General features: G+C 74.3%; 45 protein-coding genes and 2 pseudogenes (1 of these 47 only partly in view). 31 read left to right on the forward strand and 16 right to left on the reverse strand.

Translation table 11 applies throughout. The features are described 5' to 3' along the window. The 5 genes from ACFPP6_RS23985 to ACFPP6_RS24005 form a co-directional block, all read left to right on the forward strand. Positions 1-284, forward strand: the 3' end of a protein-coding gene (locus tag ACFPP6_RS23985) for an acyl-CoA dehydrogenase family protein (protein ID WP_382045894.1). The gene continues 943 nt to the left of window position 1, outside the view; 284 of the gene's 1227 nt are visible here — the last part of the coding sequence; its start codon lies beyond the left edge, outside the window; it ends in the stop codon at positions 282-284. A 47-nt stretch (positions 285-331) separates the two neighbouring features. Then, a complete protein-coding gene (locus ACFPP6_RS23990; protein ID WP_382045897.1) occupies positions 332-730 on the forward strand; it encodes a VOC family protein in 399 nt (132 codons plus the stop codon). A 218-nt stretch (positions 731-948) separates the two neighbouring features. Continuing rightward, positions 949-2664, forward strand: a complete 1716-nt coding sequence (locus ACFPP6_RS23995; RefSeq protein ID WP_382045900.1) for a sigma-70 family RNA polymerase sigma factor — start codon at positions 949-951, stop codon at positions 2662-2664. Positions 2665-2795: 131 nt separating this feature from the next. Continuing rightward, complete coding sequence (locus ACFPP6_RS24000) at positions 2796-4784, forward strand: RICIN domain-containing protein (protein ID WP_382045903.1); 1989 nt, start codon at positions 2796-2798, stop codon at positions 4782-4784. A gap of 110 nt (positions 4785-4894) precedes the next feature. Beyond that, a complete protein-coding gene (locus tag ACFPP6_RS24005) occupies positions 4895-5524 on the forward strand; it encodes a hypothetical protein (protein WP_382045906.1) in 630 nt (209 codons plus the stop codon). Between the two features lie 9 nt (positions 5525-5533). On the opposite strand, the gene ACFPP6_RS24010 is transcribed toward ACFPP6_RS24005, so the two are convergent. The 4 genes from ACFPP6_RS24010 to ACFPP6_RS24025 form a co-directional block, all read right to left on the reverse strand. Beyond that, positions 5534-6586 carry a zinc-binding dehydrogenase gene (locus ACFPP6_RS24010; protein ID WP_382045908.1) on the reverse strand — a complete coding sequence of 351 codons (1053 nt, stop codon included), beginning with the start codon at positions 6584-6586 and terminating at the stop codon, positions 5534-5536. A gap of 14 nt (positions 6587-6600) precedes the next feature. Then, positions 6601-7593 (reverse strand): alpha/beta fold hydrolase, encoded by a 993-nt coding sequence (locus tag ACFPP6_RS24015; protein WP_382045911.1) that lies wholly within the window; start codon positions 7591-7593, stop codon positions 6601-6603. 93 nt (positions 7594-7686) lie between these two features. Then, the gene (locus ACFPP6_RS24020; protein ID WP_058041490.1) at positions 7687-7989 is read right to left on the reverse strand and encodes a hypothetical protein; all 303 of its coding nucleotides are present in this window, start codon (positions 7987-7989) and stop codon (positions 7687-7689) included. A 152-nt stretch (positions 7990-8141) separates the two neighbouring features. After that, on the reverse strand, positions 8142-9068 hold the full coding sequence (locus ACFPP6_RS24025) for a phytoene/squalene synthase family protein (RefSeq protein ID WP_382045915.1): 927 nt from the start codon (positions 9066-9068) through the stop codon (positions 8142-8144). A gap of 128 nt (positions 9069-9196) precedes the next feature. On the opposite strand from ACFPP6_RS24025, the gene ACFPP6_RS24030 reads away from it, so the two are divergent. Beyond that, positions 9197-9598, forward strand: a complete 402-nt coding sequence (locus tag ACFPP6_RS24030) for a YunG family protein (protein ID WP_382045917.1) — start codon at positions 9197-9199, stop codon at positions 9596-9598. A gap of 17 nt (positions 9599-9615) precedes the next feature. Here ACFPP6_RS24030 and ACFPP6_RS24035 read toward each other — a convergent pair whose 3' ends face one another. Next, positions 9616-10197, reverse strand: a complete 582-nt coding sequence (locus ACFPP6_RS24035; RefSeq protein WP_382045920.1) for a TetR/AcrR family transcriptional regulator — start codon at positions 10195-10197, stop codon at positions 9616-9618. 68 nt (positions 10198-10265) lie between these two features. Between ACFPP6_RS24035 and ACFPP6_RS24040 the strand changes: the two genes are divergently transcribed. The 3 genes from ACFPP6_RS24040 (at position 10266) to ACFPP6_RS24050 (ending at position 12599) form a co-directional block, all read left to right on the forward strand. Continuing rightward, positions 10266-10748: an SRPBCC family protein gene (locus tag ACFPP6_RS24040; protein WP_382045923.1), complete on the forward strand. Its 483-nt coding sequence runs from the start codon at positions 10266-10268 to the stop codon at positions 10746-10748. A 93-nt stretch (positions 10749-10841) separates the two neighbouring features. After that, complete coding sequence (locus ACFPP6_RS24045; RefSeq protein ID WP_382045925.1) at positions 10842-11723, forward strand: SAM-dependent methyltransferase; 882 nt, start codon at positions 10842-10844, stop codon at positions 11721-11723. Positions 11724-11822: 99 nt separating this feature from the next. Beyond that, positions 11823-12599, forward strand: coding sequence for a lysophospholipid acyltransferase family protein (locus tag ACFPP6_RS24050; RefSeq protein WP_382045928.1), 777 nt, complete (start codon positions 11823-11825; stop codon positions 12597-12599). 123 nt (positions 12600-12722) lie between these two features. Here the strand turns inward: ACFPP6_RS24050 and ACFPP6_RS24055 are convergent, their stop codons facing one another. Further along, positions 12723-13229, reverse strand: a complete 507-nt coding sequence (locus ACFPP6_RS24055) for a pyridoxamine 5'-phosphate oxidase family protein (RefSeq protein ID WP_382045931.1) — start codon at positions 13227-13229, stop codon at positions 12723-12725. 93 nt (positions 13230-13322) lie between these two features. Between ACFPP6_RS24055 and ACFPP6_RS24060 the strand changes: the two genes are divergently transcribed. Beyond that, entirely contained in the window at positions 13323-14051 is a 729-nt protein-coding gene (locus ACFPP6_RS24060) for a hypothetical protein (RefSeq protein WP_382045934.1), read from the forward strand. A 199-nt stretch (positions 14052-14250) separates the two neighbouring features. Beyond that, positions 14251-15651 carry a cytochrome P450 gene (locus ACFPP6_RS24065; protein WP_382045936.1) on the forward strand — a complete coding sequence of 467 codons (1401 nt, stop codon included), beginning with the start codon at positions 14251-14253 and terminating at the stop codon, positions 15649-15651. A 4-nt stretch (positions 15652-15655) separates the two neighbouring features. On the opposite strand, the gene ACFPP6_RS24070 is transcribed toward ACFPP6_RS24065, so the two are convergent. Beyond that, on the reverse strand, positions 15656-16837 hold the full coding sequence (locus ACFPP6_RS24070) for an isoaspartyl peptidase/L-asparaginase family protein (protein WP_382045939.1): 1182 nt from the start codon (positions 16835-16837) through the stop codon (positions 15656-15658). A 198-nt stretch (positions 16838-17035) separates the two neighbouring features. On the opposite strand from ACFPP6_RS24070, the gene ACFPP6_RS24075 reads away from it, so the two are divergent. Beyond that, complete coding sequence (locus ACFPP6_RS24075; RefSeq protein WP_382045942.1) at positions 17036-18637, forward strand: ABC-F family ATP-binding cassette domain-containing protein; 1602 nt, start codon at positions 17036-17038, stop codon at positions 18635-18637. A gap of 65 nt (positions 18638-18702) precedes the next feature. Here ACFPP6_RS24075 and ACFPP6_RS24080 read toward each other — a convergent pair whose 3' ends face one another. Continuing rightward, a complete protein-coding gene (locus tag ACFPP6_RS24080; protein ID WP_382045945.1) occupies positions 18703-19464 on the reverse strand; it encodes a class I SAM-dependent methyltransferase in 762 nt (253 codons plus the stop codon). 178 nt (positions 19465-19642) lie between these two features. On the opposite strand from ACFPP6_RS24080, the gene ACFPP6_RS24085 reads away from it, so the two are divergent. Beyond that, on the forward strand, positions 19643-20584 hold the full coding sequence (locus ACFPP6_RS24085) for a peptidoglycan recognition protein family protein (protein WP_382045948.1): 942 nt from the start codon (positions 19643-19645) through the stop codon (positions 20582-20584). 101 nt (positions 20585-20685) lie between these two features. On the opposite strand, the gene ACFPP6_RS24090 is transcribed toward ACFPP6_RS24085, so the two are convergent. Beyond that, the gene (locus ACFPP6_RS24090) at positions 20686-21570 is read right to left on the reverse strand and encodes a GNAT family N-acetyltransferase (protein ID WP_382045950.1); all 885 of its coding nucleotides are present in this window, start codon (positions 21568-21570) and stop codon (positions 20686-20688) included. A 106-nt stretch (positions 21571-21676) separates the two neighbouring features. Between ACFPP6_RS24090 and ACFPP6_RS24095 the strand changes: the two genes are divergently transcribed. Further along, positions 21677-23344: a GMC oxidoreductase gene (locus ACFPP6_RS24095; protein ID WP_382045952.1), complete on the forward strand. Its 1668-nt coding sequence runs from the start codon at positions 21677-21679 to the stop codon at positions 23342-23344. Between the two features lie 3 nt (positions 23345-23347). Here the strand turns inward: ACFPP6_RS24095 and ACFPP6_RS24100 are convergent, their stop codons facing one another. The 3 genes from ACFPP6_RS24100 to ACFPP6_RS24110 all read right to left on the reverse strand — a co-directional run bounded on the left by ACFPP6_RS24100 (position 23348) and on the right by ACFPP6_RS24110 (position 27764). Further along, positions 23348-25519, reverse strand: a complete 2172-nt coding sequence (locus tag ACFPP6_RS24100) for a PIG-L family deacetylase (RefSeq protein ID WP_382045955.1) — start codon at positions 25517-25519, stop codon at positions 23348-23350. Positions 25520-25839: 320 nt separating this feature from the next. Continuing rightward, on the reverse strand, positions 25840-26583 hold the full coding sequence (locus ACFPP6_RS24105; RefSeq protein ID WP_382045958.1) for a response regulator: 744 nt from the start codon (positions 26581-26583) through the stop codon (positions 25840-25842). Next, positions 26580-27764, reverse strand: a complete 1185-nt coding sequence (locus ACFPP6_RS24110; protein ID WP_382045961.1) for a sensor histidine kinase — start codon at positions 27762-27764, stop codon at positions 26580-26582. Before ACFPP6_RS24110 ends, ACFPP6_RS24105 begins: the two co-directional genes overlap by 4 nt. Before the next feature lie 179 nt (positions 27765-27943). Between ACFPP6_RS24110 and ACFPP6_RS24115 the strand changes: the two genes are divergently transcribed. The 7 genes from ACFPP6_RS24115 to ACFPP6_RS24145 all read left to right on the forward strand — a co-directional run bounded on the left by ACFPP6_RS24115 (position 27944) and on the right by ACFPP6_RS24145 (position 34959). Further along, complete coding sequence (locus tag ACFPP6_RS24115) at positions 27944-28162, forward strand: hypothetical protein (protein ID WP_382045970.1); 219 nt, start codon at positions 27944-27946, stop codon at positions 28160-28162. A 4-nt stretch (positions 28163-28166) separates the two neighbouring features. Continuing rightward, positions 28167-28670, forward strand: coding sequence for a cupin domain-containing protein (locus ACFPP6_RS24120; protein ID WP_382045972.1), 504 nt, complete (start codon positions 28167-28169; stop codon positions 28668-28670). Positions 28671-28796: 126 nt separating this feature from the next. Then, a complete protein-coding gene (locus ACFPP6_RS24125; RefSeq protein WP_382045975.1) occupies positions 28797-29960 on the forward strand; it encodes an alpha/beta hydrolase in 1164 nt (387 codons plus the stop codon). Between the two features lie 55 nt (positions 29961-30015). Next, on the forward strand, positions 30016-30645 hold the full coding sequence (locus ACFPP6_RS24130) for an ArsR/SmtB family transcription factor (protein WP_382045978.1): 630 nt from the start codon (positions 30016-30018) through the stop codon (positions 30643-30645). Further along, positions 30642-32021, forward strand: coding sequence for an MFS transporter (locus tag ACFPP6_RS24135; RefSeq protein ID WP_382045981.1), 1380 nt, complete (start codon positions 30642-30644; stop codon positions 32019-32021). Before ACFPP6_RS24130 ends, ACFPP6_RS24135 begins: the two co-directional genes overlap by 4 nt. A gap of 57 nt (positions 32022-32078) precedes the next feature. Next, entirely contained in the window at positions 32079-33236 is a 1158-nt protein-coding gene (locus ACFPP6_RS24140; RefSeq protein ID WP_382045984.1) for an alpha/beta hydrolase family protein, read from the forward strand. 121 nt (positions 33237-33357) lie between these two features. Further along, the gene (locus tag ACFPP6_RS24145; RefSeq protein WP_382045987.1) at positions 33358-34959 is read left to right on the forward strand and encodes an alpha/beta hydrolase; all 1602 of its coding nucleotides are present in this window, start codon (positions 33358-33360) and stop codon (positions 34957-34959) included. 51 nt (positions 34960-35010) lie between these two features. Here ACFPP6_RS24145 and ACFPP6_RS24150 read toward each other — a convergent pair whose 3' ends face one another. Next, positions 35011-36084 (reverse strand): polyprenyl synthetase family protein, encoded by a 1074-nt coding sequence (locus ACFPP6_RS24150; RefSeq protein ID WP_382045990.1) that lies wholly within the window; start codon positions 36082-36084, stop codon positions 35011-35013. Positions 36085-36129: 45 nt separating this feature from the next. Then, complete coding sequence (locus ACFPP6_RS24155; protein WP_382045993.1) at positions 36130-37179, reverse strand: tetratricopeptide repeat protein; 1050 nt, start codon at positions 37177-37179, stop codon at positions 36130-36132. Between the two features lie 645 nt (positions 37180-37824). On the opposite strand from ACFPP6_RS24155, the pseudogene ACFPP6_RS24160 reads away from it, so the two are divergent. From ACFPP6_RS24160 to ACFPP6_RS24170, 3 genes and pseudogenes are all read left to right on the forward strand, one after another. Then, a pseudogene (locus ACFPP6_RS24160) lies at positions 37825-39298 on the forward strand (MbnB/TglH/ChrH family RiPP precursor modification enzyme). Next, a complete protein-coding gene (locus ACFPP6_RS24165; RefSeq protein ID WP_382045996.1) occupies positions 39295-40335 on the forward strand; it encodes a TIGR04222 domain-containing membrane protein in 1041 nt (346 codons plus the stop codon). The pseudogene ACFPP6_RS24160 and the gene ACFPP6_RS24165 overlap by 4 nt, the downstream one beginning before the upstream one ends. A gap of 137 nt (positions 40336-40472) precedes the next feature. Next, positions 40473-42095, forward strand: coding sequence for a phospholipase D-like domain-containing protein (locus tag ACFPP6_RS24170; RefSeq protein ID WP_382045999.1), 1623 nt, complete (start codon positions 40473-40475; stop codon positions 42093-42095). Positions 42096-42172: 77 nt separating this feature from the next. On the opposite strand, the gene ACFPP6_RS24175 is transcribed toward ACFPP6_RS24170, so the two are convergent. Beyond that, positions 42173-43435, reverse strand: coding sequence for a serine hydrolase domain-containing protein (locus ACFPP6_RS24175; protein ID WP_382046002.1), 1263 nt, complete (start codon positions 43433-43435; stop codon positions 42173-42175). Between the two features lie 495 nt (positions 43436-43930). Between ACFPP6_RS24175 and ACFPP6_RS24180 the strand changes: the two genes are divergently transcribed. From ACFPP6_RS24180 to ACFPP6_RS24205, 6 genes and pseudogenes are all read left to right on the forward strand, one after another. Next, positions 43931-44734 carry a phosphatase PAP2 family protein gene (locus ACFPP6_RS24180; protein WP_382046005.1) on the forward strand — a complete coding sequence of 268 codons (804 nt, stop codon included), beginning with the start codon at positions 43931-43933 and terminating at the stop codon, positions 44732-44734. Between the two features lie 194 nt (positions 44735-44928). Then, positions 44929-46116 carry an acyl-CoA dehydrogenase family protein gene (locus ACFPP6_RS24185; protein WP_382046008.1) on the forward strand — a complete coding sequence of 396 codons (1188 nt, stop codon included), beginning with the start codon at positions 44929-44931 and terminating at the stop codon, positions 46114-46116. Positions 46117-46140: 24 nt separating this feature from the next. After that, positions 46141-47067, forward strand: coding sequence for an oxygenase MpaB family protein (locus tag ACFPP6_RS24190; RefSeq protein WP_382046011.1), 927 nt, complete (start codon positions 46141-46143; stop codon positions 47065-47067). Next, positions 47049-49397 (forward strand): serine/threonine-protein kinase, encoded by a 2349-nt coding sequence (locus ACFPP6_RS24195; RefSeq protein ID WP_382046014.1) that lies wholly within the window; start codon positions 47049-47051, stop codon positions 49395-49397. The genes ACFPP6_RS24190 and ACFPP6_RS24195 overlap by 19 nt, the downstream gene beginning before the upstream one ends. An 81-nt stretch (positions 49398-49478) precedes the next feature. Beyond that, positions 49479-50573 (forward strand): annotated as a pseudogene (locus ACFPP6_RS24200) (NAD(P)H-dependent flavin oxidoreductase); the annotation flags it as partial. A gap of 252 nt (positions 50574-50825) precedes the next feature. Next, the gene (locus tag ACFPP6_RS24205) at positions 50826-52379 is read left to right on the forward strand and encodes an acyl-CoA synthetase (protein ID WP_382046017.1); all 1554 of its coding nucleotides are present in this window, start codon (positions 50826-50828) and stop codon (positions 52377-52379) included. Between the two features lie 33 nt (positions 52380-52412). On the opposite strand, the gene ACFPP6_RS24210 is transcribed toward ACFPP6_RS24205, so the two are convergent. After that, positions 52413-54827, reverse strand: coding sequence for a penicillin acylase family protein (locus tag ACFPP6_RS24210; RefSeq protein WP_382046020.1), 2415 nt, complete (start codon positions 54825-54827; stop codon positions 52413-52415). Positions 54828-55020: 193 nt separating this feature from the next. Between ACFPP6_RS24210 and ACFPP6_RS24215 the strand changes: the two genes are divergently transcribed. Further along, a complete protein-coding gene (locus ACFPP6_RS24215; RefSeq protein ID WP_382046023.1) occupies positions 55021-56544 on the forward strand; it encodes an acyl-CoA synthetase in 1524 nt (507 codons plus the stop codon). The last annotated feature ends 81 nt before the right edge of the window (positions 56545-56625 follow it).

The raw sequence follows: 56625 nt of genomic DNA on the forward strand, positions 1-56625 counted from the left end.
GCATCGACGCGGCCCGGCTGCTGGTGTGGCGCGCCTCCTGGATGGCCACCGCGGGCAAGCCCTTCACCGCGGCGGAGGGCTCGATGTCCAAGCTCTTCGCGGGCGAGACGGCGAAGGCCGTCACGGCCCAGGCCATGCAGATCCTCGGCGGGAACGGCTACACGCGCGAGTATCCGGTGGAACGCATGCACCGGGATGCCGCCATTTACACCATTTTTGAGGGCACGAGCGAGATCCAGCGGCTGGTGATCGCCCGTACGATCTCCGACGTGCCGATCCGGTGAGCCCCGGGCCGGCCGGACCGACCGACTGACCGCCGGGGGCGTGGCGCGTGCTTCACCATCTCGAACTGTGGGTGCCCGACCTGCAGCGCGCCGAGAAGAGCTTCGGCTGGCTCCTCGGCGCCCTGGGCTACGCGCCCCACCAGCACTGGGAGAACGGCCGCAGCTGGCGGCTCGGCGCCTTCTACCTCGTCGTCGAGCAGTCGCCCGCGCTCGCGGCCGGCACCCACGAGCGGTGCCGGCCGGGCATGAACCACGTCGCCTTCCCCGTGGAGGGCCGGGCGGCCGTCGACGCGCTCGTGGAGGAGGCCCCGGAGCACGGCTGGCGGCTGATGTTCCCGGACCGGCACCCTTTCGCCGGCGGGCCCGCCCACTACGCCGCGTACCTGGAGAACGAGGACGGCTTCGAGGCCGAACTCGTCGCCGTGGAGGCCGTGGAGCCGTCCTGACGGCCGTCCCCATCGTCTATTACCGGCTCCGTACGGCCCCGAACGGGGCTGCGGACCGGGTCCCCGCCGGGGTGTGAGCGCCCGTCATACCCGCCTCGGCAAAAAAGATTCCGCCGAACCGCAGATTTTTCTGTTATCCGCCGCACGCCCCCAGGTCTCCCATGCGTAAGGCCGCTGATGCGGTGGAGCGGGAACCGCGGAAAGAGGGTGGGCGGAACGTGAACTTGGACAGCACGGCCGGACTGGTCGAGGCGGCGCGCGGCGGGGACGACGCCGCGCAGGACCAGCTGGTCGCGGCCTGCCTGCCGTTGGTCTACAACATCGTCGGCCGCGCCCTGAACGGGCACGCGGACGTCGACGACGTCGTGCAGGAGACGATGATCCGGATGGTTGGCGGCCTGCACGCCCTGCGGGACCCCGAAGGGTTCCGCTCGTGGCTCGTCGCGATCACGATGAACCAGATACGCAGCCACTGGCGCAAGGAGCTCAAGGACCGCAAGGACGCGCCGTCCGGCGGCCTGCAGGAGGTCGGCGAAGCCGCCGCCTCCGAGCCCGACTTCGTCGAGTGGTCGATCATCCGCCTCGGTCTGCAGGGACAGCGCAGACAGGCCGCGCAGGCCACGCGCTGGCTCGACGGCGACGACCAGGTCGTCATGGCGCTGTGGTGGCAGGAGGCCGCGGGCGAGCTGAGCCGCGCCGAGGTCGCCGCGGCCCTGGGGCGCTCGCCGCAGTACACCGCCGTCCGGGTCCAGCGCACCAAGGCCCAGCTGGAGACCGCCCGCGTCGTCGTCCGGGCGCTCGCCACGGACCCGCGCTGCCCCGAGCTCACGGACGTCCTCGGCGACTGGGACGGCGCGCCGAGCCCGCTGTGGCGCAAGCGCATCGCCCGGCACGCGCGCGGCTGCGCGGAGTGCGGCGGGCACTGGTCCGCGCTCGTGCCCGCGGAAGGGCTGCTGGCCGGCCTCGGGCTCGTCCCCGTCGGCGCCGCCCTCCTCGCCCGGGTGAACGCAGCGGTCCCGGGCGGCCCCATGACGGCCTGCGCCGCCAACACTCCCGCCACTACTCCCGCCACCGCTCCCGGCGGCGTCGCCGCCGGGAGTCCGGAGCCGTCGGCGGAAGCGGCACCGACCGGGCAGCCGGCGCCGGGCACCCCCGCCGACCTCGGGCGCCTGGCGCGCCGGGCCGTCGTCGCCGCCGGTGTCGTGGCCGTCGTCGTGGGCGGCACGCTGGGCGGCCCGCACCTCTTCAACGCCGCGCCCGAGAGCGCCCGTCCGCAGGCCCCCGGCAGCCCGGTCCAGGTCGTCCCCGTCACCGCCGGCGACCCCGCGCCGACCGGGCCGGAGCGCACCGACGCCACGGCTGTCGCCCGTTCCGACACCGACGGCCGCGCTCCCGTGCGCGCCTCCGCCCCCGCCGCGCCGTCGGCCCCGGCACCCGCGGCCGCGACTCCCGCCGCGGCCGAGAGCCCCTCCGGGCCCGCCGCCGAGAAGCCGGCCGGCCCGAGCGCGACGCCCGCCGGCGCCGGAGCCACGCCCCGGCGGACACCGCCGCCGGCCGCCCCGGGCGCGGGCCCCGCCCAGGAGGTCGTCCGCATCGTCAACACCGAGCGCGCCAAGGCCGGATGCGGGCCCGTGCGCTTCAGCGCCGAGCTCGTCGCCGTCGCCCGGCGCCACACCGACGACACCGCCTCGCGCACCCCCGCCGGCCAGTGGTCCGCCTCCGCCCGCCGGGCGGTCGTGCCCGGCCACCACTGGAGCTCGTACGGGGTGAACGCCGCCACCGGGCAGAGCAGCGCCTCCGCCGTCGTGTCCGTGTGGATGAACGACCCCGGACACCGCCGGACCATCCTCAACTGCGCCTACACGGAGCTGGGCGTCGGCGTCTCCTTCGCCTACGACGGCCCGCGCTGGATGCAGGTCTTCGCGGCGCGCTGAGCGCAGCCGCCCCTGAACCACCCCCTCCGCCGGGCGGGCCGACGCCGCGCCCGGCCGTTCCCCAACCCCCACCGATAGGAACTCCTTTGCCGCGCAAACACTCTCGCCGCCGCAGCAGAACCGGTCGCCGCGTGATACTCACGGCGGCCGCGGCCGCCGCGGCCGCCGGTATCGCCTTCGGCGTCCTGAACACCGGATCCGCCACCCCCACCCCGGGCCCGCGGCCCGAGGCGGCGAACGCCCCCGCCGCGCAGCCGGTGCACAAGAAGCCGCCCGCCCCCCTCACCTCCACGCCCCCGGCCGACAAGCAACGCGGCCTCGTCTACGACGGCCTCAAGCCCGCCCCCAAGGGCGACCGCTGCGTCGGCGTCTACAGCGTCTCGCGGGCCGGCCTGTGCACCCACGGCCCCGACGCCCCGCCCAAGGGCGTCGACATCACCAAGGACACCCCGCCCGTGGCGGGGAAGACGGCCGCCCCCTCCTCCCTGACCGGTGACGGCGGCCAGGCCCCCTCGGCCTCCGAGGCCCTGGGCGGAGCGCCGTCCGTGATCGACGCCCGCCGCGGCGGCGTGGCCGCGGCCGCAGCCGCCCCGGGCCCCGGCGCACCCGCGAACCCGCAGGCCGGCTCCGGCTCCAAGGTCGTCTGCGAGGGCGACGGTTCGACCGGCAACCGCGTCCAGGTGCTGTACGTCCACGCGCCCGGCCGCGACCGGTTCGGCCAGTACGCGGCCTCCTTCAAGCAGTGGGCCGCCGAGACCGACGTCATCTACAACGCCAGCGCCAAGGAGACCGGCGGCGAGCGGCACGTCCGCTACGTCACCGAGGCCGACTGCACCGCCTCCGTCCTGAACGTCGAGGTCTCCGCGGGCGACCTGCAGGAGTTCGGGGCCATGAACAACGCCCTGGCCGCCAAGGGCTTCAACCGCCGCGACCGCAAGTACATGGTCTTCGCCGACGCCCAGGTCTACTGCGGCATCGGTACCTTCAACGGCGACGAACGGCCCGGCCCGGACAACCTCAGCAACTTCGGCCCGTCCTACGGCCGTACGGACTCCGGCTGCTGGGGCGGCAGCACCCCCGCCCACGAACTCGGCCACAACCTCGGCGCCGTCAACAACAGCGCCCCGCACACCAGCAGGGCGGCGCACTGCGTCGACGAGTGGGACATCATGTGCTACTCGGACGCCCCGCACTACCCCAGGATGCAGGTCCTGTGCCCCGAGCGCACCGGGGACCAGCGCCTGGACTGCGGCCACGACGACTACTTCCACACCTCGCCCAAGCCCGGCAGCTACCTGGCCACCCACTGGAACATCGCCAACAACCGCTTCCTGATGGCGGGCGGCGGCACCACGAACCCCGACCCCGGCCCCACGCCGACCCGCACCCCCGACCCGACGCGGCCGCCGACGGCCGGGCCCGACGCCCGGGTCAGCCAGATCACCCCGAACTCGGCCGTCGTCAGCTGGCCGAAGGTTCCCTCGGCCACCGGCTACGACCTGCTGGTCAACGGGAAGAAGACGGCCGACGTCAAGGACGCCGTCGTCCGCCTCACGGGCCTGGCCCCCGGCACCTCCTACAAGGTCGCCGTCGCCGCGCGCGGCGCCGACGGCAAGGCCTCCGCACCGGGCCGCGCCGCGTCCTTCCGCACCCTCTCCACCGACGGCGGCTCCCCGACCCGGCCGGGCACCCCGTACGTGATGGTCAACGGCCTCACCGGTGAGGCCCTCGACCTGTGGGGCGGCTCCGCGGCGGACGGCACCGTGGCCATCGCCTACCAGCGCCACGGCTACGCCAACCAGCAGTGGTCCTTCGAGAACGCCGGTGGCGGCGCGCTGCGCGTGAAGTCGGTCCAGAGCGGCAAGTGCCTCCAGCCGGGCGGCGGAGACCGGCCCGTGGCAGGCCAGTACGTGGCCCAGCAGCCCTGCCGGGACACCGCCGCGCAGAAGTGGCGGCTGAACGCCGCCGGCGGCGGGTCGTACGTCCTGCAGCCCGAGGGCTCGTCCCTGGTGCTCGGCATCAGCAAGCGCTCGTACTACGGCGGCCGCCTGCTCGAACTCCAGCAGAAGAACGACCAGGGATACCAGAACTGGACCCTGTCGAAGGCCGCCTCCTCCTGACGGCCCCGCTCCGAACCGGGCCGGCGACCACTGCTTTCCCTTCCCCCACCGGCGGTCGCCGGCCCCTTCTGCCCCGCCCCTCCCCACACCCCCCCCGAGGAACCGCCACGATGAAGCTGCGCCCCACCACCCTGGCCCCGGCGCTCGGATGCGCCGCCCTGCTCGTCCTGGGCACGCCCGGAACGGCCGCCGCGCACGGCGACACCATCCACTTCGCCGTCGGCGGCGAGCAGCAGGGCGGCCACGTACGGACCGTGGCGACCTGGGAGAACGACGGCGACCCCGTCGACGAGCACGTCGCAGGCACCCTGACGGCCACCGGCCCGGACGGGCGCACCGCAGGCCCGTGGCAGCTCGTGGCCGCCGAGGGCGGGAAGGGGGCCTACACCACCCGCGAGGCCCTGCCGGAGGGCACGTGGAAGGTCGTCGTCCACTGCGGCTTCCCGGACCTCGGCCACGGGGAGGGGACGGTCACGGTAGCGGCCGGGACCGCGGAGGCCGGGCACGGCCCCGCTCCGGCCGGGAGCGCCGCCGCGCCGGAGCGGTCCGCGCCGGCCGGCCCGGCGGCCGCCCGGCGGGAAGCGGCGCCCCGGGAGGCCGAGGAGGCCGCGCAGGCTCCCGCGTCCTCCTCCCGTACCGGCCTCGTCGCGGGCGCCTGTGCGGCCGTCGCCGTGGCGGCGGCCGCCGCGGTGTTCCTGCTGCGGGCCAGGCGCTCGCGGAAGGCCGCCGTCACCAGGTGAGGGGCGGCATCACGGGGTGAGGACCAGCCGGACCGGGTCGCCCTCCTTCTTGCGGAGCCGCTCGACTCCGGCTGCGGCCTCCGCCAGCGGCAGGGTGCCGCTGATGGAGCGGCCGAGGTCGAGGCGGCCCAGGCGGGCGAGGGTGACCAGCTCGTCGACGTGCCCGGGCTCCGAGCCGTAGTGCCCCAGGATCTGCTGGTGCCGGACGCTGAAGGCGATGCTGTTGCCGATCGTCAGCGGCCCGGGGCCGAGGCCGACCAGGACCAGGCGGCCGTCCGCCGCCAGACAGCCGACGGCCTGCTCGCGCACGGCCGGAACGCCGGCCGTGTCGAGCGCGAGGTCCAGCCCGTGGCCGTCGGTCGCCGCCAGGATCCGCGCGCGCAAGCCGGGGTCGGCGGGGTCGAGGGCGAGGTCGGCGCCGAAGTCGAGCGCCCGCCGCCGGGCGGCCTCCAGGGGGTCGACGGCGATGACCGGCGCGGCCCCGACGAGGCGCAGCAGCTGCACGGCGTGCGCGCCGAGGCCGCCCGCGCCCCACACGCCCGCCGGCCGGGCGGGGCGGGCCCGCCCCGTCAGGGTGATCGCGGACCATGGCGTGGAGACGGCGTCCGGGATGATCGCGGCCTGCTCGAACGGCAGGTCGTCGGGGAGGGCGACCAGCGTGTGGTGACCGGCCAGGGCGTACTCGGCCCAGCCGCCGTCGTAGTCCACGCCGCGGGTCAGCAGGCGCAGGCACGGTGCGGTGAAGCGCTCGCAGGAGCGGCAGGTGCCGCAGCGCTCGCCCGCCTGCAGCAGGACGCGGCGGCCCACGGTCCACTCCGGCGGAACGCCGGGGCCCAGGGCGTCGACGACGCCGGCGGTCTCGTGGCCGAGCGTGATCTTGTCGGCCTGTGTATGGACGGGCTTGAGGCTGCCGTCGATGAGGTGCACGTCGGACAGGCAGATGCCGGAGGCCTCGACCTTGACGCGGACCTGCCCCGGCCCCGGCCGGGGGACGGGTATCTCCTCGACGGCGAAGGCGCCGGAGCGCAGGTCGAGTCGTCCGGCGAGCATCGTGTCACTCATGGCAGGGCCTCCGGCTACGCGTTCGGGGACGGCAGGGACGACAGGAACCCGAGGAGCTCGGCGTTGACTTCGTCCGGGCGCTCCTGCTGCGTCCAGTGACCGCAGCCCGGCAGGGTCACGCTGCGGCGCAGCCCCGGCACCGTCTCCTCCAGGGAGGCCAGCAGCCGCTCCATGCCGGGGAAGGCCCGGACGGGATCGCGGTCGCCCCCCACGTACAGCGCGGGAACCTCGATGCGGAGGCCGTCGAAGGGCGCGAGGAGCTCCCAGTTCCGGTCGAGGTTGCGGTACCAGTTCAGGCCGCCGGTGAAGGCGCGGTCGCCGTGCGCGGAGAACTCGCGCACGAAGACGTCCACGTCCTCCTCGGTGAACCAGCCCGGCAGCTCCTCCGGCTCCGCCATCGTCTCCAGCAGCGTGCGGCCGGCCGGGACGACCCACGGGCGCGGCGGGTCGGTCTGCGCGCTGTCGCCCGAGCCGCTGAACAGGATCCGGCGGAACGACGTCGCCGGATCCCGCGCCAACTCCGCGTCCGCGACGCCGGGTTCCTGGAAGTAGAGCTGGTAGAAGCCGTCGCCGAATACGGAGCGCAGCGCCGGCAGCGGCGCCGCCGGGCCGTGCGGCTGCGGCGGCACGCTCAGGCCGGCCACGCCGCGGACGACGTCGGGCCGCAGCAGCGCCGTGGTCCAGGCGACCGGCGCGCCCCAGTCGTGCCCGACGACCACCGCGCTCTCCTCGCCGAGTGCGTGGATCAGGGCGATGACGTCACCGGCGAGGTGCAGCACGCTGTACGCGCCGGTGTCGTCCGGCTGTTCGCTGCGTGCGTACCCGCGCTGATCGACCGCGACGACCCGGTACCCGGCTCCGGCCAGCGGCCCGAACTGGTGCCGCCAGGAGTACCAGCACTCCGGGAAGCCGTGCAGCAGGACGACCAGGGGGCCGCGCCCCTGCTCGGCGATGTGCAGCGTTACTCCGTTGACCTCGACGAAGCGGTGCTCGACCGAGCTGGTCATGGTGTCCTCCCGGGGGCGTCACGCCGACGTACTCCACAGTAGGGGGCGGCTTCCCCGCGGCGGAGGAGATGTTGACCACTCGGCCGGTCCGCCTCAGCCGTCGGGGTTGGCCTCCAGACAGGTCAGTTCGATGTCGTCGATGATGGCCTCGTTCGTCTGGCCCTTCAGGTGCGCGACGTTCTCGATACCGACCGCCATCCACCCCGACAGGCTCATGACGAGCACCCGCAGCCCGTCCGTACCGTGCTTGGCGAGTACCCGGTCCGCCACCTTGAGCGCCTCTTCGGGCACCCGTTCCGCCGGTTCGAGGCCGACGATGGTGCGCATCAGCCCGATGGTGGTGTGCGAGATCTCCGGTGCGATCGCCCGCAGCCTCCGGTCCTCTTCCTCGTCCACGTGTCCTCGATTCGTCCGTCAGCCGGTCACGTTCAAGCACCCTAGGTGGCCGTGCGCGGCGACCGCAGCCCGAACACCAACGGGTGATCGCCGCTACGGGTGAATCGTGGTCAAGAAGCTCTCAAGTCGCCCCGGTGGTGCTCGGAACGCACTCAGAGGGCGAGCCGCCGGGCGGTCCGCGCGCGGCCGCGCTCCCGGAGGAGCACCCGCAGGGCGGCGCCGGCCGAAGGGCGCGCCGGCCCCCGCAGCAGACTGCAGCCCTTCGCCTCCGCGGCGTCCGCGGTGAGCACTTCCAGCTCCACCATCGCCCGCACGAACGGACGGTCGACCGGCGAGGTGAGCCCGGCCAGGCGGCGGGCGTCCAGCAGGTCGTGGCGCGCGCGGCCCAACTGACCGGCCAGGAGCGCCCGTACGGCCGGGGTGTCGCGCGCCGACTCCAGGTCGTCGCGGGAGACGCCGTGCTCCTCCAGGGTCTCCCGGGGGAGGGCCAGGCGCCCGCCCTCCAGGTCCACGGCAAGATCGTTGACGAAGTCCAGGCGCTGGCTGCCGTCGATGTACGAACGGCAGGCGGCACGGTACGCGCCGGGGTCGGTGCCCGGGTCGAGCAGGCCGGCGACGAGCATGAACGCCGGCAGCGAGTAGGCGTCGACGTAGTCCTGGTAGGAGCCTTCCGTCGCGAACCCGTCGAAGTCGAGATCGGCCGGCGCGGTCTTGAGGAAGTCCTCGACGGCTCCGGCGAGCCCGGGGTGCGTGGCGACCGTGTGGACCAGTGACCGGATCACCGGATCGTCCGCCCGCCCGCCGGTCAGGGCCTCGCGCACGTCCTTTTCCCACTCGGCGTAGGCGGAGGTGCGCTCGGTCCGGGTGCCGCCGTTGTCGAGCGTGTTGTCCGTGTGGTGCATGAACGCGGTCATGGCGACGACGTGCGGGACGGTCGCCGCGGGCAGCAGCAGCCGGACGGCCACGTACGCGTGGCGCCGGTAGCGCGAGACGAGGGCGCGCTGCCGGGTGTAGTCGTCGCGCAGTTGCCGGTCGTGGACGCCGGCGGCGTCGAGTGCCTTGTCCCACGTGCTGTTCATGGATCCCTGTTTCCTTCGGCTGGTTCGGGCCGCTGCGGGCCACGGAGGACTGTACGTCCTGGGCGCCGCCGGACGCCGATGCGCCTTTCCACCCGGCACTGTCAGTGGTCACTGACAGGATGCGCGGCATGGAACCGTGGCTTCTCACCGACATCGAACGCGCCGTCCGCAGCAGCTGGGACGCCGACACGTGCACCCCCGAGTACCGCTCGCGCTGGACCCCGGACAATCCGGCGCGCGACCAGTGCGGTGTCACTGCGATGGTCCTCAACGACCTGCTGGGCGGGGAGCTCATCCGGGGCGAGGTGCGCGTCGACGGCGTGCAGACCGACTTCCACTGGTGGAACCGGCTCGGCGAGGGCGTGGAGATCGACCTCACCCGCGAGCAGTTCGCCCCCGAAGAGATCGTCACCGGCGGCCTGGTCGTACCGCGCCCGCCCGAGATCAAGCGCCTCCGCGAGGAGTACGAGCTCCTGCGCGAGCGCGTCCTGGAGAAGCTGCGGACGGGCGCGGCCGCGGCCGCGCACTAGGCGCACGGCAGGAGTGCTCAGACGAGGAGTGCCGCTGTGCACTCCTCGGCCAGCTCCTCCGCGTGGCCGGGGAGGGCCTCGCCCGCCCGCAGGTGACGGCGGACCAGCGAGAGCGGCAGGTCGATCACGGCGACGGAGACGCGTTCCAGGGCGGCGGGGTCCTCGGCGCCGAGGGCCGCGGCCAGGCGGGCGACGGCGGCCCGCACCCGCCGGTGGCCGCGCTCGGCGCGCCCGGCCTGCTCGCCGGGCCACTCGGCGCGCCCGAAGTCCCGGGCCCCGTAGAGCAGGAGGGCGGCCTCTTCCGGATGGGCGCGGCTCCAGGCGACGACGTGGCGCGCCGCCGCGCTCCCGGCCCGCCGGGGGTCGGCCTCCCCTTCGAGGGCGGCGAACCAGCCCTCCTGGAAGCGTTCGACCGTGCGCAGCCACACCTCGGCCAGCAGCACGGTCCGCCCGGCGAAGCGGTGGTACACCGAACCGCTCGGAGCCCCCACCTCCTTGGCGACCGCGGACATCGTCACGCCGGCCGGTCCCGACGCCGCGGCCAGCCGTACGGCGGCGTCGAGGAGCTGGTCGAGGTCGAAACGGGGTGGTCGGGCCATGAGTTGGAGAGTACTCTCCATAATATTAGAGGGGCACCTCTATATTGCTTCCGGGAGACGGAGGATCCATGGACGTCCACAACGTGCACGAGCGCCTGCTGCCCGTGGCCGAGCACGAGGCGGGGGCGCTGATCGACTCCCTCGCGAGCGACGGCGACCGGCTGTGGCCGCGCGGACCCTGGCCGCCCATGACCTTCGACCGGCCCCTCGGGCCGGGGGCGGCCGGCGGCCACGGCCCCGTCCGCTACACCGTCGCCGCCTACGTCCCCGCCACGTGGGTCCGCTTCGCCTTCACCGGGCCGCGCGGCTTCCACGGCTTCCACGAGTACGCCGCCCTGCCCGCCGGAGACGGGCACACCGTCCTGCGCCACACCCTCTCCATGAGCGCCCGCGGCCCGGCCCGCTTCACCTGGCCGCTCCTGTGGCGCCCGCTCCACGACGCGTGCCTGGAGGACAGCCTCGACCTGGCCGAACGCGCCTGCACGGGGGCGGTGGCCAAGCCCGCACGCTGGAGCCCGTACGTCAGGTTGCTGCGGGCCCTGGTCCGCTGACGCGACCCGATCATGGCTGGTTCGTCCCTGTGTCCGCCACCGTGCGGGGGGTGAGGCTGATCCCGACCGGTCCTGCGGGCGAAAGGAGCACCTGTGCACCAGGAAGCGAACCAGGAAGCGGATCAGGAAGCGAATCAGGAAGCGAATCAGGAAGCGAACGAGGAGGCGACGCGCAGCTACTACGACTCCGGCGACGTGGACGCCTTCTACGACGCGGTCTGGGGCGGCGAGGACATTCACACCGGCATCTACACCCGCCCCGGCGAGCCGATAGCCGAGGCCTCCCGCCGCACCGTCGAGCGGGTCGCCGACCGGCTCGCGGGCAGCCTCGGCCCCGGCGGCACCGTCATCGACCTCGGCTCCGGATACGGGGGGACCGCCCGCCGGCTCGCCGAGCGCTTCGGCTGCCGCGTCGTCGCCCTCAACCTCAGCGCCGCCCAGAACGAACGGCACCGCGCCGTCAACGCCGAGCGCGGCCTCGACGGTCTCGTCGAGGTCGTCACCGGGTCCTTCCACGACATACCGTTCCCCGACGGCCGCTTCGACGCCGTGTGCTCCCTGGAGGCCTTCTGCCACAGCGGTGACCGGCCGAAGGTGCTGAGCGAGGCGGCCCGCGTGCTCAAGCCCGGGGGCGTGCTGGCCTTCACCGACCTCATGGCCGCCGAGGACGCCCCCGCGGAGGCGCTGCGCCCGGCCGTCTCCCGCCTCGGCGTGGACGCCCTGGCCACCGTGTCCTTCTACCGCGACCGGCTCGCCGGCCTCGGCCTGTCCGGCGTCGGATTCGACGACCACAGTGGCCAACTGGTCAACCATTATGTGCGGCTGACCGAGGAGACGGCGGCGCGCGCGGCGGAGCTCGGCGGGCGCATCGGCGCCGCCTACCTCGGCCACCTGCAGGAGAACCTGCCCGTATGGGTGGACGCCGCGCGCCGCGGCCTGCTGCGGTGGGGCGTCCTGCACGCACGCCGTCCGTAATCAACCGGCCACGGTCTGGCTCAATCGGCCTTCTCCCCCTGATCCATACCCGCGAGTAGCGTGCCCGGGCGCGGGGGTCTCTGGGAGAAGGGCGTTTGCATGTTCTATTGCGCGTTCAAGGCCGTGGTGCTGGTACCGCTGCTGCGGTGGCTCTTCCGGCCGAGGGTGGAGGGGCTGGGGAGGGTCCCGCAGCACGGCGCGGCCATCGTCGCGGGCAACCACCAGTCGTTCACCGACCAGTTCCTGATGGGCGTGACCCTCCGGCGCCGGATCAGCTTCCTCGCCAAGCAGGAGTACTTCACCGGGCGCGGCCTCAAGGGCAGGCTCGCCGCCGCCTTCTTCCGCGGCCTCGGCGCGATACCCGTCGACCGCTCCGGCCGCGGCGCGGGACAGGCCGCCGTCGAGGAGGGCGTGAAGGTGCTCGGCCGCGGCGAACTCCTCGGCATCTTCCCCGAGGGCACGCGCTCGCACGACGGACGGCTGTACAAGGGCAAGGTCGGCGTCGCCGAGATGGCGATCCGCTCCGGCGCGCCCGTCGTGCCGTGCGCGATGATCGGCACGTTCGAGGCCCAGCCCGCGGGGCGGCGCATGCCCCGCCTGGTGCCCGTCACGGTCCGCTTCGGCGAACCCCTGGACTTCTCCCGCTACGCGGGCATGGCGGACCAGCGGCACGTGCTGCGCGCGGTCACCGACGAGATCATGTACGCGATCCTGAAGCTGTCGGAGCAGGAGTACGTCGACGTGTACGCCGTCGAGGCCAGGGCCCGGCTGAGCGCCCTCGGCTCCGGCCCGGCCGGCGCCGAGGTCCTGGGGGGCACGCGGTTCGCTCCCGGCCCGGACCGCGCGGCTCCCGGGGAGGACCGCACCGCGGCGTAGCGGCCGCACGCCCGTGGGGACGGGCGCGCCGGGCGGCCGGCAGGAGCTCCGCCGGACCACCCGGCCGCGCCCTCCGTCACCGCTGCCACCCGTCCCCCCGGCGAGCCCGTCACCGTCCGCCGCTCAGACGAGCCACTCGCCGTCGCGCATCAAGTGGCGGCCGCGGAGCTCGGGTTCCTCGTGCCACGCCTGCACGGCGCGCGGCACCACCTTGAAGTAGGCGTACGCGTCACCCTGCTTGCGGGGGTCCCAGCCGGAGTGCAGGGCGAAGGCGTCGGCTGCCGTGGCCGGCACCTCCTGAGCGCCGTACGTCTCCACGTCGCCGTCGATGAGGACGACGTCGCGCGTGTGCCCGAGGGCGAGCCGGGCCCGGCCGCCGTCCCGGAGGTTGCGGCCCGTCGGGTTGGCCGGCCGGGTCGCCATCCAGATCGCCTCCCCGTCCCACAGGAACCACAACGGCACCAGGTACGGCACCCCGTCGGCGCCGGCCGAGGCGACCCAGATGTCCAGCTCCCGCCCCAGCCGCTCCAGGACGTCCCGCTTGCGCTGTGCTCCGCTGCGGATTCCGGGGCTTCCCGGGTCCCGTGCCGCGTCCGGGCCATGCCCGGCCGTCTGCTGTTCGATCTTCATGTCCGGACGCTACCCGCGCGGGCTCGCGTGCGCCTCGGGCCGCGGCCGTAGGGCCGTCGACCGACCCGCCCCGGGCCCGTAGGCTGCCCGCTCATGAACGACGACGTGCGCAACATCGTGCTGGGACTGGTCGCCAGCGGGATCAGCGCCGCCGCGGGCTGGTTCGTCCGGACCCTGCTGTGGCGGCGCCAACTCCGGTGCAAGCAGATCTTCTTCGGCCTGCCGGCGGGCTCGGAGTGCCTGCTGGTGGTCAACCAGGACCCGAGCACGAACGGCTGGGGCGTCGCGCGGCACGACGCCTTCGCGCTGCTGGAGATATCCGCGCTGATCAAGGAGTGCGGGGCGCACGCGGACATCGTGGTGCACGACGCCGCCCGCCAGGGGATCGGCGTGCGCACCGAGTTCTGCGTCGGCGGGCCCGTGTCGAACCGGCGCACCGAGGCCCACCTGCGCTCGCTGCTGCCCGGCGTCGCGGTGGCCACCGGCCACGGCGGGCCGGAGGAGGGCGCGCTCACCGTCGGCGGCGAGACGTACCGGGTGGACAAGGGGACGGCCGAGTACGTCCTGCTCGCCCGGCTGACCGGGCCCGGCGGCAGCCGGCCGGTCTTCCTCGCCTCCGGCCAGCGCAGCGTCACCAACCAGGCGGCCATAAGGTACCTGGCCCGGCACCACAAACAGCTCGCCCACCGTTACGGGCTCGACGGCACGTTCTGCCTCCTGCTGAAGGTCGTGAACTCGGACGCCTACGGGCCGGACATGGTGGAGCTGGTCTCCGACGTCACCGCGGCGGCCACCACCCCCGCGCCGTCTCCCGCCCGCTGACCGCAGGCCTGTTCCCCAGCCCCCTTTCCCAGCCTCCTTCCCGGCCCCCGTTCTGCGCCGGGGGCTCACCCGATCCGGCGGCGCGGGCGGTGCGGCGGTTCCTTCCGCGGGGGCGGCTTCGCTACGGTGGCCGTGCCCTGCTGCCGCGACGACGCCGTGCCCGGAAGCGGATCCGGGCGCAGATCCTGGAGGCACGTCCATGGCGACCCGCCACCCCGACCGGTCGCCCGCGGAGCCCGGCCTGCGGGCGGGGGGCGCGCCGGGGGCCCGGCCCCTGGCAGGGCACCTGCCCGCCTTCTTGAGGTCGCCGCTCGGCTTCCTCGACGCGCTGCCCCGGTACGGGGACCTCGTCGAGGTCCGCATCGGCCGCCGGCCGGTGTTCATGCTCTGCCACCCCGACCTCGTGCGCCGGGTCCTGACCGACGACCGGACCTACGACCGCGAGGGGCCCTCGTACCGGAGCTCCCGCCGCGCGATGGGCAACGGCCTGGCGACCTGCCCCCATGCCGAGCACCGCACGCAGCGCCGGCTGATGCAGCCCGCCTTCCGCCCGGACCACCTGGCCCGGTACGCGACGGTCATGCGGCAGACGATCGGCGAGGCCGTGGACGGCTGGCGCCACGGGCAGCGGGTCGACCTCGGCGGCGAGCTGTTCGCGCTGGCCACCAAGACCGCCGTGCGGGCGCTCTTCGACGCCGACCTGCGGCCCGCCGAGGGCCGGGATCTGCACGAGGCCCCGGACACCTTCCTCAAGGGCATCTACCGGCAGACGCTCCTGCCGTGGGCCGCCGGGCTGCCCACCCCCGGCAACCGCCGCTACGGGCGGGCGCTGGCCCACTGGCAGGCGTACACCGCGCGCCTCGTCGAGACCCGCCGCGCGCGCCCGGAGGCCGGCGGCAGCGGGGACGTGCCCAAGGACGTCCTCTCCCACCTGCTCTCCACCCGTCTGCCCGACGGGACTCCGGTCGCCGGAGACGCCGTCCACGACCAGTGCACCGCGCTCGTCCTCGCAGGCTCCGAGACCACCGCCTCCGCGCTCGCCTGGTCCTGCCACCTCCTGTCGCACCACCGCGACGTCGCGGAAGAGCTCCACGCCGAGGCGCACGGGGTCCTGCGGGGACGGACCGCCACCCAGGAGGACCTGCCCCGGCTTCCGCTGACCGGGCGGGTCGTCACCGAGTCCCTGCGCCTGTACCCGCCGGCGTGGCTGATCCCGCGGGTGACCACCACGGAGACGGAGCCGGCGGGCCGGCGCCTGCCGGCGGGCACCATGGTGGTGTTCAGCCCGTACGTCGTCCACCGCCGTGGCGACCTCTACCCCGAACCCGGGCGGTTCCGGCCCGGCCGCTGGGCGGAGGAGGACGTTCCGGCCGGTGGCCCCGCAGCCGACCGGAACGCATCACTCCGTGCCTACGTGCCGTTCGGGCTCGGCGCCCACCGCTGCATCGGGGAGTCCTTCGCCCTGACCGAGGCGACGATGGCGCTGGCGACGATCGCCGCCCGCTGGAGGCTGCAGGCCGTTCCCGGCGCCGCCGTCCGCCCGGCGGCCAGGGCCGTGCTCGCTCCCGAGCGCCTGCCCATGTACCTGTACGCGCGGTGAGCCGTCACCGGCCGGTGCGCGACTCGTCGGGGAAGATCTTCGTGACGATCTCGCCGCCGGCCGTCAGATAGCCGTAGAGCATGCCCTCGCTGCTGTGCGGGGCGGCGAGCACCCCGTCGGGTCCCAGTGCGATCACGCCGCCCGTGCCGCCCAGCCGGGTGAGCCGCTCGTGCACGACTTCATGGGCGGCCGCGGCCACGTCCCTGCCGCCGAACTCGATCAGGTGCGAGACGGTGGACGTCGCGGCACCGCGGATGAACACCTCGCCGTGCCCGGTCGCACTCGCCGCGACCGTTCCGTTCTTCGCGTACGTCCCCGCCCCCACGAGCGGGGAGTCGCCCACCCGGCCGGCCATCTTGTTGGTCATCCCGCCCGTGGACGTCGCGGCGGCGAGGTCGTGCTTGCGGTCGACGGCCACGGCGCCGACCGTACCCATCGCGGACTCGCCGACGGCTTCGGCGCCGACGGCCCTCCCGCCGGTGGTTCTCCCGTCGGCGGCCTTCTCGTCGGCGGCCTTCCCGCTCGCCGACGGCGAAGTCCCGCCCCTGCTCTTCTCCTTGGCCTTCATGAGGCTGTCCCAGCGGGCCTGGGTCCAGTAGTAGTCCTGGGTGACCGCCGGCAGGCCGTTGCGCACGGCGAAGCCGTCGGCGCCCTCGCCCGTCAGCAGCACGTGCGGCGTCCGCTCCATCACGAGGCGGGCGGCGGAGACGGGGTTGCGCACGTGGCGGACGCCGGCCACGGCACCGGCCGCCAGGTCCGAGCCGCGCATGACCGACGCGTCCAGCTCATGCCCCGCGTCCTCGGTGAACACCGCCCCCTTGCCCGCGTTGAACAGGGCGTTGTCCTCCAGCGACCGCACGGCCGCCTCGACCGCGGCCACGCTGCCGCCGCCGTCCCGCAGGACCTTCCGGCCGGCGCGCAGGGCGTCGGCCAGCCCGTCGCGGTAGGCCTTCTCCGTGCGGGCGTCGGTGTCCTCCCGCCGCAACGCCGTACCGGCGCCGCCGTGCACGGCCAGCACCACGCCGGTCGCCTCCGGCCGGGGAGCGGTCCCACGGGCGGGGCCGGCGGCCGCCGCGGCGGCGCCTTCCGGCCGGGCAGAGGGCTGCGACAGCGCGGGCAGTGCCACCGCGACCGCCACCAGGGCGGTGATTACGGGAAGGATCCAGAGTCTCGAACGCATGCGCATGGGCCTCTCTCCTTCGCTTTCGCGATCCGGGCTCGCTGCACGGGGCGCTCGCGGGTCCGGGCGCGCACGTAAATCCGGATGCGCACGCCGCGCTCGCGCGGCTACCCTCGGCCCCATGTCCACGCCCCGCATTTCTTAGCTCAAGGACCCGACTCCACGCCACCCGTGTGTCCTTGAGCTGTTCCGGAGCGTAATCCCATGATCACCGTTCGCGGTGCCGGCATCCGTGCCGGCGCCCGCCTCCTGCTGTCCGACGTCTCCTTCCACATCGCCCCCGGCGACCGCATCGGCCTGGTCGGCCGCAACGGCGCCGGCAAGACGACCCTGATGAGGACCCTGGCCGGCGAGCTCCGGCCCGCCGCCGGAGACGTCACCGTCACCGGCTCCCTCGGCTACCTCCCGCAGGACGCCCGAGCCGCCGACCCCGCCACCCTCCTCACCGACCGGATCCTCTCCGCCCGCGGCCTGGACCGGGCCGTCCGCGCGCTCCGGGCCGCCGAGGACGCCATGGCAACGGCCGGCGGCGAGGCCGCCCAGAAGCGGGCCATGGCCGCGTACGCCCGGGCCGAGGCCGACTTCCAGGCCCGGGGCGGATACGCCGCCGAGGCCGAGGCCGCCCGCGTCGCCGCCGGCGTGGGGCTGCCCGCCCGCAGCATGGGCGAACCGCTGGGCGTCCTGTCCGGCGGGCAGCGGCGGCGGGCCGAACTGGCCCGCATCCTCTTCGCCGGCCACGGCACCCTGCTGCTCGACGAGCCGACCAACCACCTGGACGCCGACGCGACCGCCTGGCTGCGCACCTTCCTGACCGCCCATCAAGGCGGGCTGGTGCTCATCAGCCACGACACCGGCCTGCTGGCCGACACCGTCAACCGCGTCTTCCACCTCGATGCGCACCGCGCCACCGTCGACGTCCACAACACCGGCTGGAGCGCGTACCTGGCCCGGCGCGCGGCCGACGAGCGGCGCCGCACCCGGGAACGGGCGAACGCCGAACGCAAGGCGGCCGCGCTGCGCACCCAGGCGGACCGGATGCGCGCGAACGTCGCGACCGCCGTCGCGGCGAAGAACATGGTGCGCCGCGCCGACCGGATGCTCGCCGCCCTCGAACCGGCCCGCCGGACGGAGCGGACGGCCCGGATCCGGCTGCCCGAGCCCGCCCCCTGCGGGCGCACCCCCCTCGGAGCCGTCAGCCTCGTCAAGTCCTACGGCGGCCGGAGTGTCCTCGGCGGCGTCGACCTCGCCGTCGACCGGGGCAGCCGCCTCGCCGTCCTCGGCCTCAACGGCGCCGGCAAGACCACGCTGCTGAAGATCCTCGCCGGGCGCGAGGCCCCCGACAGCGGCCGCGTCGTCCACGGCCACGGCCTGCGCCTCGGCTACTTCGCCCAGGAGCACGAGACGCTCGACCCCGCGCTGACGGTGCGGCAGAACCTGGCCGCGGCCGCGCCCCACCTCGGTGACGGGGAGGCCCGGCACGTGCTCGGAGCCTTCCTCTTCGGCGGCGACGACGCCGGCAAGCCGGCCGGGGTGCTCTCCGGAGGCGAGAGGACCAGGCTCGCCCTGGCCGGCCTGGTGCACTCCGGCGCCAACGTGCTGCTGCTGGACGAGCCGACCAACAACCTCGACCCGGCCTCGCGCGACGAGGTCCTCGGCGCGCTCGGCGCCTACCCCGGCGCCCTCGTGATGGTGACGCACGACGAGGGCGCCGTCGAGGCGCTGCGCCCGGACCGGGTCCTCCTGCTGCCGGACGGCACGGAGGACCTGTGGGACGACGGCTACCTGGATCTGGTGTCCTCGGCCTGAAACCGGCCGGCGGGCCGCGCGGCGGGAGGCCGCGCGGCCCGCCGGCCGGGTCACGGGCTTGCGGGTCACACGGGCTTTCGGGCCTCGATGAGGAAGCGCGCCGAGTGGGCGACGAAAGGGCCTTCGGCCGTGATGCGGTCGTGCAGCTCGCGCAGCCGGCCGCGGTACCGGTCGACGGTGAAGTCCGGGACCATCCAGATCACCTTCCGCAGGAAGTAGATCACCGCGCCGACGTCGCGGAACTCCATCCGCAGGGTCTCGGCGCGCAGGTCGACGACGCCGAGCCCCGCGGCCTCCGCCTCCCGCCGCTCGTCGTCGGGGTGGCGCCTGCGCCGCACCTCCTCCGGCTGCGGGCCCAGGAAGTACTCGACCAGTTCGAAGGCGCTGGCCGGGCCCACGTGCTGCGCGAGGTAGGTGCCGCCCGGCCGGAGCACCCGGGCGATCTCCTCCCACCACACGGTCGCCGGGTGACGGCTGGTCACGAGGTCGAACGCCTCGTCGGCGAAGGGCAGGGGAGGCTCGTCGGCATCGGCGACCACGACCGCCCCGAGGGGATGCAGCAGCCTCGTCGCCTTGGCGACGTTGGGCGGCCAGGACTCCGTGGCCACCATCGTGCGGGGCAGCTTCCGCGCGCCGGCGAGGACCTCCCCGCCGCCCGTCTGGATGTCGAGGGCCGCGTCCGCGAGGGCCAGGCGCTCGCTCATGGTGCGCTGATAGCCCCAGGAGGGACGCTCCTCGGTGGCCCGGCCGTCCAGCCAGGAGAAGTCCCAGCCGGCCACGGGGGCGGCCTCGGCCTCGGCCACCAGGTCGTCAAAGCTTCGTGACATATCAGAAGTAATACCGCAAAGAGCATCAATAGTCTCCGGGGTTTCCGGAGCGGCATTCACCACCGGAGGCACTCGTTCCCGGTGGCGCACGGCATGGGAACGGGCATACCGCGAACAGACGTGCGTGTCGCCGTGCGGTGCGGCGCGCACCCCCACCCCCCAGCCCCGAGGAGTCGTGATGGCCTGGTACCCGGGCGCCACGAAGATGGAGCTCCAGCCGGAGTCGGACGACCAGCCGGCGATCCGGCCCACCCAGTTCATCCTGCACAGCGTCGGCGCGCCGTGGACCGCGCGCCGCCTCTACGAGTTCTGGCGCGACAGCACCAACCTCGAGTCGCACTTCGGCCTCGGCTACGGAGGCGACCTCGCGCAGTACATCGGCACCCAGACCCGCGCCGACGCCAACTACCGGGCCAACCTGCGCCCGGACGGCAGCGGGGCGGTGAGCATCGAGACCGCCTCCAACCTGGAGCACACCGACCCGTGGACCGACCGGCAGGTCGACAGACTCGTCGAGGTCGGGGTGTGGCTGCACCAGTACCACGGCCTGCCGTTACGGGTCTGCCGCTCCTGGGACGAACCCGGCTACGGCTACCACCGGTTGTTCCCGCAGTGGTCCTCGGGCGGCACGGCCTGCCCGGGCGACGCCCGCGTGGGGCAGTTCCACGACGTGGTCTTCCCCGCCATCGCGGCCCGGGCCTCCGGCAGGCCCGCCGACCCGCAGCCGGGCGGGGCGGCGCCGCGGACGCTCGGCGAGTACACCGACGCGCAGACCGCGCTCGTCCCCGGCGTGTGGACGACGCTCTCGGTCAACGGCCGGACCCTGATCAGCGGCGCGAAGGCGTACACGGCCACGGTCTTCCTGACCGTGACCGTTCCGGCGGGCAGCACGCTCCAGGGCCGCTTCTACCACCAGCGGGCGGACGGCTCCCGCTGGAACGGCCCGATCGTCGAGCGCATCGCGACGGTGGGCGCCTCCTTCGTCGACTTCACCCACCACGGGTCCGTCTCCGAAGGGGAGACCGTCCGCTTCGAGGCGTGCTACGACCCGCCGGCGCCGGGCGTGCGAGACCCGGGCACGGTCTCCACTTCGCGGGCGCGCGGCCTGTACTGGGCCTGATCCGGCGGCGGGAGCCGGTTGCGGAGAGCCGAGCCGGGTCGGGCCCGCGGCGTCCCGGGGTCACTCGTGCGCGCCCTGGGGCGGGGCCCGCACGTCCTGGGTCAGGCCCGCGGCGCCTCCGGCTCGGCGGGCTCGGCGATCAGTGCCGTGCCCGCGCGGCGGAAGCCTGCCCGGGCGTAGATCCGGGCCACGTCGTCGTCGCCGGCGGAGAGGAAGACGGTCTCCGCGCCCCGCGACCGCGCGTCGGCGACGAGGGCCGCGGTGACCGCGAGGCCCAGGCCCTGCCGGCGCACGGCGGGCAGCGTCCCGATGCCGACCAGTTCGGTGACCGCGCCGACGGGCTGGTGCATGCCCGAACACAGGGCCGTGTCCCCGCGGACGGCCGCGGCGGCCACCGTCAGGCCCGCGCGGATGCGCGCCGCCAGGCGGTCCGCCGTGCCGTCCCGGGCGGCGAGCCGCTCCGCCGCCGCCAGCTCCTCGGTGCCCGTGGTGCCCACCGCGGTGCCGAGCTGGGAGAAGGCGAGCGGGCCGAGGGCCACCGCACTCGGCAGCGCGGGGTCGTCCGGGCCGAGCAGCCGCACGGCCAGGCCCTCGGGCAGCGCCGCCGCGGCCGTGGTGCCGCCCGGTTCGAGCACCATCAGGGGGTGCTCGTGCACGGTCAGCCCCGCCTCCTCGGCGGCCGCCCGCAGCGCGGGCGTCGTCTCGGCCACCCACTCGAAGCTTTCCGGAAGGCCGAGTTCGCGCTGGCGGGCCCGCACCCGCAGCACGTCGGCGGCGCTCACCGGCCGCCCGGCGCCGGCCGGGCCCAGGGAGGGCCGGGCGTAGTACGGCCAGCCCCCGCCCTCGCGGACGAACAAGGTGAGCGGGCCGAAGTCCTCGGCCCGGGCGGCGCTGCGCGGCACGCTGTCGTAATAGCCCTCCAGCCGGTCGAGCAGCCCGGGGCCGGGGGAGTCGGAGGTGTGCGCGGAAGAGTCGGCAGGGATCACGACAGGCATCCAACACGCGCCGCGCGCCCCGCCGCCACCCCATTTCACCGCCTCCGGTCACGCACACCCTGTGACTGCCTGCTGACCCACTGCTACCTTTGGTGCGGTGTCGAAGAGACCGGATCACGCCACCGGGGCCGGAAGCGTCTCCCTGTCGCGGCGCCGTCTGCTGGGCTGGACCGCCTTCGGCGCCGCCTCTCTCACGGGGGCGACCACGATCACGGCTGCGGCCGGACCACGGCCGTCCGCGGCGGGCCCGGTCGGCAGCGGCGCCTTCGTGCCGGCCGTGGTCGTCGGCACCGGCTACGGGGCGGCCGTCACCGCGCTGCGGCTGGGGGAGGCCGGCATCGGGACGCTGATGCTGGAGATGGGGCAGCTGTGGAACCGGCCCGGGCCGGACGGCAAGGTCTTCTGCGGGATGCTCGACCCCGACCGGCGCTCCACCTGGTTCAAGAACCGCACCGAGGCGCCGATCGCCTCCTTCCTCTGGCTCGATGTCGTCAACCGCCCGGTCCAGCCGTACGCCGGCGTCCTCGACCGCGTGAACTTCGGTGGGATGGGGGTGTACGTGGGGCGCGGGGTGGGCGGCGGCTCGCTCGTCAACGGCGGCATCGCCGCGACGCCCCGGCGCTCCTACTTCGGGGAAGTGCTCCCGCAGGTGGACGCCGGCGAGATGTACGGCCGTCACTTCCCGCGCGCCCTCGCGATGCTCAGGGCGAACGAGATCGCCGCGGACTGGTTCGAGCGGACGGAGTGGTACCGCTTCGCCCGGGTCGCGCGCGAGGCGGCCACGAAGGCGGGGATGAGAACGAGGTTCGTCCCCAACGCCTACGACTTCGCCTACATGCGGCGCGAGGCCTCGGGCGAGGTGCCGAGGTCCGCGCTGGCCGCCGAGGTCATGTACGGCAACAACCACGGCAAGCAGAGCCTGGACAAGACCTACCTCGCCGCCGCCCTCGGCACCGGCAAGGTCACCATCGAGACCCTGCACCGCGTCACGAAGGTCCGCCGCGAGAAGGACGGCACGTACGTGCTGACCGCCGAGCCGATCGACGCGGAGGGGCGGCGGCTCGCACCCAAGGAGATCGGCTGCCGCTACCTCTTCCTCGGCGCCGGCAGCCTCGGCTCCACGGAGCTGCTCGTCCGGGCCCGCGACACCGGCACCCTGCCGGACCTCGGCGTGGAAGTGGGCGCGGGCTGGGGGCCGAACGGCAACGTCATGGCCGGCCGTGCCAACACGCTGCTGCACCCCACGGGCGCCCGCCAGTCGGCCATCGCCGCGACGTGCATCGACGACTGGGACGATCCGGCGGCGCCCGTCTTCGCCGACGTCGCCCCGCTGCCCGCGGGCTTCGAGACCGGGATCAGCATGTACCTGGCCGTCACCAGGAACCCCGAGCGCGGCACGTTCGTGCACGACAGCGCCACGGACCGCGTACGGCTGCGCTGGGAGCGGGAGCAGAACGCCCCCGCCGTCGCCGCGGCGAAGTCCTTCCTCGACCGGATGAACAGGGCGAACGGCACCGACTACCGCTACGACCTCTTCGGCCCGCGCCCCAAGGCCTTCGGGGACGACTTCTGCTACCACCCGCTCGGCGGCTGCGTCCTGGGCCGGGCCACCGACGCCTACGGGCGGGTCGCCGGGTACCGGCACCTGTACGTGAACGACGGGGCGCTGATCCCGGGCTCCATCGGGGTGAACCCGTTCGTGACCATCACGGCGCTGGCCGAGCGGAACGTCGAACGGGTCCTCGCCGAGGACATCGCGCGGTAGGCCCTACGACTGGACGTTCGTCCGCGCCTTCCCGTCGTGAGCGATCCAGTCCGTGAACGCGCCCTTGCCCGAGCCGCGCAGCCGTGCGCTGCTCAGCTTGTTGTCCAGGCCCATGACGACGACCGCGACCGCATTGCCCTTGGCGTCGAGCGCGACGCCGGGGACGCCCCGGAAGGGAATGCCTTCCTTGCCCCACGGGCCCGGGCGGCCGGACCCGGCGGACAGCCGCACGCGGCCCTTGCCGTCGTCGTCGGTGAGCACGGTGGTGTTCCCGGCCTGCCCGACGGCGACGCGGCCATGGCCGCTGAGCGGGTCGCACTGGGCCGAGACGCGCCAGCCCTTGTCGTCGCCGAGCCGGTCGACGACGAGCACCCGGGAGGTGTTCGGCTGGCGCACGGCCATGCGCATGCCGCCGCTCCCGAGGGGGGCGAGGCTCAGCGGGCCGGTGACGGCCGGGAGCTTCGTGGGCCCGGCCGGCTGCAGCGGGCCGCCGGGGTCCTGCGACATCCAGTGGTGCACGGTCTTGGTGTCGGCGGCGACGAGGTGGATCCGGCCCTGGCTGTCGAGGGCCGCGTCGAGCCCGTCCTCGATCTTCACCCGGGGGCCGGCGGAGGGGAGCGTCTCCCACTCGGAGAAGTCCTTGCCGCCGGCGCCGCTGCGGCGGCTCACCTCGCCCTCGAAGGTGCGGACGAAGACGTGGACCGTGCCGTCGGTGCCGGCCACGGCGACCGGGTAGCCCATCTCCATCGTGCGCGCGGGGTCCTGCTCGGGCGAGCCCAGCGACTCCCAGGGGCCGAACGACGGGGTGCCGCCGGAGTCGCCGCCGCTCTGCAGCGCGGTGACGACCTCGCGCCGGTGCGGCGTGTCCTTCGCGGGCAGCACCGTGCGTATGGAGAACAGCTGCAGCGTGCCGTCGGAGTGGCGCAGCGCCTGCACCTGGCCCTCCAGCATCGAGCCGCCGAGGGAAGTGGGGGTGGACCAGATGCCGCTGCCGGCCTTGGCCTCGGTCCAGCACTGCGCCGCACCGCCGAGGACCGCGAACGCCGCGAGGCGGCCGTCGGGCAGCGGCTGCACCCAGCGCATCGTGCCGGGCGCGCGGTGGCGGCAGTTGCTCGACCAGCCGTGGTACTTCGTCCCGGAGGTGCGGCCCACCTTGCGGTCGCCGCAGCCCGCGGCGTCGCCGCAGTCCTTGCCGTCGGCCCAGCCGTAGGTGTCGAGGAACTTGAGCTTGTGGTCGGTGGTGACCTTGTCGAGGTTGCTGGGGAGGTGGGAGACCTCGTAGCCGACGTAGCTGTCCACCGCCGTGGGCCGGGCGTGCTTGCGGCCCCAGTACTCGGCGAGCGCGGCCTGGGCGAAGAACGCGGACGTCGTGTGGTCCTGGTGGTCGTACTTGGCTATGCCGCGCAGGACGGGCGGGGTGTTCGGGAACTCCGGCGGCTTCGGCAGGTGCGTGGGGTTCGGGTCCAGGGTGCGGACGACGGTCGGCTGGTAGCGCTCGAATATCGCGACGAGGGTGTCGATGAGCTGCTTGCGGCCGTACTGGAAGGTGCTCCTGACCGGGCTGCCGGCCGGCAGGAGCGTCGTCAGCTGCGGGGTCGCCCCGAGCCACAGGCCGCGCAGGCTCTCCTTGCGCGGGTTGCGCAGGGTGCGGGCCTCGACCAGCTCCAGGAAGATCAGCTGGACCTGGGGGGCCGCGCGCAGGGTGTGCAGCTCGACCTGGATGCCGGGCAGGAGGGACAGGGCCTCCACGGTCCAGGGGCTGAGCCAGTCGCCGGTGGCCATCTGGGCCGTCGCCTCGCGGAAGCCGTTGAGCCGGGCGCGGACGAACTCGCCCCGCTTCTCGGGCAGCCGCTTGTAGCCGCGGGCGTTCGACAGCTCGTTGCGGCCGTCGGACTCGCCGCCGGTGAGACAGACCGTCACGGAGGGGCCGCCGCCGAGGATCGACTGCTCCAGCTCCGGGTTCATGAAGTAGAGGGAGTCGTCGGGGTGGGCGATGACGTGGACGAACGCCTCGGACGTCGTGGCCTTCGCGGGGCGCACCGGGGCGCCGTCCTGCGTGGCCTTCTTCTTCGCCTCCGGGGACAGCCACTGCCAGGCACCCACCGCACCGGCTCCGACGACGATGCCGCCGCCCGCGACCTGAAGTACGCGTCGGCGCGGTATGTGCCCAGGCACAGGTTTCCCCCCACTCTCCCGCGCGTGATGCGCGGGTGGAAAAGCAAAGGGGCGATTAGAACTAATCGCCCATGGATCATGAGTTCGATCCTATGACCGGCAACCTGCTGTTTCCCCGCTGTTTTGTAACAGCCGTACGTCGGCCGCATGTAGGTTCGTAGGCGGTTGCGCAACACCGCCCTACGGGCGCGCCAGGGTGACCGACGGTCGCGTGCCGGTAGCGGAGCGGCTTACGGAAAGCGCCGGTCCGGTCTGCGCGGGGAGCTGTTCACGGGACCGCGCCGGGCCCGGCCCCGGACGGGCCGCGGGCCGGGCGTGCCTCAGGCCTCCGCGCCGGGCCCGCCCACGTCGTGGACGAGCAGGGCGATCTGCACCCGGTTGTTGAGGCCCAGCTTGGTGAGGATGCGCGAGACGTGCGTCTTGACCGTCGCCACGCTCATGTAGAGCGCGCCGGCGATCTCCGCGTTCGACTGCCCGCGCCCGACGCAGGCCGCGACCTCCCGCTCCCGGTCGTTGAGCGCGGCCAGCAGCGTCCGGGCCCGGTCGCCGCGGGTGTCACGCTCCCGCTCCGTGACCCGGGAGATGAGCTGCTGCGTGACGGCGGGGGAGAGCACCGGCTCGCCTGCGGCGACCCTGCGCACGGCCGCGACGATCTCCGCCGGCGGGGTGTCCTTGAGGACGAAGCCCGCGGCTCCGGCGCGCAGGGCCCGCAGCACCTGCTCGTCGGCGTGGAAGGTCGTCAGGACGACGACCTCCGGGGCGCCTTCGCGGCGGCGCAGCTCCTCCGTGGCGGCCAGGCCGTCGACCGACGGCATGCGGATGTCCATCAGCACCACGTCGGGCGCGTGCCGGTCGACGAGGGCGGCGACCTCCGAGCCGTCGGCGGCCTCCCCGACGATGCGGATGTCGGGCAGGCCGCCCAGCATGAACGACAACCCGGCCCGCACCAGGGGGTCGTCGTCCACGAGCAGGACCCGGATCGGCCGGGCCTGCGGGGACTGCCGGGCCTCGGCCCGGGGGGAGTGCGAGGGCTCGGGGCCGTGCGGCGGCTGCGGGGCGTTCATGGCCGCCACGGTAGCCAGCCCTCGACGCGGAAGCCGCCGTCGGGTGTGGGTCCGTGCGAGAGCCGGCCGCCGGCGAGGGCGGCGCGCTCGGCCAGCCCGATGAGACCCTGCCCGGAGCCTGGCACGGACGCCCCGCTGCCGTCCCCCGGCGGATTGGTGACCCCGACCGTCAGCCCCGCCTCCGGGGAGCCCTCGACCGTGACCCTCACCGCCGCCCCTCCCGCGTGCTTACGGGCATTGGTCAGCGCCTCCTGCACGATCCGGTACACCGTGCGGCCCGTGACCTCCGGAACCGACGGGGCGTCGGCCACCCGCTGGTCGAGCACCACCTCCGTGCCCGCCTGCCGGGACTCCTCCACCAGACCCTCCAGCGCCGCCAGGGTGGGCTGCGGGCGGTCCCCTCCGCCCTCCGCGCCGGGGGCGCGCAGCACCCCGATCACCTCGCGCAGATCCTCCAGGGCCTGATGCGCACTGTCACGGATCACCCCGGCGGCCCGGGCCACCTCCGCGGGCGGGGCGTCCGGACGGAACTCCAGCGCCCCCGCGTGCACGCACAGCAGCGACAGCCGGTGCGCGAGGACGTCGTGCATCTCCCGGGCGATGCGCTCCCGGGCCAGGCGCTGCGCCTGCTCCGCCCGCAACTGCGCCTCCGCCTCGGCCCGCCGGGCGCGCTCGCGCAGCGACAGGACCAGCTGGCGCCGGGAGCGGACGAACATGCCCCAGCCGATGACGGTGAGGACCAGCAGCAGGCCCGTGGCCGTCGCGGCGGGGAAGGGCAGGTCCGGGTCGGGGCGGATCGCCGCCTGCAGCGGCTCGCTGATCAGGGCGAGCCCTCCCACGGCGGCCACCGTCCGGAACGGCCGGTGCACGGCGACCGTGAACACCGCCACCAGCATGGCCCCCGCGGCGGGCGGCACCGGCGTGCTCACCACCACCAGGACCACGGCGAGCGGCACCGGCCACCGGCGGCGCATCCACAGCGCGACGCAGGCCAGGGCGCCCACGATCTGGTCGAAGAAGAGGAGCGCGGGCGAGGCGCTCGGATCCTTGCGCAGTGCCTCGGCCGCCAGTATCCCGATCACCGCCGCGAAGGCGATGCAGAGGATGTCGACCGCCCAGTCGCGCACACTGCGCGCCGTGCGGGGCGGCACCTCCGCCGTCTCCTCGGTCTTCACGTCCATGAACAGCCAATTTACCGACGCGGCGGGCGGACCGGAGGCGCCGGACGGAGGGCCGATACCAAAGTTGTACGAGGCGGGACCTTGGATGGTCCGGGCGTCTGCGAGCGACTACTTCAGTCGGCGCCGCGCAGCCTTCCGGGCGATGACCGGAGCGGGGCGGCGGCAGGAACATGGCGGGTATGAAGAAGCTGCTCGAAGGCATCGGCGTCATCCTCGTCCTGCAGGGGCTGGGCGGCGTCGTCCACGGACTCACCGGCTGGTTCCACTACTGGGTGGTCGTGCGCTACCTCGGTTTCCTCGACGGCTACGAGATGTACGCGAGCATCGTCCTCGCCGTCATCGGCACGGCCCTGGTCATAGCCTCGGACAGCGTCAAGGCCGAGCCCGCGCGAGAATGACGCCATGGCTGACAGTCCTTCCGGCACATCCGAACTGGTAGCGCTCCTCGGCCTCCGACCGCACGTCGAGGGAGGGTGGTTCCGCGAGACATGGAAGACCACGCGCGAGGCGGTCCCCGACGGCTACGGCGGGCCACGGGCGTTCGCCACCGGCATCTACTACCTCCTCCACCCCGGTGAGGTCTCCCGCTGGCACCGCGTGCGCTCCGACGAGCTGTGGCTGTGGCACCGCGGCGGCCCGCTGCGGATGAGGCTCGGCGGCTCCGGCGGTACGCCCGACGGAAAGGGAGCCGCCGAAGTGGTCCTCGGACCCGGCGTCGAGCGGGGCGAGCAGCCGCAGTTCCTGGTGCCCGGCGGCGTGTGGCAGTCGGCCGGGCCCGCGGGGGACGAGCCGGTGCTGGTGACGTGCGTGGTCGCACCGGGCTTCGCCTTCGAGGACTACGAGGACTCCGAGACCCCTGAGGGCTCCGAGATCTCCGAGGATTCCGCGGACTCCGCGAGGGGGTGACGGCGCCCCTCGCCGACCCCCTACTGAGGTATCACCCCAGGGTTGGCTCCCTGGGGTGACGCAGGTTCGGACACCCTCTTTCTAGCTTTCCCTCTGTCACGCAACGGGGACGAGGGAGAGACAGTCATGGGCCGCTTCAAGCGCACGCTGGTCGCCGCAGCTCTGGCCGCCACGGTCGTGGCCGGCACGGCCGGCTGGGCCGTCAGCGACGAGCAGACCGCGGTCACCGGCCCGCCCGCCGGCGCCGAGGCGTGGCGTGCGGACCGCTCCCTCCACCGCGAGCTGCCGGACCCGGCGACGGCGGCGCCGCGTACCGTCGCCGCGTTCTTCGCCGGTCTCACCGAGGCCGAGCGCAAGGACCTGGCGGCCCGTCACGCGCTGGTCGTCGGCAACCTCGACGGTGCGCCCGTGCCCCTGCGGTACGAGGCCAACGCCCGGGCGATAGCCGCCGAGCGGGCGAAGGCGCGGGCCCGGGCCGCGGACCCGGCCCTGACCCGCGGCGCGCGGGAAGAGGCCCGCGAGCGGGCCGACCGCTGCGAGCGGCTGCTCGCGCCGGGCCGCCGGATCCTGGCCTTCGACCCGCGCGGCCGCGGCCAGGTCGCCGAGGTGTACGGCGATCTGGCGGCCGCCCGGCACACCGCCGTCATCGTGCCGGGTTCGGACATCGACCTCCGCACCTTCGACCGGACGAAGGACCGCTACGGCACCCCCGCCGGGATGGCCGCCTCCCTGCGGGCCGAGATGGAGCGCAGGGCGCCCGGCACCCCGACCGCCGTCATCGCCTGGGCGGGCTACACCACGCCCGTGGGCCTCGGCGTGGACGCCGCCACCGGCCGGCTCGCGCAGGCCGGGGCCGTGCGCCTGGAGCGCCTGCTCGCCGGCCTGTCGGCGGCCGCCGCCTCTCCCGCCGCGCCGCCGCCCTCCGTCTTCTGCCACAGCTACGGCTCGGTGGTCTGCGGCCTGGCCGCCCCGTCCGTCGGCCGCACCGAGGCCGCCGACCTCGTGGCGCTCGGCAGCCCCGGCATGCGCGCCGACTCGGTGGCCGGGCTGCACACCGGAGCCCGCGTCTGGGCCGCCGCGCGCAACTCCTCGGACTGGATAGGCAACGTCCCCAACGTCGACCTCTTCGGCCTGGGACACGGCACCGACCCCACGTCCCCGGAGTTCGGCGCCCGCGTCGTCCCCACGCGCGGCGCCCACGGCCACACCGGCTACTTCGCCCCCGGCACGGACTCCCTGCGCAACTTCGCGGACATCGCCCTCGGCACCTACGCCCACGCCCGGACCTGAAACAGACTGCCAAGGTTTCTTTGCAAAGAAACCTTGGCAGTCTAGAGTGCGGGGAATGACCCATGTCGTGCTCGACGCCAAGGGCCTGCGTGCCCTGGCCCACCCCGTACGCGTGCAACTCGTCGGACTGCTGCGGCTGTACGGCCCCTCGACGGCCACCCGGCTCGCCGAGCGCCTCGGCCTGGCCTCCGGGGCGACCAGTTACCACCTGCGGCAGCTCGCCGCCGCGGGCTTCGTCGCGGAGGACGCTTCGCTGGGCAACGCCCGCGAGCGCTGGTGGCGCGCCGTCCACGAGGCCACCGTCATCGACGACGACGAGCTCGCCGAGCAGGAGCCCGAGGCCATGCTCGGCTACGTCCAGGGCGTCGTGGCCGCCCACACCCTCCGCACCCAGCTGGCCGTCGCCGCGTACCCGGCCCTGCCGAAGCCCTGGCGGGACGCCTTCAACATGAGCGACTGGAACCTGCGGCTCACCCCGCAGGAAGCCGCGGACCTGTCCGGGGAGCTCCGGGCTGTCATCGAGCGCTACCGGCAGCACGCGCCCGGCGCGGACGCCCCCGCGGACAGCGAGCACGTCGCGCTCACCCTGCACCTCCTGCCCGACCCCGCCGTCGCGGAAGGGCGTACGGAAGGCCGTACGGAAGGCGGCGCGGGAGCCTGCGCGGACGGACGGGGAGAAGCATGACCCCGCCGGCCCCGCGGCGCGGCCGGATATCCGGCCGTCTGCCGTACCCCCGACGCCCGGACGGAGCCCCGGGAGCCCGTCCCGCAGGCCGCAGCGTCCGCCCGCTCGCCGGAGTCCTCGCGGCAACGGCCGTCTCCCTGACGGGCACGCGCGTCTCGGCGGTCGCCCTGCCGTGGTTCGTGCTCGTCACCACCGGCAGCGCCGCGCAGACCGGACTCGTCGCCTTCTGCGAGATGACCCCGTACGTCCTGGTCAAGATGTTCACCGGCCCCCTGACCGACCGCGTCGGACCGCGCGTCGTGTCCTGGACGACCGACACCCTCAGCGCCGCCACTGCAGCGCTGATCCCCCTGCTCCACGCCCTGGACCTGCTGCCGTTCTGGCTGCTGCTCGGCCTCGTCGCGGTGATCGGCGCCGCGCGCGGGCCCGGCGACCTGGCCAAGGAGATCATGGTGCCGGAGGCGGCGGAGCGCAGCCGGGTCCCCCTGGAACGGGCGACCGGCCTCTCCGGCGTCACCGAGCGCCTCGCCTCCACGGTCGGCCCGGCGGCCGGCGGCGCGCTGGTGGCGCTGCTCGGCCCGATGGCCGGCCTGGTCGTCAACGCCGTCAGCTTCGCCCTGGGTTCCCTCGTGATCGCGTTCGCGCTCCCGCGCGGCATGGGCCTCGCGGTGCCGTCCGGCGACGCGCCCACGGACGGCGGGGCGGGCGAACCGGCGGGCTACTGGCGCCGTTTCGGCGAAGGGTTCGCCTTCCTGCGCGGCGAACCCCTGCTGCTCACGATCATCGTCACGGTCGGTGTCACCAACCTCCTCGAGGCGGGCTTCATGGCCGTCCTCGTCCCCGTGTGGGCCGAGAGCTCCGGCGGCGGCCCCGCGGCCATCGGCCTCACCAGCAGCGCGGCGGGCATCGCGGCCGTCTGCGGCAGCCTCGTGGCCGCCGCGCTCGCCCACCGGCTGCGCCGCCGCCCCGTGTTCTTCGCGGGCTTCCTGCTCGCAGGGGCACCGAAGTTCGTGGTGCTCGCCTGCGGAGCGCCATTGTGGGTGGTGCTCGTGGTGTTCGCCGTCAGCGGGTTCGGCGGCGGCTTCCTCAACCCCATCCTCGGCGCCGTGTCCTTCGAGCGGGTGCCGCGCGCCCTGCTGGGCCGGGTGCGGGCGCTGGGCGACTCCCTGGCCTGGGCGGGCATCCCCCTCGGCGGCCTGCTCGCCGGCCTCGCCGTCACATCCGCCGGCCTGGTGCCGGTCCTCCTGGTGGGAGGGGCGGTGTACTTCCTCACCACCAACCTGGCCGGACTGCGCCCGGAGTGGCGCGAGATGGACCGCGGGCGCGGTGCCGGCACCCCTCGCGCAGCGCCGGAGGACACCGCCGTGCGAAGTTGATCACCTCCGACCTGAGGCTGATGGCGGGAGGTGTCACGGCCGCATAACGTGATGATCATGTTGTGGAAATCGCGGAAGACATCGCGGCGGTCCTTCGTGGCCGCCGCGCTCCTCGTGGCCTTCGCCGCACCCCAGATGCCCGCCGTGGCCGCGGCGGCGGAACGTGCCCCCGAACCGGCGGCACCCGGAACCCCGGCCGAGCTGCCGGCGCCGACAGGCAGGACGCCCGTCGGGACGAAGACCCTGCACCTCGTCGACACCTCGCGCCCCGACCCCTGGAAGCCCGCCGCCGGCAAGCGGCAGCTCATGGTCTCGCTCTGGTACCCGGCGCGGCACCAGGGCGACAAGAACGCCCCCTACGTGTCGAAGGAGCTCTCCAAGGCGGTCCTCGGCAAGGAGGATCTCGCAAGCATCCGCACGAACTCGACCCTGGACGCCGAGCCGGCCCGCAAGCCCCGGCCGCTGGTCGTCCTTTCGCCGGGCTTCGGGATGAGCCGGCTGACCCTCACCGCGCTCGGCGAGGACCTCGCGTCCCGCGGGTACGCGGTGGCCGCGGTCGACCACACCTACGAAGCCCCGGTCGAGTTCCCCGGCGGGCGCATCGAGACCTGTGAGACCTGCGCGAAGCCGGACATGGCCGCCGTCGTGCGGAACCGGGCGAAGGACTTCTCCTTCCTCCTCGACCGGCTGACCGCCCCCGGCAGCCCGCTCGCCGTCGACCGCGGCCGGATCGCCGTGGTCGGCCACTCCATCGGCGGCGCGAGCGCGGTGGAGGCCCTGCGCGGCGACAAGCGCGTGGACGCCGCCGTCAACCTCGACGGCAACTTCCCCATCGACCTGCCCGCCGACGGGCTGAAGAAGCCCGTGATGCTCTTCGGCGCACAGCGGGCCGGCGGCGACGCGGAGAACGCGGAGAACTGGGACAAGAGCTGGCAGCGGCTGACCGGCTGGAAGCGCTGGCTCGACGTGCCCGAAGGCGGCCACCTGACGTTCACGGACGCCCCCTGGATCGTGGACCGGTTCGGTATGCCCGGCCAGATCCCGCCGGACCAGGTCCACGGCGCCTACGGCAGCCTGCACGGCATCCGCTCGACCGCGCTCACCCGCGCGTACGTGAACGCGTTCGTCGACCGGCACCTGCGCGGCACGCCGAGCCCGCTCCTCGACCGGCCGTCCGCGGCCTACCCGGAAGTCACCGTCCTGAAGAAGAAGTAGCGCGCGTCCTCGGGAGACCCGGGGGTGGCACCAGTGCCACCCCCGGAACGGATACCAGCGGGGTCGATCGCGGCCGCCCCGCCCGGGAGCATCGAACCGTCACCACGCACCAGGAGGTTCGATGTTCGAGCTCAGGAAACCGCGGCGGACCGTGAAGGCGGTCTCCGCACTCTCCGCCGTGTCGGCCGCGCTCGCCGCGGTGGTCGCGGCCGCAGTGCTCCCGGCCGGAGCAGCAGCTGCACAGCAGGGCGCGCCCGCGCAGCCGCGCCCGGCCACGGCCGTGACCGTGCCCGAGCGGTACACCTCCCAGAAGCTCGTGTGGCAGCCCTGCCCCGAGCTGACCACCATGGAGTGCGCGGAGATGACCGTCCCGCGCGACTGGCACGCCCCGGACGCCGGCAAGGACCTCACGATCGCCGTGTCCCGCGTGCGGGCGAGCGACCCCGCCCACCGGCGCGGGGTGCTGATGATGGCCGCGGGGGGACCCGGCGGCAAGGGGTTGCTGCGGCCGGCCGGCGTCGCCCGGAAGGCACCCGCCATCGGCGCCGTCCACGACATCGTCGGCTTCGACCAGCGCGGCGTCGGCAGGAGCTCGCCGCTGCAGTGCCAGACCCAGGAGAAGCTCGACGCCTTCTTCGCGGGCGACTTCCGCGACCGCTCGCCCGCCGCCGTGCAACGCGTCGTGGACAACTCCCGCAAGCTCGCCGACGCCTGCCGCGACAAGCACGGCGACCTCCTGCCGTACATCACCACCGAGCAGACCGTGCGCGACATGGACCTCTTCCGCGCCCTGCTCGGCGAACGGAGGATCTCCTACTACGGGGCCTCCTACGCGACCATGGTCGGCGCGTACTACGCCACGCTCTTCCCGCAGCGCGTCGAACGCGCCGTCCTGGACAGCAACATAGCCTTCGGCGGCACTTGGGAGGACTTCGAGAAGGGCCAGCCGAAGAGCTTCCAGCGCCGCTTCGAGCAGGACTTCCTGCCCTGGCTCGCGAAGAACGACGCCATCTACCACTACGGCCGCACCGCGGCCGAGGCGAAGGCCACCTGGGAGCGGCGCCGCAGCGCGCTGCGCGACCACCCGCTCAGCCCGGGCGAGGGCAAGGGCAGGTCCCTCGACCCCAACCGCTTCGACAGCGGCACCATCCAGGCGATCTACGATTCCCAGGAGGGCTTCCCGGGCCTCGCGAAGGCGCTCGCCGCGCTGGAGCACTGGGACACGGCGGCCCCCGCCGAGCGGAAGCTCGTCGACACCCTCTTCGGCTCCTATCTCGGCACCAACTTCTTCGCCGAGTTCCTCTCCGTGACCTGCGCGGACACCCCGTGGAACCGCGACACCGGATCCTGGATCCGGCGCAGCGCCGAGGACGCCGCCAAGTACCCCCTGATGGGTGCCCGAGAGCTCGCCTTCGCCTCCGCGTGCGCGGCATGGCCCACCCCTCCGGCACCGCGCGTCAAGGTCACCGGCAAGGGCCTGCCGCCCGTCCTGATGCTCAACTCCCTGCACGACCCGGCCACGTACTACGAGGCTGCACAGCGCGCCCACCGGGACCTGCGCGGCTCGCGCCTGGTCACGGTCACCGGCGGCGACCACGGCGTCTACCTGGGCGGCAGCGCCTGCGCCGACGGCATCGTGAACAAGTACCTCCTCTCCGGAGAACTGCCCGCCCGGGACGTCACCTGCGAGAGCGCGCCGCTGCCGGCGCCGGCGGCGAAGTAGCCCGCAGCGGGGCCGCCCGCCGCGACTGCAGCGGCGGCACCGGCAGAGGTGCTACAGCTGCCGTTCCAGCAAATGCGCGGAGAGCGCGACGAGTTCACCGACCGCGCCCTCCGCGAGGCCCGCGCCGTACAGGCAGTCGTGGGCGGCCGCCGCATGGCGGTGCGCCTCCTCCAGGGCGAACTCCCGGCCCCCGGCCGCTTCCACCAGACCGGCCGCGCGGTCGGCGGCCGCGGCGTCCGGGGGCGTGTCCGGGCCCAGCAGCCGGGCCAGCTCGCGGGCGGTCGCCCCGTCGTCCAGGGCGACGGCCGCCAGCACCGGCAGGGTCTTCTTCCGCCGCAGCAGGTCGCCGTGGACCGGCTTGCCCGTCGCCCGCGGGTCGCCCCAGATCCCCAGCAGGTCGTCCACGATCTGGAACGCCGTGCCGAGCCGCCGCCCGGCCTCGGCTAGGGCGCCCGTCTGCAGGGGCGGGGCGCCCGCCAGCACCGGTCCCAGGGACAGGGCGCAGCCGAGCAGGGCGCCGGTCTTGCGGGCCGCCATCGCCTCGTACTCCGGTATGCCGACCGCCCCCTGCCCCGTCCACGGGCGGTTCTCGAACAGCAGGTCGTCGGCCTGCCCGCGCACCAGCTCGCCCAGGAAGTCGGCCAGATGCGCCACCGCCCGGCCGGTGTGCTCGCCCCCGGCCTCCGCCACCGTCCGCACGGCCAGCGCGAACAGGGCGTCGCCCGTCAGGACGGCCGGCCCGGTGCCGAACGCCTTCCACGTCGCGTCCCGGTGCCGCCGCCGCTCGTCGCCGTCCATGATGTCGTCGTGCACCAGCGAGAAGGTGTGCACCAGCTCCACGGCCACCGCCGCCTGCACCGCGGCCCCGAGGGGAGCACCCACCGCCTCCGCGCCGAGCAGGGCGAACGCCTGGCGGACGCCCTTGCCGCCGGGGGAGGGGCTCGGCGTGCCGTCGGCCTCGCACCAGCCGAAGGAGAAGGCCGCCATGCGGGCCGGCAGCGGGTGCAGCGTCGCCACGGCGGCTCTGAGCGCGGGCTCGGCCAGCGCCCGCGCGCGGGCGAGCGTCTGGGGAGCGGGGGTCCGGAGTGCGGTCTGCGGGGGCACGGGGCCGGCCTGCGTGGGCATGGTCTTTCTCTCTCCTGTCGTGGGCTGCCGAGGAAGGACGTGCTGTCAGGCGGCCGGACGGGCCGCCGCGTCCGCCGCCGTCCCCAGTTCGGCGCGCGCCTCCTCGACCATCCGCCGGGCGTGGAGCAGGCCGATCCGGCCGAGCGTACGGTGCAGGTCGTCCAGCTCGGCGGCCGTCCCGGCGCGGTCGTGCCCCAGCCGGGCCCGGCTCTTGACCAGCCCGAGCCGGGCCAGGGCGGCGCCCCGCGGCTCCGCCATCTCCCGGAACTCCTCCAGCGCGCCGCGGTAGCACTTCTCGGCCTCCGCGTAACGGCCCGCCCGGAACAGGACGTTGCCGCGCATCTTGTGGTTGTAGGCCAGAGCGCTGACGAGCTTCATCCGCCGGCACGTCCCCTCGGCCTCCGACAGCAGCGCGAGCGCCCGCTCGGTCTCCCCCCGCAGGGACAGCACGTCGGCGATCCCGCGCAGCGCCCACGCGTGGCCGCGGGCGTCGTCGGCCCGGCCCGATATCTCCGCCGCCTCCTCGAACATCGCCAACGCGGTGTCGTACGAGCCCGAGTTGCGGTGCATCTGCGCGATGCCCTCCAGCGCCCACACGGTGTGCCGGGCCTCGCCGCGGCGCCGCGCCTCGGCCAGCAGCTTCTCGTGCAGTTCGCCGACGGCCTCGTAGTCGCCCTGGATGCGGCCGGTCTCGGCGAGCCCCGCGAGGGAGTAGCCGCGGGCCACGATGTCGTCGCCCCGCTCGGCGAGTTCGGCGGCGATGGCGAGCCAGCGCCGGGCCAGGGCCAGTGCTCCGCGCTGGCGGGCGAGCGTGCCGCCGCTCCACACGGCCCAGGCCATCGCCCCCAGGTCCGACGCCTGCCGCGCGGCCCGGTAACTCGCCTTCCACGCGCGCTCGGCGTCCTCCACCCGGCCGAGCCGCCGGCTCGCCTCGGCGACGGCCAGCTCGGCGTGCGCCATGCCGAGGGCGGAACCGTCCAGTTGGGCACGCTGCCGTTGCTCGACCGCCTTGGCCAGCACTTCTTCGAGCGAGGCGTTCACAGAGAGGTCTTCCAGGGAGCCCCGGTACTCGGGGGCGAATGCCTTGCCGTACATGGTTCAGCCTCACTTCAGGATCGCTCGGGGAGGGCAGCGGGCGCCCTAACCGTTGATCAAGAAGCTATGGCCTCGAACCACCCCGAGTAGTCAGACCAGGAGGCGGCGTCCCGTACATCTGAAGTCCGGTGCAGACGGCACGGGTCATACGAGAGATGTACGGCCGCAGGGTGGAGCAGGGCATGCGCGAGGGCTCACTCGGGCCCCTGACGCGCGTGCCCTGCAAGGGCGTTCATACGTCTTCGGTCCGGAAGACCCGCCGTTGACCGAACCCGTCGTGGTGTTATTCGAGGGGGCGGTTCACGGGTCGGCGGTGGTTTTACCTGGCCCGGCCCGGACGACGTTCCGCCTTTCCGTTGCTGTTTCCCCCGCCCGTGGTCGTCGACCCCTGGTCTGGCGGCTGTGCGGTGGCGCTCTGAGCTGGCCTGACGTGGTTGCCGTCGTTCACTGCGTATTGGCTCACCCGACCCCCCGAGGTGAATCCCGAGGGCAAATGTCCGCGTGAAATCCACGAGTGTGCCATGCGCCGGACCGGGGCGGATGCTGTTTCCCTGCCGCAGGATTTGTACAGTGTGCCGCGGGGAAAGCCAGCTGGTACAGGTGTTCGGCTCCACGGGGGAGCACGGGATGGACGGGGGCGGGGCCATGCGTGAGCCGAGTGCGCTCAAACTGCTGGGGACGGGAATCGGCTGGCGCCCGGAGATAGCCGGCGCCGTGGCGGCGGGCCCGGTCCGTGCGGACTGGGTGGAGGTCGTCGCGGAGAACATCTGCCCGGGCCACCTTCCCGCTCCGCTCAGGGAACTGCGCGAGCGCGGCACGGCGGTGATACCCCACGGTGTCTCCCTCGGCCTCGGCGGCGCCGACCGGCCGGATCTCGCCCGGCTCGCCGCGCTGGCCGAGCGCGCCGAAGCCCTCGGCTCGCCGCTCGTCTCCGAGCACATCGCCTTCGTCCGCTCCGGGGGACCGCTGACCGGCTCCCCGCGGATCGAGGCCGGGCACCTGCTGCCGGTGCCCCGCACCCGCGACGCCCTGGACGTCCTGTGCGAGAACGTCCGCATTGCGCAGGACATGCTGCCCGTCCCGCTCGCGCTGGAGAACATCGCGGCCCTCCTGCCCTGGCCCGGCGAGGAGCTGACCGAGGGGCAGTTCCTCGCCGAGCTGGTCGCAAGGACGGGCGTGCGGCTCCTGATCGACGTCGCCAACCTCCACACCAACCACGTCAACCTGGGCCACGAACCGGCGGCCGCCCTGGACGAACTCCCGCTGGAAGCCATCGCCTACGTGCACGTCGCAGGTGGCGTCGAGCAGGGCGGGCTGTGGCACGACAGCCACGCCCACCCGGTGACCGGCCCCGTCCTCGACGTCCTCGCCGAGCTGTCCGCCCGCGTGACGCCCCCGGGCGTCCTGCTGGAGCGCGACGACGCCTTTCCCGCACCCGAAGAGCTCGCGGCGGAACTGGACGCGATCAGGGCGACGGTGGCCGGTGCCCGGAGCTCCTCCCGGCAGGACCGGCAGGACCCGCGGCGGACGGTGGCGCACAGTGTCTGAAACCACACCTCGAACCACACCTCAGGCCACACCTGAAACCGCGCAGGAACCCACGCCCGAAACGGCGCCCGAGACCGCCCCCGACGCCGCCCGGCGGCGCCTCGCGCACGCCCAGCACGCCCTGCTCTCCGCGCTCGTCGCGGACGCGCCCCCGCCGCCCGGCTTCGACCCGCAACGGCTGCGGGCGCAGCAGCAGGCGCTGCTCGGCAAGCGCGCGGACGTCGTCGCGAAGGTCGCGCCGGAGCTGCCCGAGATCCTCGGGGCGGACTTCCGGCGGCTGTTCCTCGCCCATGCCCGCGGCCGTCCGATGAGCGACGGCTACCGCCGGGACGCGCTCGACTTCGCCGAGGCGCTCCTGAAGGCCGACGGCAAACGGACCGACGGCATCCGGCCCGTCGACATCCGGACCGACGGCATCCTCACCGATCCCGGGCGACGGGAGCGCCTGGCGGCGTGGACGGCCGCCCGGCACGCGGCGCCGGCCACCGGCCCCGCCCCGCTCCCGGCCCGCCTGGCGTCGGCCTGGCACACCTTGCGCTCGCGCGTGACCCGAAAGGCAACCGTCCTATGAACGCCGGCATCGTCGTCGCCTCCCTGGTGACCCTCCTTGCCCTCGTCGCCCCGTCGGCCTGGCTCGTCGTGGCCCGCCGCCGCGCCCTGGCCGACCCGCCGCCCGCACAGGGCGAGCCGGAGCTGCTGGAGGTCGCGTACCTGCTCGGCGGCCGCGGCCGGGTGGTGGACACCGTCATCGCCGGCATGTGCGACGACGGGCGGATATCCGTGAACGAGAGCGGCAAGCTCAAGGCCGAGCGGGCCCTTGCCTACAACGCCGTGGAGCGCGCCCTGCTGGGCCGCTGCGGCGCCGACTGGAGCACGTCCCTGCGCAAGGTCCGCACGTCGCTGCAGTTCGACCCGGCCGTCGACGCCCTCGAAGGCGCCCTCGTCCGGCGCGGGATGCTCATGTCGCCTCTGGTGAAGGAGAAGTGGCGGCGCGCCGCGGACGCACAGGCGGGAGGCCTGGCCCTCACCGGCGTCGGCGTCGTGGCCCTGATCCTCATGCCAGGGAGCTTCGTGACGCCCTCCGCCGTCCTCGGCCTCCTCGCCGCCGGCATCGTGCTCCGCGTCCGGTGCCGGCCCGCCGGGCCGAAGGCGCGGCCCACCCCGCGGGGCAAGGCCTTCATCAACCGGACGCCGGCGACCGGTCCCTGGAGCGTCCGGTTCTCCGCCACGCACCCGGAAGGCATCGCGGGCGTCGTGGCCGTGCACGGCGCCGGCGGGCCCGAGCCGGACCGGCCGTTCCTGAGCCTGCTGCGGCAGGCGGCACTGTCGAGCCCCGGCCTGGGCAGCTCGCACGCTGATGTCAAGAGCGCGAAGAAGCCGTCTTCCCGGAAGACTTCGAAGTCCTCGAAGCCGAAGTCCTCTTCCTCCTCCGCGTCCTCGTCGTCCCACACCAGCGGCGGGTACGCCTGCTCCGGCGCATCGAGCTGTTCCGGCCACTCCGGCCACTCCGGCCACTCCGGTCATTCGAGCTGCTCCAGCTCCAGCTCCAGCTGCTCCTCCTCCAGTTCGGGTTCCAGCTGTGGCGGAGGCAGCAGCTGCGGCTCCTGAACGGAACGTTCCGGGCAACTGGTACCTTCAGCCCGGTGATCATCCGCAGTGCCGGTACCGGCGCTGCGGATCGCCGTGCGCCTTTCGCCGCGCGGCGCGTTCCCGGTCACCTCCGCACCCCCGATCAAGGAAGCACATTGGCCCGCCTCCGGCTCCGCCGTTTAACCCGTCCCGCCGTCTCCGCAGCGGTCTCCGCCCTCGCCCTGGCCACGCTCCCCGCGGCCCCGGCGCTCGCCGACTCCTCCTCCGCCACCCCGCACCTCGACGCCGTCGAGCAGACCCTCCGCCAGGTCTCGCCCGGCCTCGAAGGGCGCGTGTGGGAGCGCACCGCCGGCAACGCGCTGGACGCCTCCTCCGGTGACCCCGCCGACTGGCTCCTGCAGACCCCCGGCTGCTGGGGCGACGCCACCTGCGCCGAGCGCCCCGGTACGAAGCGGCTGCTCGCCAAGATGACCGAGAACATCTCCCGGGCCACGCGCACCGTCGACATATCCACCCTGGCTCCCTTCCCCGACGGCGCGTTCCAGGACGCGATCGTCGCGGGCCTGAAGAAGTCGGTGGAGAACGGCAACAAGCCGAAGGTCCGCGTTCTGGTCGGGGCCGCGCCGGTCTACCACATGAACGTGCTGCCCACGAAGTACCGCGACGACCTGCGCGACAAGCTCGGCAAGGCCGCCGGCAGCGTCACCCTGAACGTCGCGTCGATGACCACCTCGAAGACCGCCTTCTCCTGGAACCACTCCAAGCTCCTCGTGGTGGACGGGCAGTCGGCGATCACCGGCGGCATCAACAGCTGGAAGAACGACTACGTCGACACCACCCACCCGGTGTCCGACGTCGACCTCGCCCTGACCGGACCCGCGGCCGGGTCCGCCGGCCGGTACCTGGACCAGCTGTGGACCTGGACCTGCGGGAACAAGAACAACATCGCGAGCGTCTGGTTCGCCGCGTCCGACGGCGCCGCCTGCATGCCGACGATGGAGAAGGACGCGAACCCCGCGGCGGCCCCGGCCACCGGGAACGTCCCCGTGATCGCCGTCGGCGGCCTCGGCGTCGGCATCCAGGACTCCGACCCCTCCTCGTCCTTCCGGCCGGACCTGCCGACGGCGCCCGACACCAAGTGCGTGGTCGGCCTGCACGACAACACCAACGCCGACCGCGACTACGACACGGCCAACCCCGAGGAGAGCGCCCTGCGCGCCCTCGTGGCCAGTGCGCGCAGCCACGTGGAGATCTCCCAGCAGGACCTCAACGCCACCTGCCCGCCGCTCCCGCGCTACGACGTCCGGCTCTACGACGCGCTCGCGGCGAAGCTGGCCGCCGGCGTGAAGGTGCGCATCGTGGTCAGCGACCCCGCCAACCGCGGCGCGGTCGGCAGCGGCGGCTACTCGCAGATCAAGTCGCTGAACGAGATCAGCGACGTCCTGCGCAACCGCCTCGCGCTGCTCACCGGCGGTCAGCAGGGCGCCAGGACGGCCATGTGCGGCAACCTGCAGCTGGCGACCGCCCGCAGCTCGGACAGCGCCAAGTGGGCCGACGGCAAGCCGTACGCACAGCACCACAAGCTGGTGTCCGTGGACGGCTCGGCCTTCTACATCGGCTCGAAGAACCTCTACCCGTCCTGGCTGCAGGACTTCGGGTACATGGTGGAGAGCCCGGAGGCCGCCCAGCAGCTCGACGCGAAGCTGCTGGCCCCGCAGTGGAAGTACTCGCAGGCCACGGCGACCTTCGACTACGCCCGCGGGATCTGCCAGGGCTGATCCCCGGCGCTCCCGTGCGGACCCGCGGCCCGCGGCTGGTCACAGCCGCGGGCCGCAGGCGTACGCGAGCAGGACCGTCAGCGCAGCGCCATCAGCGTGGCCGTCCTCTGCTGCCCGGCGACGCCGGTCCGCCCCGACGGGGCCTTGCCGCAGTACTCCGCCTCGATCGGCGCGCCGAGGTCGCCCGTCCAGTCGCCGTTGAAGTTGAACGCGGCGGTGTGCCGGCCGTCGGTGCTCGCGGCGGCGACCGTGATGGAGCCGTGGACGCCGCCGGTGTGCATCCAGACGTCCGCGCCGCACGACAGCCGGATCGCGGCGACCCCGAGGCCGTAGCGGGCGCCCGGCATCTGGTCGTCCGCGGACACCGTGGTGAGCAGCTCCCGCTGCTGGGCCTTCGGCAGCAGCTTCCCGCCGATGAGGGCGCCGTAGAAGCGGTTGAGGTCTCCGGTGGTGGAGATGATCTCGCCGGCGGCCCCGCCCCACGACGGGTTGAGCTCGGTGACGTCGTAGATCTTCGGGTCGGGGGAGGGCTCGGCCAGGAGCGTGCTGTAGGCCCGGCCGTGCGGCCCCGGCAGTTCGGGCGCCGTGCCGGGGAGCGTGGTGGCGGTGAGCCCCAGGGGCCGGATGATGCGCCGCTTGATCTCGGTGGCGTACGAGCGTCCCGTCACCTTCTCGACGATCATGCCGGCGAGGACGTAGTTGGTGTTGGAGTAGTGCCAGCCCTCGCCGGAGCGGAAGTACGGCGCGTGTGCCATCGCGGTCTTCACCAGCTCGTCCGGCGTGTGGTCGTCGAAGCGGTGCTCGAGGAAGCCGGGGCCGAGCAGCTTCTGGAAGTCCGGGTCCTCGGTGTAGTTGTAGATCCCGCTGGTGTGGTTGAGCAGCTGCCGGACGGTGATCTTCCGGCCGTCGTGCCCGTTGCCCCGGACGACGTCCGGCAGCCAGCGCTCGACGCGGTCGTCCAGACCGATCCGGCCCTCCGCTTCCAGCTGGAGCAGGACGACGGAGGTGAAGACCTTGCTGACGCTGGCGATGCGGAAGCGGTCCTGGGAGAGGCGGGGCCGCTTGGTGGTGCGGTCGGCGATGCCTGCGGAGCCCCGCCAGGTGCCGTGGTCGTCCCGGGTCTGCCCCAGGACGCCGGGTATGCCGGCGGCGACCTGGGCCTCCATGGCGCTGCGGGTGGCGGCGTGCCGGTCGTGGCCCGCGGCGGCCTCCCGGCCGCCCGCGGCCGTTGTGCCGGCGGCCTCGGCCGCGGCGGGGGCGGTGAGGGCCGCCGCGGCCATCGCGGCGGCGGCCAGTGCCCCCGCCAGGGCTCTGTGGACGGTGCGGGTGCGTACGTTCATGGCAGGTGGCCCCTCTGCTCCGGCGCGTGTGCTGACACCGGAGAGGACACGGTCAAGTCGCCTGAGGTTGAAGGGCCTTGTGGGCCGGGAGCGGGATCCGGCCAGCGGAATGCGGCGCTCCAGGCGTGAGACACCACACAAATCCGCTCGCCCGGGAACCGCCGGCCGCCCTGCCGCGTCAAGGGCTGCCGCCCCGCCCCCGGCTGCTCCGTCCACGATCGGCTGAATCGCCGCCCGTACCCCCGCCTCCGGGTCCGGCCGGGTGGTCACCGTCGGATATAAATCCCTCACGCAGGGTGCGCCGCCGGTGGTGGGCGGCCCGGGGCGCGTGGCTGCGGGCGGCGTCCGGGGCGGGCGTCCCCGAAGGGTGCGCGTGCGGCGCGTGTAGCTTTGCCGTACAGCCGTGCCGTTGTCACCCCTGCGGCAGGCATTCGTCACCTTCGCGTGTACTGCCGTGCCGGTACCGCCCTACCGATTACAAAGGACGCCCCACCCATGCCGTACGTGCGCCACTGGTTGCGCAACTCGGTCCTGCTGTTCGCCGTCGCGATCGCGCTGGGCCTGGTAGCCGTGCACACCGATCTCATCCAGCCGCACGACCTGAAGCTGGACCGCACGGTCCAGACCACCTTCCGCACCGAGTGGCTGAACGTGGTCATGGAGGGGGTCAGCGCCCTCGCGTCCCCGGTCGCCGGCCTGCTGATCCTGGCGGTCTGGTGCGGCTGGCTGCTGTTCGTGCGGCGCCGGCCGGTGACGGCGGTCTCCACCTTCCTCGTCGTCGCGGTCGGCTGGAACAGCACCCAGATCGCGAAGGCGATCGTCGCCCGGCCCCGGCCGCCGCGGGAGTTCATGCTGGACCCCGAGATCGGCTCCAACAGCTTCCCCAGCGGCCACACCGCCTTCACGGTCGCCGCGTTCATCGCCGCGTACTTCCTCTTCCGGGAGTCCCGCCACCGGCGGACCGTGGCCGTCGTCGGCGTCCTCGCCGTGCTGCTCATCGCCTTCTCCCGGTGGTACGTCGGCGCCCACTACCCGACCGACACCCTGGGATCGGTCATGATCGCCTCGTCCGCGATCATCTTCGTCACCGGCGTCTGGCACGCCTGGCTGCTGCCGCGGCTCTACCGCATCCCGCTGCTGGAGCGCTTCGGCCTGGACGAGGAGCTCGCCGAGCTGGAGGTCGCGGAGCAGCACGGTGGTCACCACGGTCACACCCGCCCCATGCCGCACAGCCGCCGCCGCGGCGGCGGAGGGGGTACGCCGGCCGGGGGGCGCCACCGCCGGCACGCCGGCCGCTGACGCCCGCCGACGGCCGCAGCACCGGCCGCCGGACCTGACAGGGACCCCGCAGGGCTCACGCCCCGCGAGGTCCCTGTTTTCCTTGTTCGCCTTCGCCTTTCCCTTCGCCGTTCTCCTTCGCCTTCCGAATTTCTGGAACAGGTTCTACGGTGTGCGCCGTCGGCGCGGCATACGGCGAGCACCCTGGAGGGGCCGTGGACCTCGAATACACCCCGGAACAGCGGCGCTTCCGCGCCGAGCTGCGGGACTACTTCGCCGGGCTGGTTCCCGACCGCGCCCACGCCCGCCACGACGACCCGGCCGAGCAGAAGCGCTTCTACCGCGCCACGATCCGCCGCCTCGGCGCGGACGGCCGCCTCGGGACGGGCTGGCCCGCCGAGTACGGGGGCAGCGGCCGGACCCCGATGGAACAGTTCATCTTCTTCGACGAGGCCGCGCAGGCGGGCGTGCCGCTGCCCCTGATGGCGCTCAACACCGTCGGCCCCACCCTCATGCAGTTCGGCACGGACGAGCAGAAGGCGTACTTCCTGCCCCGGATCCTCTCCGGCGAGCTCGACTTCGCCATCGGCTACAGCGAGCCCGGCGCCGGCACCGACCTCGCCTCCCTCACGACGCGGGCCGTGCGCGACGGCGACTCCTACGTCGTCAACGGCCAGAAGATCTGGACCACCAACGGCGACACCGCCGACTGGATCTGGCTGGCCGTCCGCACCACCCCCGTCACCGATGGCACACCGCCGCACAAGGGCATCACCCTCCTCCTCGTGCCGACCAGCGCCCCCGGCTACTCCTGCACCACCATCAACACCCTCGCCTCCCACACCACCACCGCCGGTTACTACGAGAACGTCCGCGTCCCCGTCCGCAACCGCGTCGGCGAGGAGAACGGGGGCTGGCGGCTGATCACCACTCAGCTCAACCACGAGCGCGTCACCCTCGCCGCCCACGGCACCACGGCCGTCGGCGCCCTGCGCGACGTACGGCGCTGGGCCGCCGCCACCAAGCTCGCCGACGGCCGCCGCGTCATCGACCTCGGCTGGGTCCGCGCCCGGCTCGCCCGCACCCACCTGCGCCTGGAGGCGATGAAGCTGCTCAACTGGCAGATGGTCGACGCCCTGCAGCGCTCGGCGCTCACCCCGCAGGACGCCTCCGCCGTCAAGGTCTACGGCTCCGAGACCCGCCGCGACGCGTACGCCTGGCTCATGGAGGTCCTCGCCGCGGCGGGCCCCCTCAAAGAAGGCTCCGCGGGGGCGGCCCTCCACGGCGAACTCGAACGCGGCTACCGCGCCGCCGTCGTCTTCACCTTCGGCGGCGGCAACAACGAGATCCAGCGGGAGATCATCTCCTGGGTCGGCCTGGGGATGCCGCGCGTGCGCCGCTAACCTGACGACGACAGGAGGTGCCCCATGCCGCACGCCGACCCCGGGCTCTTCGGGCCCGCATCGGTCACCTGGCAGCTGCACGGCGACCCCATGATGTGGATCGCCGGGGTGCGCGCCCTGTGGCTCCAGGCGCTGCACCCGCGCGCGGTCCGCGGCGTCACGCAGAACTCCGACTTCCGCAAGGACGCCTGGGGCCGCCTGCTGCGCACCGCGAACATCGTGGGCACCACCACGTACGGCACCACCGAGGCCGCCGAGCGCGCGGGAGCGGCCGTCCGCGGCATCCACCGCCGGCTGTCCGCCACCGACCCGGACACCGGCGAGCGCTATCCCGTGGACGACCCGGGCCTGCTCCTGTGGGTGCACTGCGCCGAGGTCGACTCCTACCTCCACGTCGTCCGCCGCTCCGGCATCGCGCTCAGCGACGCCCAGGCCGACGCCTATTTCGCCGAACACCGGCAGTCCGCCCGCCTCGTCGGCCTCGATCCGGCCGACGTGCCCGACACGGCCGGGCGGACGGCCGCCTACTTCGAGAAGGTGCGGCCCGAGCTCGCCCTCACCCCGGAGGCCCGCGGGGTCGACGCCTTCCTGCGGCGCCCGCCCGTCCCCCTTCCGGTGGTTCCGGTGCGGGAGCTGCTCTGGGGGCGGGTGGCCTCCCTCGCGTACGCCGCGCTGCCTCCCTACGCCCACGAGCTGTACGGGCGGCAGGCCCCGCCCCCGCACGTCGTCACCCGCCGCCTGCGCGCCGCCGGCGCCGCGCTGCGCACGATCCCCGCGGGCCTCCGCCGGCAGCTGCCGCCCAAGCACATCCTCCGCGCCGTCGCCAGACTCGGTCCCGGTAGCCGTCCCTCCTCCTACAACCTGCACAGACGGGCCGCCATACTGGACGGGCCGGGGGAAGCGCGGGGCATCGACGGGGGCGGCGGCGCGGGATGGCGGAATCCAGGCTGATCCAAGGGCGGTACCGCCTGCTCGAACGCATCGGGCGGGGCGGGATGGGCGAGGTGTGGCGGGCGCTCGACGAATCGCTCGGCCGGCAGGTCGCCGTCAAGTGCCTCAAGCCCATGGGGCCGCGGCACGAGCCGTCGTACCTGCGGGTGCTGCGCGAGCGCTTCCGCCGCGAGGCGCGCGTCGCGGCCGCGCTGCAGCACCGCGGCATCACCGTCATCCACGACTTCGGCGAGTCCGAGGGCGTGCTCTACCTGGTCATGGAGCTCCTCGACGGCCGCAACCTCAGCGAGCTCCTGGAGGACACCGGCGGCCTTCCGCTCACCCTCCCCGACATCCTGGAGATCGCGGAGCAGGTCGCCGCCTCCCTCGCCTACACCCACCGCCAGGGCGTCGTGCACCGGGACCTCAAACCGGCCAACATCATGCGGCTGGCCGACGGCACGGTGAAGATCTGCGACTTCGGCATCGCCCGGCTGGGCGATTCCCTCTCCTACTCGTCCTCCTTCTCCTCCCGCCTCACCGGCACCGGCATCGCCATGGGCACCCCGCACTACATGTCGCCCGAGCAGATCGGCGGCGGCCCGGTCGACCACCGCAGCGACCTGTACTCCCTGGGGTGCGTGCTGTACGAGATCGCCACCGGCGCCCCGCCGTTCGACATGGACGACGCCTGGGCCGTGCTCGTCGGCCACCGGGACACCGCGCCCGTGCCGCCGCGCACCCACCGCCCCGACCTGCCGGAGGCCTTCGAGCGGATCGTCCTCGACCTGCTCGCCAAGGACCCCGACGACCGCCCTCCCGACGCCGCGGACCTCCACGGCCGCCTGCTCGTCCTGGAGCCGCCGGACCGCCTCGCCCGCCTGGCGACCGTGCACCGGGCGGCGCCCGAGCGCCGCCCGCGTCCGGTGCGGTCGGCCGTGCGGCTGCCCGAGCCGCGGCTGCCCGGCTGGGCCAGGAACATGACCACGGGTTCCAAGGCGACCGGTCCCGGCCCGCGGACGTCACCGCCGCCGGACCCGGCGGCGGCGCTCACGAGCGCGTGGACGGCGGGTCCGGTGGGGCCGGTGGGGCCTGCGGTGGGGCTGCCGGCGCCCGCCCGGCGCGCCGGGCCCGGGTCCGCCGTGCCCGCCGGAAGTGCGCCCGCCGTCGCGGAGGCGTCCGCCCCGCCCGCGCCGGAGGCCCTCGCCGCGCTCGTGGCCCGCCATCAGGAGGGGCTGCGGCTGGGCCGGCTGGGCCGCTGGGAGGAGGCCGGCCGCGCGCATGCGGCCGTTGCCGCAGACCGCGAGCGCCTCCAGGGCCCCGACCACCCCGACACCCTCACCAGCCGCTACGAGGCCGCCTTCGCCCTCAGCATGCAGGGGCGGTCCGGCGAGGCGCTGCGCGAGTACGCCCGTGCCGCGGCCGGGCGCGAACGCGTCCTGGGGGGCGACCACCCGGCGACGCTCGCCGCGCGCCAGGAGACGGCGTACGTCCTCGGGCAGCTCGGCCGGCACTTCGAGGCGCACGACGTGTACGCCGCCGTGCTCGCCGCGCGCGAGCGGACCGTGGGCCCCGACCACCCCGACACCCTGCGCTGCCGCCACAACCTGGCCTTCAACCTGGGCCGCCTGGGCCGGCTGGAGGAGTCGTACCGCATGGCGTGCGAGGTCGCGGTCACGCGCTCGCGGGTCCTGGGCCCCGCCCACCCGGACACGCTCGTCAGCCGCTACGAGGTCGGCTACGCCCTCGGCCAGCTGGGCCGCTGGACCGAGGCGCTGCAGACCTACCGCGAAGTGGCCGTCGCACGGCAGCGGGTGCTCGGCGCCGGCCACCCCGACACGCTCGCCGCCCGTTACGAGACCGGCATCTGCCTCGGCCGCCTCCAGCGCAGCGCGGAGGCCCTGGGGCTGTTCCGCGAACTGGTCGACGAGCGCACCCGGGCCCAGGGGCCCGAGGACCCGGACACCCTGCGCGCCCGGCACTGCCTGGGCGTCAACCTCGGCCGCCTCGGCCGCTGGGAGGAGGCCCTGGCCGAGTCCCGCGACGTCGGCGCCGTCCGCGAGCGGGTGCTGGGCGCCGACCACCCCGAGACGCTGGTGAGCCGGCGCGAGGTCGCGGTCGGGCTCGGCTGGCTGGGCCGCTGGACCGAGGCCCTCGCCGTCTACCGCGAGGTCGCGCAGGCCCGGCAGCGGGTGCTCGGGGCCGACCACCCGGACGCCCTCACCAGCCGCAACGACGAGGCGCACTGCCTCGAACAGCTCGGCCGCTCCACCGAGGCGGTGGAGCTCTACCGCCAGGTCGCGGCGGTCCGGCGGGTGGGGCAGACACGGGGCCGGCCGCTGCACCGGTAGCCGGCCGGCCCCCGGCACTTTGTCTGACGAGGCGTCAGAAACCTCTTCCCTCGCCCGGCCTCCTGCGGCATCCTGCCGCCCATGCAGACCGAGCTGAGCCAGCGGCTGGGCATCGAGCACGCCGTCTTCGGCTTCACGCCCTTCCCCGCGGTCGCCGCGGCGATCTCCCGGGCCGGAGGACTCGGCGTCCTCGGCGCCGTCCGCTACACCGACCCCGCAGCGCTCGCCCGGGACCTCGACTGGATGGACGCGCACACCGGCGGCAGGCCGTACGGGCTCGACGTCGTCATGCCCGCCGGACGGGCCGAGGGGGTCACCGAGGCCGACGTCGAAGCGATGATCCCGGACGGCCACCGCCGCTTCGTCGGGGAGCTCCTCGCCCGGCACGGCGTCCCCGAACTCGCCGCCGGGGACCGGCGGGGCTGGCGCATCACCGGCTGGCTGGAGGACGTCGCCCGCGCCCAGCTCGACGCCGCCTTCGACCACCCGCTCGCCCTGCTCGCCAACGCCCTCGGACCGCCGCCCGCCGACGTCGTGCGGCGCGCCCACGCCCACGGCACCCTCGTCGCCGCGCTCGCCGGCAGCGCCCGGCACGCCGCCCGGCACGCCGACGCCGGCATCGACGTCGTCGTCGCCCAGGGCTACGAGGCCGGCGGCCACACCGGCGAGATCGCCACCATGGTGCTCACCCCGGAGATCGTCCGCGCCGTCGGCCCGCTGCCCGTCCTGGCCGCCGGAGGCATCGGCTCCGGCGAGCAGATCGCCGCCGGGCTCGCCCTCGGCGCGCAGGGCGTGTGGATCGGCTCCCTCTGGCTCACCACCGAGGAGGCCGACCTGGGTTCGCAGGCCCTGACCGCCAAGCTCCTCGCCGCGGGCTCCGGCGACACCGTGCGCTCCCGCGCCCTCTCCGGAAAACCCGCGCGCCAGCTGCGCACGGCCTGGACGGAGGCCTGGGACGACCCGTCCGGGCCCGGCCCCCTCCCGATGCCCCTGCAGGGGCTCCTCGTCGCCGACGCTCTGACCCGCATCCAGAAGTACGAGGCCGCGCCGCTGCTGGGCACCCCGGTCGGCCAGATCGTGGGCAGCATGAACAGCCGCCGCGGCGTCCAGGCCGTCTTCGACGACCTGACGAGGGGCTTCGACCGCGCCGTCGCGCGGCTGGGCCGCATCGCGGCGGGGACGGGTGCCCCTGCGGGGCCGGCAGGACCGGCCGCGGACGGGCCGGAGCCGCCCACCGCCCGGCACCGTGCAACGCCCCCCGCTGCCGGCGTCGCGCACGGCTCCGAACGGGCCGGGCCGTGCCCGGCCGTGCCCGGCGGTCGTCCTGCCCGCCGTGGCGACGCGGACCGGAACGGGCCCGCGCCGGAGTGACCGCCCCTCCCCGGGCACGCCCGCTTCGCCGTCCATCCGTCGTCCGAAGGAGGCCCCATGCCACCCCAACCGCCCAAGGGGTTCTGGGCGCAGGCTGCCGCCGAGCCCGACCGCGTCGTCCTGGTCGACCCGGCCGGCGGTGCGTGGACCGCCGGACGCCTGCACGGCGCCGCCAACCGCCTCGTCCACGGGCTGCGGGCCGCCGGGCTCCGCAGCGGCGACGCCTTCGCCGTCGTCCTGCCCAACGGCGCCGAGCTCCTCACCGCCCACCTCGCCGCCACCCAGGCCGGTCTCTACCTGGTGCCGGTCAACCACCACCTCGTCGGGCCGGAGATCGCCTGGATCGTCGCCGACAGCGAGGCCAAGGTCCTCATCGCCCACGAGCGGTTCGCCGCCACGGCCACCGCGGCCGCCGACGAGGCCGCGCTGCCCGCCGCCCGGCGCTACGCCGTCGGGGACATCGCCGGCTTCCGCCCGTACTCCGCCCTCCTCGACCGCCGCCCGGACACCCCGCCCGCCGACCGCACCCTCGGCTGGGTCATGAACTACACCTCCGGCACGACCGGGCGGCCGCGCGGCATCCGCCGCCCCCTCACCGGCAAGCCGCCCGAGGAGGGCCACCTCGGCGGGTTCCTGGGCATGTTCGGCATCCGGCCGTTCGACGGCAACACCCACCTGGTGTGCTCGCCGCTCTACCACACGGCCGTACTGCAGTTCGCGGCCGCGTCCCTGCACATCGGCCACCGGCTGGTGGTGATGGACAAGTGGACCCCCGAGGAGATGCTGCGGCTGATCGAGACGCACCGGTGCACGCACACGCACATGGTCCCCACCCAGTTCCAGCGGCTGCTCGCGCTGCCGGAGCACGTCCGGGCCCGCTACGACGTCTCGTCCATGCGCCATGCCGTGCACGGCGCCGCGCCCTGCCCGGAGCACGTCAAGCGGGCGATGATCGACTGGTGGGGCGGCTGCATCGAGGAGTACTACGCGGCCAGCGAGGGCGGCGGCGCCTTCGCCACCGCCGAGGACTGGCTGAAGAAGCCCGGCACCGTGGGCAAGGCGTGGCCCATCAGCGAACTCGCCGTCTTCGACGACGACGGCAACCGCCTTCCGGCCGGCCGGCTCGGCACCGTCTACATGAAGATGACCACGGGCGGCTTCACGTACCACAAGGACGCCGGCAAGACCCGCGACAGCCGCATCGGCGACTTCTTCACCGTCGGCGACCTCGGCTGCCTCGACGAGGACGGCTACCTCTTCCTGCGCGACCGCAAGATCGACCTGATCATCTCCGGAGGCGTCAACATCTACCCCGCGGAGATCGAGTCCGTGCTGCTCGCCCACCCGGCCGTCGCCGACGCCGCCGTCTTCGGCGTGCCGCACGACGACTGGGGCGAGGAGGTGCGCGCGGTCGTCGAACCGGCCGAGGGGCACGCACCGGGCGCCCCGCTGGCGGCGGACATCCTCGCGCACTGCGCCGGGGCGCTGGCGGGCTACAAGCGGCCCAGGTCCGTCGAGTTCATCGCCGCGATGCCCCGCGACCCCAACGGCAAGCTCTACAAACGCCGCCTGCGGGAGCCCCACTGGAAGGGCCGGGGCCGCTCGGTGTGAGCGGCCCCGGCCCCGGCCGGCAGGTGTGGCCCGTCAGCGTTCGCTCACGCGCACCACCCGCAGCTGCGGGGAGGACAGGATGTCCTTCTCGCAGAAGCGGGCCGTGACCATGCGGCCGGCCGAGAACAGCCGGGTCTGGTCCGCGTGGTGCGGTGAGGTCGGGTCGGAGGACTGCCCGTACGTCAGCAGGGTGCGGGCCGCCGGGCAGGGGCCGCCGTCGAAGCCGACGGCCTGGATGTAGCTGGAGCCGTGCCGCACCTCGGAGTAGCCGCCGCGGGCGGAGTCCCACGGCGCCGACTCGATCATGTTCCAGATGCCCAGCGCGTCGGCGCCGCCCGCGATGGGGATGCGCTTGCCGTTGCGCTCGACGAACTGGTGCTCGCCCAGGGGCGCGTCCAGGGCGATGCCCGCCCCGCGCAGCTCGGCGACCGCGTCGGCGAGGGCCCGGCCGACCGCCGGGGAGGCCGTGTTCAGCGTGTTCGGCGTGGTCACGGGGGAGGCGGGGGAGAAGGGAACGCGCCACAGCTCGGCCTGCGGAGCGGAGCGCACGAGCCTGCGCCAGAAGCGGTCGAAGAGGACCGCGCCCTTGCTGTCCGTACGCACCGTCCGGTCCCAGCGGGCCAGCACCCCGCAGGCCGCGGAGACGTCGACGGGCTTGCCGTCGCTGCCCGTCGCCCTGCCGCCCGGCAGCGCGGCGCAGGCCTTCGCCGCGTCCGCCGCGGCCAGGTCACCCGCGGGGGCGCGGTTCGCGAACTGCTGCCGCTCCAGGTCCGCCACGGTCAGCCCGCCGCGCTTCGCCATGGCGGCCACGTCCTCGATCGCGCCGCGCGTGCGCAGCGAGCGGGCGGTGGAGACGTCGCCGAAGATCCTCGGGTAGCCGGTGAGCGGGCGGTCCGCATTGGGCAGCCAGGGGCTGTCGTTGGAGTTCTCGGCGTACGGCGCGTCGACCAGCGCCGGCATCGCGGAGGGGCCGAAGATGCCCGGCTGGACGGCGTCGGCGTCGCGCCCCAGCGCGCAGTCGCCGCGGGAGCCGTCCAGGACGGCCAGGCCCGCGGCCGGGAACGTCTGCCGGCCGAGGGCGGTGGAGCAGCGCCCGGCGAGGTCGTCGGTGACCCGGGGCAGGACCTGCGCCTGGGTGTAGAGGCTGTGGCCGCCGGAGTCCGCGGCGATCGTGTTCACCCACGGCAGGCCCTGCGTGCGTCGCAGGGCGTCCTGGACGCCGCGCACGCTGCGGGACTTGGCCAGGGCGAGCGAGGCGTCGGTGAAGCGCAGGCTCTCGGCGTTGGGGTCGGTCAGGGCGTAGGCCTTGCCGTCGGCCCAGGGCAGGGGGAGGTCGTCGATCGAGGTGACCACCGGCCCGTAGCGCGTCCACCACTGGCTGCGGGTGACCCGGGAGGTGCTGCCGTCCTTGCCGCGGACCGGCACGGTGACCGTGCGCTCGGTCATCCGCTCGGGTTTGCCGTCCACGAGGTAGGCGTGGGCGTCGCCGGGGACGGTCTTCAGCTCGTACAGGTTGGTCGGCACGCCGGTGGCCACCGTGTGGCTCCAGGCGATGCGTTCGTTGAATCCGATCTCCACGACGGGCATGCCGAGCAGCGAGCCGCCGGAGACGTTGAGCTCCCCGGGAATGGTCTGCTGCGACTGCCAGAAGCGGCGGCCGCCCTGCCAGGGGTAGTGGGGATTGCCGAGCAGCAGGCCGCGCCCGTTCGCGGCGGTGGAGCCCGCGAAGGCGACCGCGTTCGAGCCCATGCCGGCGTTCTTCCGCTGCTCGCCGAAGGCCTTGCGGGCCGCTTCGGCGGGATCCGCCGCCTTGGCCGTACGGGGCGCCGCCCCCGGCTGTGCGGCTCCCGCGATGCCGTCGGCCGCCATGCCCTGGCCACCGAGGATGGTGATGGCGTAGCCGCGCCGGGCCACGTCCAGGGTCGTCACCGGGGCGACCCAGTCGGCGCCGCGGCAGGCCGGGTCGGTGATGCGGTTCTGCGCCAGCCAGGCGTTGTAGCCCGCGGCCCAGCCGCGCATCAGCTCCTTGGCCTGCTGTGTGGGGCCGGCGGGGGCGGGCGAGCCGAGGATCCTGTCGACGGTCTTCGCTTCGTTCAGCCCGCGGAAGAACAGGTCGCTGGAGAGGTTGGTGGTGGCGGACGACAGCGAACCGTCGGGCTTCGCGTCGGGGCCGAAGCGGGCCGAGCGCTCGCCGCGCAGGGTGACGAACCCTTCGGCGAGGACGCACGCCTGGTCCGCGGCCTGGGCCCAGCCGGTGCCGAAGCCGAGGTTCGCGTAGTCCTTCGCGACGATGTGCGGAACGCCGTACTCGGTGTAGCGGACGACGGCCGACAGGCCCCCGCCCTTGGCCCGCTCGGCGCGGGCGGGCGCGTCGGCGGCCGCGGCCTCGCCCGGCAGCACGGCGGCGCAGGTCAGCACCGCCAGGCCGAGGCCGGCCAGGGCTCTCATGCGATGACGTAAGGGCAACGTGGCTCCCATGGGTACGGAGGGACGAGAAGTCGCCTGCGGAGGATAGGACGCCCGCGCAGGGCGGGGAGTTGACCCCGGACGCGGCCCGCCCGTTCCCGCTTTCGCGCCCGCATCCGCCCGCCCGCCGTCGTGCCCCCTTGACCGTGGTGCGCGCGGGACCCAGGATCCGGGCATGACGGGAGTCCGGGACAGCACGGTGGACGGCATGCTGCGGCGCACGGCCCGCCGCGTGCCGGAGCGGACGGCGCTGCGGTACGGGGAGCGCGCCTGGACGTACCGCGAGCTGGACGAGGCCGTGACGGGCGCCGCCGCGGCCCTGTGCGACGGCGGGCTGCGCGCCGGCGACCGCGTCGCCGCCTACGGCCACAACTCCGACGCCTATCTGATCGGCTTCCTGGCCTGCGCCCGCGCCGGTCTGGTGCACGTCCCCGTCGACCACCACCTCACCGGTGGCGAACTGGGCTACATCCTGGAGCAGTCGGGCAGCGCGCTGGTGCTCACCGACCCGCACCTGGCCCACCGGCTGCCCGCTTCCGTCCCCGCCATGCCGCTGCGCGACGCCACGGGCTCCCTGCTGGAGCGCTCGGAGCGGCACCGGCGCCCGGGCGTCGCGACCCTGACCGCCGGCGGCCCGGACCAGGGCGATCTCGTGCAGCTGCTCTACACCTCCGGCACCACCGCGCAGCCCAAGGGCGCGATGATGACGCACGGCGCGCTCGTGCACGCCTACCTGAGCGCGATCACCGCCCTGGACCTCAGGGAGACGGACCGGCCGCTGCACGCCCTCCCGCTCTACCACTCGGCGCAGATGCACGTGTTCCTGCTGCCCTTCCTGGCGGTGGGTGCGGAGAACACCCTCATCGACGCGCCGGACCCGTACCGCGTCCTCGAACTGGTGGAGGCGGGGCGGGCCGACAGCTTCTTCGCCCCGCCGACCGTGTGGATCGCACTCGCCGGCCACCCCGGTTTCGCCTCCCGGGACCTGTCGGCGCTGCGCAAGGCGTACTACGGCGCCTCCGTCATGCCCGTACCGGTCCTGGAGCGCCTGCGCACGCGCCTGCCTCACCTCGCGTTCTACAACTGCTTCGGGCAGAGCGAGATCGGGCCGCTGGCCACCGTGCTGCGGCCGGAGGAGCACGAGGGGCGGATGGACTCCTGCGGCCGGCCGGTCCTGTTCGTCGAGGCACGCGTGGTGGACGAAAGAGGCGCCGACGTGCCCGACGGAACGCCCGGCGAGGTCGTCTACCGCTCCCCGCAGCTGTGCCAGGGCTACTGGGGCAAGCCCGAGGAGACCGAGGAAGCCTTCCGGGACGGCTGGTTCCACTCCGGCGACATGGCCGTCCGGGACGCCGAGGGCTATTTCACCGTCGTGGACCGGCTGAAGGACGTCATCAACTCCGGCGGGGTGCTGGTCGCCTCCCGCCAGGTCGAGGACGTGCTCTACGGTCATCCGTCCGTCTCCGAGGCCGCCGTCATCGGACTGCCCGACCCCCGCTGGATCGAGGCGGTCACCGCCGTGGTCGTCGCGCGCGGCGGCGTGACCGAGGAGGAGCTGACGGCGTACGCCCGGGAGCGGCTCGCTCCCTTCAAGGCGCCCAAGCGCGTTCTCTTCGTGGACCGGCTGCCGCGCAACGCCTCCGGCAAGGTGCTGAAGCGGGAGCTCCGGGAGCGGTTCGCCACCGTGCCGCCCGGTTGACCGGGACGGCGCCGCTGCGGACATCGCTGCGGCCGCGCCGGGCCGCCAGGACACGGCGGCCGGGGGAGCGCCGGGACGCCG

This window comes from Streptomyces aureoversilis, from assembly GCF_042657885.1.
GTDB classification, from domain to species: Bacteria; Actinomycetota; Actinomycetes; order Streptomycetales; family Streptomycetaceae; genus Streptomyces; species Streptomyces aureoversilis.

What these genes read in the sequence shown, in the direction of transcription:
- ACFPP6_RS24150 (WP_382045990.1), bottom strand. Translation starts at nt 36,084, where the DNA reads ATGCCCACGCAGGCCGGCCCCGTGCCCCCGCAGACCGCACTCCGGACC.
- ACFPP6_RS24205 (WP_382046017.1), top strand. Translation starts at nt 50,826, where the DNA reads ATGCCACCCCAACCGCCCAAGGGGTTCTGGGCGCAGGCTGCCGCCGAG.
- ACFPP6_RS24005 (WP_382045906.1), top strand. Translation starts at nt 4,895, where the DNA reads ATGAAGCTGCGCCCCACCACCCTGGCCCCGGCGCTCGGATGCGCCGCC.
- ACFPP6_RS24025 (WP_382045915.1), bottom strand. Translation starts at nt 9,068, where the DNA reads ATGAACAGCACGTGGGACAAGGCACTCGACGCCGCCGGCGTCCACGAC.
- ACFPP6_RS24195 (WP_382046014.1), top strand. Translation starts at nt 47,049, where the DNA reads ATGGCGGAATCCAGGCTGATCCAAGGGCGGTACCGCCTGCTCGAACGC.
- ACFPP6_RS24120 (WP_382045972.1), top strand. Translation starts at nt 28,167, where the DNA reads ATGGCTGACAGTCCTTCCGGCACATCCGAACTGGTAGCGCTCCTCGGC.
- ACFPP6_RS24030 (WP_382045917.1), top strand. Translation starts at nt 9,197, where the DNA reads ATGGAACCGTGGCTTCTCACCGACATCGAACGCGCCGTCCGCAGCAGC.
- ACFPP6_RS24175 (WP_382046002.1), bottom strand. Translation starts at nt 43,435, where the DNA reads ATGAACGTACGCACCCGCACCGTCCACAGAGCCCTGGCGGGGGCACTG.
- ACFPP6_RS24190 (WP_382046011.1), top strand. Translation starts at nt 46,141, where the DNA reads ATGCCGCACGCCGACCCCGGGCTCTTCGGGCCCGCATCGGTCACCTGG.
- ACFPP6_RS24065 (WP_382045936.1), top strand. Translation starts at nt 14,251, where the DNA reads ATGGCGACCCGCCACCCCGACCGGTCGCCCGCGGAGCCCGGCCTGCGG.
- ACFPP6_RS24035 (WP_382045920.1), bottom strand. Translation starts at nt 10,197, where the DNA reads ATGGCCCGACCACCCCGTTTCGACCTCGACCAGCTCCTCGACGCCGCC.
- ACFPP6_RS24075 (WP_382045942.1), top strand. Translation starts at nt 17,036, where the DNA reads ATGATCACCGTTCGCGGTGCCGGCATCCGTGCCGGCGCCCGCCTCCTG.
- ACFPP6_RS24130 (WP_382045978.1), top strand. Translation starts at nt 30,016, where the DNA reads ATGACCCATGTCGTGCTCGACGCCAAGGGCCTGCGTGCCCTGGCCCAC.
- ACFPP6_RS24210 (WP_382046020.1), bottom strand. Translation starts at nt 54,827, where the DNA reads ATGAGAGCCCTGGCCGGCCTCGGCCTGGCGGTGCTGACCTGCGCCGCC.
- ACFPP6_RS24040 (WP_382045923.1), top strand. Translation starts at nt 10,266, where the DNA reads ATGGACGTCCACAACGTGCACGAGCGCCTGCTGCCCGTGGCCGAGCAC.
- ACFPP6_RS24110 (WP_382045961.1), bottom strand. Translation starts at nt 27,764, where the DNA reads ATGGACGTGAAGACCGAGGAGACGGCGGAGGTGCCGCCCCGCACGGCG.
- ACFPP6_RS24140 (WP_382045984.1), top strand. Translation starts at nt 32,079, where the DNA reads ATGTTGTGGAAATCGCGGAAGACATCGCGGCGGTCCTTCGTGGCCGCC.
- ACFPP6_RS24015 (WP_382045911.1), bottom strand. Translation starts at nt 7,593, where the DNA reads ATGACCAGCTCGGTCGAGCACCGCTTCGTCGAGGTCAACGGAGTAACG.
- ACFPP6_RS24070 (WP_382045939.1), bottom strand. Translation starts at nt 16,837, where the DNA reads ATGCGCATGCGTTCGAGACTCTGGATCCTTCCCGTAATCACCGCCCTG.
- ACFPP6_RS24145 (WP_382045987.1), top strand. Translation starts at nt 33,358, where the DNA reads ATGTTCGAGCTCAGGAAACCGCGGCGGACCGTGAAGGCGGTCTCCGCA.
- ACFPP6_RS24105 (WP_382045958.1), bottom strand. Translation starts at nt 26,583, where the DNA reads ATGAACGCCCCGCAGCCGCCGCACGGCCCCGAGCCCTCGCACTCCCCC.
- ACFPP6_RS24080 (WP_382045945.1), bottom strand. Translation starts at nt 19,464, where the DNA reads ATGTCACGAAGCTTTGACGACCTGGTGGCCGAGGCCGAGGCCGCCCCC.
- ACFPP6_RS24125 (WP_382045975.1), top strand. Translation starts at nt 28,797, where the DNA reads ATGGGCCGCTTCAAGCGCACGCTGGTCGCCGCAGCTCTGGCCGCCACG.
- ACFPP6_RS24085 (WP_382045948.1), top strand. Translation starts at nt 19,643, where the DNA reads ATGGCCTGGTACCCGGGCGCCACGAAGATGGAGCTCCAGCCGGAGTCG.
- ACFPP6_RS24215 (WP_382046023.1), top strand. Translation starts at nt 55,021, where the DNA reads ATGACGGGAGTCCGGGACAGCACGGTGGACGGCATGCTGCGGCGCACG.
- ACFPP6_RS24010 (WP_382045908.1), bottom strand. Translation starts at nt 6,586, where the DNA reads ATGAGTGACACGATGCTCGCCGGACGACTCGACCTGCGCTCCGGCGCC.
- ACFPP6_RS24115 (WP_382045970.1), top strand. Translation starts at nt 27,944, where the DNA reads ATGAAGAAGCTGCTCGAAGGCATCGGCGTCATCCTCGTCCTGCAGGGG.
- ACFPP6_RS24055 (WP_382045931.1), bottom strand. Translation starts at nt 13,229, where the DNA reads ATGAAGATCGAACAGCAGACGGCCGGGCATGGCCCGGACGCGGCACGG.
- ACFPP6_RS24180 (WP_382046005.1), top strand. Translation starts at nt 43,931, where the DNA reads ATGCCGTACGTGCGCCACTGGTTGCGCAACTCGGTCCTGCTGTTCGCC.
- ACFPP6_RS24165 (WP_382045996.1), top strand. Translation starts at nt 39,295, where the DNA reads ATGAACGCCGGCATCGTCGTCGCCTCCCTGGTGACCCTCCTTGCCCTC.
- ACFPP6_RS24060 (WP_382045934.1), top strand. Translation starts at nt 13,323, where the DNA reads ATGAACGACGACGTGCGCAACATCGTGCTGGGACTGGTCGCCAGCGGG.
- ACFPP6_RS24050 (WP_382045928.1), top strand. Translation starts at nt 11,823, where the DNA reads ATGTTCTATTGCGCGTTCAAGGCCGTGGTGCTGGTACCGCTGCTGCGG.
- ACFPP6_RS24155 (WP_382045993.1), bottom strand. Translation starts at nt 37,179, where the DNA reads ATGTACGGCAAGGCATTCGCCCCCGAGTACCGGGGCTCCCTGGAAGAC.
- ACFPP6_RS24135 (WP_382045981.1), top strand. Translation starts at nt 30,642, where the DNA reads ATGACCCCGCCGGCCCCGCGGCGCGGCCGGATATCCGGCCGTCTGCCG.